Genomic DNA, 51,068 nt, shown 5'->3' on the forward strand with positions numbered 1-51,068 from the left:
CACCATGCGGCTGCTCGCACACATCATCTGATCCGGTGACTTTCCCAGAAGATCCCAGCAGGCGGTGGAGATTTCCGGCACCGGCTGCGTTTCATCCATTTCGGGGAACAGCACCAGAGCCCGACGGTCCTGCACATCCAACGGAATCCCCATCTGCTGGCAAAGGGCAGCGAACCCGGATCGCACCTGTGTTTCCGTTTCCCCGGCGGGCATCCGACAGGCCAGAGCCAGACGGACCCCAGCCTTTGCCAGCCCCGTCAGCCCCCACACCGCGGGCTGCCAGCTGCCCGGCCCGCGAACTGCCTCGTGCCCCGCCTGCGTATAATGGTCCAGCGACACCCGCAGGGTCAGTTGACCCGCATACTGTTTTGCCAGCGCGGTCACTCCGGCCAGATGATGGTGCAGGGGCTTCATCGCGTTGGTCAGCACCAACACCCGACAGCCTGTTTCCAGCGCCATTCTCAAAAGATGGATGATCTGCGGATGCATGAAGGGCTCTCCGCCGGTGAAACCGATCTCCTCCAGCGGTTTTCCGGCCCCAGCCGCCTGCGTCAGGCAGACCACCAGATCCTCTGGCGGGAACCAGACGAGGCGGTCATTCCGAGGACTGGACTCGATGTAACAGCCGGTGCAGGTGATATTGCACAAGGTGCCGGTGTTGACCCACAGGGTGCGCAGGGCCGACAGCCGGACCGACGCCCGTGGCGCACCGGTCAGTGTCCACTGTGGATCCTGAAATTTACCGGCAGTGCCCACGGCAGCCCCCTTTGCTTTGGTGATGACAGCAGAAAAGCTGCTGCGATCGTAAGCGGTTGCCTGCCAGAAGGCGATTCACCATCCCGTGAGGGAACAGAATGAAAAGGCACTTGCAAAGGCGGAAAAGCCCCCCTATAAAGAGCCTCCCTGACGGAGACGACTTTTCCTCCGCCAGCGCCCGGCGCGGGTGTAGCTCAATGGTAGAGCAGAAGCTTCCCAAGCTTACGACGAGGGTTCGATTCCCTTCACCCGCTCCAAAACCTCTTCAATAAAATCAAAAACTTACAACTAATCGAAAGATTGGTGGCGCTTGTCGCTTAGGGTTTTGTAAGGCTCCTGTAAGTCTGCGGACAGGACGCGCCGGAATGAGACTCCCGACGCATCCAATCAGGCTCATTCTCCGCCGTCTACCCAAGCTTCAAGATCTTCTTGGGTATAGAGGATAACACGGCCTCCGGGCTTCCTGAACTTCGGCCCCTTCCCCTGACACGCCCAGTTGGCAAGAGTCTTCGGCTGGACATGCAGAAAGGCGGCTGCCTGTTCACGGTTGAGATATCGCGGCTGAACTTCCATCTGGGTCTCCAGAAAATGAAAAAGCCCGCTCACTGGACTTGCCCGGAAAGAATGGAGAGCGTGCAAGCTAACCTTGCACGAAGGACACTCAGATGACGGGTTTGGGGATGAGGAAATTCACCGAGGATTTCAAACGCGAGGCGGTGCGTCTGGTTCAAACCAGCGGCCGGACCATCGAGCAGGTGGCGGACGACCTTGGGAGCGGGCGTTCGACGTTGGGCAAGTGGCTTGCCAAGCATCGTGATGCGGATTTGGCTGCGGGTCCGCACGAAGACACAGCCAAGGAACTGGCTCGGCTGCGCAAGGAAAATGAAATTCTGCGTGCCGAACGAGAATTACTAAAAAAAGCTGCGGCCTTCTTCGCCAGGGAAACAAGTCGATGATTTTCCGGCACATCGACGGTGCGAAGAAGGCCGACCTGTGCTTGGCCCGGACATGCGGCCTGTTTGGGGAGAGCACCAGCGGCTATTACGCCTGGAAAGGATGCAATCCCAGCCGTCGCCAGTTGGACGACATGGTGCTGCTGGCCCATATCCGCAGCCAGTTTCGCCTGTCGCATGAAACTTACGGCTCTCCCCGCATGACAGTGGAATTGCGCGAAGATGGGATCGCTGTCGGGCGGCATCGCGTCGCCCGGCTGATGCGTGAGAACGGTCTGAACGCCGTGCAAAGGCGTCGGTTCAAGAAAACCACCGACAGTGCCGACGACGACCCCGTCGCCCCCAACGTGCTGGATCGGGATTTCGCCGCTGATGGCCCCGACCAGAAATGGGGAGCCGACATTTCCTCTATCTGGACGGCGGAAGGCTGGCTGTATCTGGCGATCGTCGTCGACCTGTTCTCGCGGCGTATCGTCGGCTGGGCCACCAGTGACCGCATGAAGAAGGACCTCACCTTGACCGCCCTGAAACGGGCCTTGGCCACGCGTCAACCGCCGCGGGGCCTTATCCATCATTCCGACCGTGGCAGCCAATATTGCTCGGGCGACTATCGGAAGCTCTTTGCCGACTACAAGATCGTCGCCTCCATGATGCGGAAAAGGGAACTGTTACGACAATGCCATGGTCGAAACCGTGTTCAAGGCCATCAAATCCGAGATGATCAGGCGCACCATCTGGCAATCACGCTGCCAGGCCGATAACGCCATTGGCCGCTATATCGACGGATTCTATAATCCCGTCAGGCGACATTCTGCCCTGGGATACAAAAGCCCATGCCGCTTCGAGGTCGAAGCCGCATAATCGGAGAAACGCTCTCCACTCTTTCCGGGCAAGTCCAGTTCAGCGTGGGATGATAACAGAAGGGCGGGGTAGATGGCTCTAAGCGTCGAAGTGCAAGGCTATTGGGAACACCACGGCGCTTGCCTGTGGAAGATGGAAGCCCCTTGGTGGAAATACGAGGATTTCTACCGGAATCCGCGTTCTGTCTTCTGCGGGCCGAACTCGAGTTACAATGACCGCGAAATGTGGTTGACCTTGACGGAAGCTCAAGACTGTCATCGACGCTACCTGCCTTATGTCCTAACAAGCGTAAAGTATTGGGAAGACCGTTGCCAGCAGCTTGGCGAAAGTCTGGAATCACTGAAACGAAAGGGGTGGTTCCACCGCGAAGGCGTCGTGCGTATTCTGGTCTTTGAATTTCCGTGAGAACCAGCTTGAAGATGCTGACCGGTCGGGTCGATCTCTAAGATCCTGAAAACAGCCCTGAAACGCTTTTGGCGGCGGGCTATCCGCTGGAACAGCCTGCCGCACGTAAATCATCTGCTTTCCGCCGTTACACCATACCGCCATTGCTCCGCAGGGTCTGGCCGTTGATCCAGCCGCCATCCGGGCCGGACAGAAACGCCACTGCCGCCGCGATATCTTCCGGTGTGCCCAGCCGCTCCAACGGTGGCAGCTTGGCAAGGCGGTCAATCAGTTCCGGTGATTTCCCCTTCAGGAACAGATCGGTGGCCGTCGGGCCCGGGGCAACGGCATTCACGGTGATCCCCCGGCCCCGCAGCTCTTTTGACAGAATGGCCGTCAGGGTTTCCACCGCCGCCTTGGTCGCCGCATAGACCCCATAGGTTTCAAGCTTCAGCCCGACCACCGAGGTGGACAGGGTGATGATCCGCCCCCCGGTACGGACCCGGTTTCCCGCTTCGCGCAGAACATTGAAGGTGCCTTTCAGGTTAACCGCAACCTGCCGGTCAAACAGCGTATCATCCGATTCGGTCAGTGGGGCCTGCATCAGGATCCCGGCAGCATTAACCACCACATCCACCCCACCAAACCGCTGTTCGGCCTGCCCGAACAGCGCCCGGACCGCAGCCGGGTCGGCAACGTCCCCCTGCACCGCCTCCGCCGTGCCCCCAGCCCAGACGATCCCCCGGACCACCTCCTCCGCCAGGGCGGTGTTTCCGGCGTAATTCACCATGACCGCAAAACCATCCCGGGCCAGCCGGGTGGCCACGGCCGCCCCGATCCCACGGGATGCCCCGGTCACCAGCGCCACCCGCTTCTGTCTCATCTCCGTCATCATCGCTGATCCTGTTTCTGTGCCCCATGCTGTCCGGGGCCCGCTGTGAACAGGATCATGCCACTTGCCCATGCACGGATAATCAGCCGATAATCGCGATCACTTTCCGAAAAATACTAACAATAGAGAGAGCCTGATGGACCGGTTCGAGGCGATGCGGGTTTTTATCCGGGTACTGGAACGGCGCAGTTTCACCCGCGCGGCGGAAGACCTTGGGCTGCCCCGCTCCACCGTGACCGATTCCATCAAACAGACCGAGGCCCGGCTGGGGATCCGGCTGTTACAACGCACCACCCGGCATGTCGCCCCGACGCTGGATGGCGAAGCCTATTACCAGCGCTGCCTGTCTATTCTCGCCGATGTCGAAGACGCTGAAAGCGCCTTTTCCGGGGCAACGCCGAAAGGGGTGCTGCGGATTGATGTACAGGGCAAGCTGGCCCGCCATTTTGTACTGCCGCACCTGAAGGATTTTCTGCGCTGCCATCCCGGCCTCGACATCCGGATGAGCGAGGGTGACCGTCTTGTCGATCTGGTGCAGGAAGGCTTTGACTGCGTGTTACGGGTCGGCACCCCACAGGACAGTGACCTGATCATCCGCCAAGTGACTCTGCTGCCACAGGTCACGCTCGCCAGCCCGGACTATCTGGCGGAGTACGGAACCCCGCTGCACCCAGATGACCTGCTGAACGGCAGTCACCGGATGGTTGGCTTCCGCTCTTCCGCCACCGGATCAACCTTGCCGCTGGAATTCAGCGTTGCCGGAACTCTGCGCCCCCTGATGCTGCCGGTGTCGCTGTCGGTGAATGCGGCAGAGAGTTACTCTGCGGCTGCCGTTCACGGCTTTGGGCTGGTACAGATCCCCCGCTATCACGGCGATCTTCTGCTGGCCGCCGGGGCGGTCCGGGCTGTTCTGCCGGACTATCCCCCACCGCCGATGCCGGTGTCAGTGCTGTACCCTCGCAGCCGTCAGCTCTCCCCCCGGCTGCGGGTGTTCATCGACTGGCTGACCGGCGTTTTTAACAGCCCGCCTGCTGCTTCAGGGAGGAGCGGAAGCGGGCATCTTTTTTGATCCTCAGCTCGCGCCGCAGGGCATCGCCATGCGGTAGCGGCCCTTCCTGATGGATCAGCCGCCACGGCCCCCGCCCCCGCGTAAACCGCGCCCCTGCCCCGGCATTATGCTGGGTCAGGCGGCGGGCCACGTCGGTACTGATACCGGTGTAGCTGATCCCCCGGTCATTCAGCAGTACATAAACAAACCATCCGGTATCGGGCTGTGCCGTATCGGTCACGGTACGGAGACTTCCAGCCGTGTCAGGTCATACCCCTTCGCCTTCAGCCGCTCCAGAAGCGCCTGATACGCCACCGGATCCGGAACCGGAGTCCGTGACAGAACCCACAGGTATTCCCGCCGTGGCTCGCTGACGGCGGCAAGGGTATAGGCCTCGTCGAGATCAACAATCCAGTAGTCGCCCCACACCATCGGCAGCCACGACAGCCACGCCGGGGCAAACCGCACCTCCAGCACGGCCGGAGACGGAGAGCCCACCTGCCGGGCGACGCCGACCGCCTCCTGCATCACTCCATCGGCCCGGACACAGCGGTTGGTCACCGTCACCCGGCCATCGGTCTGCAGATCATAGGTGGCAAAGGTGCCCCGTGCGCATTCACGCTGAAAGCGGTTGGGATATTTTGCGGCCTCATACCACACACCCATGTAGCGCGGCACATCCAGCGCCGGAACCGGAGTAACCGGAGGAACAGAATCTGCCGCCCAACCGGTGGCCACCGGCATCATCAGCCCGATCCCGAGCGCCAGAGCGGTCAGCGCACGCCGTGCCCCGCGTCGTCCTGCCTGCATGACAAAAATCCTCCTGCAGATATCTGGCAGGAGTCTGGGGAGATGCCTGCCAGATTACCAGAGGCTTGATGCGTTATTTTTCAACCCCGTACCTCCCGGATCCCGTCTTTTCAGGCCGGTTCCAGCTCGCTGTCCCAATACAGGTAATCGCGCCAGCTGGCATGCAGATGATTGGGGGGGAAGATGCGGCCATATTCCTGCAACTGCCAGCTTGATGGCACCAAAGGCGCGCGGATCAGCGGCATCGCGGCTTCGTCCGGCGTACGGTTGGCTTTGCGCATATTACAGGGGGCGCAGGCGGCAACCACGTTGCTCCAGCCGGTCAGGCCGCCCCGGGACCGGGGAATAACGTGGTCAAACGTCAGATCATGGGATGAAAACCGGTTGCCGCAGTACTGGCAGCGGAACTGATCGCGCAGAAACACATTGTAGCGTGTGAAGGCCGGGCGACGGGCCACCGGCACATAATCCTTCAGGGCAATCACACTCGGCAGGCGGACCTCATGACGGGGGGAATGGATCACCCGGTCATATTCCGACACCACACTGACCCGGCCCAGAAACACCGCCTTCACCGCATCCTGCCACGGCCACAGCGACAGCGGAAAATAACTGAGTGGCCGGAAATCGGCATTCAGAACCAGCGCGGCCAGTGCAGAAGGCGGGGGCGGACTTCGCTCCGCCAGTGCCAGTTCTCCCCGCCGCAAAACGGCTTCAGGATCTATCGTTCTCAACACAGCGCCCCTTTCACCCTAAGACCAACAGGCCGGTGATCCGGAGCCAACCGGTATGACCATCAACCGGATGAAACTCCGCGGTAACGAGGTCAACACACAGAAGAGAGAGTCGAACGATACGGGGTTTCATGGTGCCTGCGGATACTTTTGTTGTCAAAGTTCCGTTACAGTGCGGCCCTGACCTGACCAAACCCTGAGCCCGCGATGCCAACCGTCACCCGCTTTGCCCCCAGCCCCACCGGCTATCTGCATCTTGGTCACGCCTATTCCGCCTGTCTCGCGGCCCGGGCTGCCGGGCCGGACGGCACCTTTCTGCTGCGGCTGGAAGACATCGACAGCACCCGTTGCACCGAAGACTTCTGTGCGGCGGTGTCGGAAGATCTGCACTGGCTGGGTCTGCGCTGGCCGCAGCCGGTACGGCGGCAGTCGCAGCATCTGGCCGACTATGCCCATGCCATCTCGGCCCTGACCGATCAGGGCCTGCTGTACCCGTGTTTCTGCACCCGTAAGGAAATTCTGGCTGAAATCGGGGATATCCACCGCGCCCCTCATGGGCCGGACGGGCCCCTGTACCCCGGCACCTGCCGTCACCGCAGCCCCGCCGAGCGGGCTGACCGGATTGCCGCCGGAGAAGCCTATGCCCTGCGGCTGGATATGACGGAAGCCCGGCGGCGGGTCAGCTCCCCGCTGCGCTGGCATGATGCGGAGGCCGGGTGGCAGACCGCAACGCCGGACCTGTTCGGTGATGTGGTTCTGGCCAGAAAGGACACCCCGACCAGTTATCATCTGGCCGTCACCCTTGATGACGCCCTGCAGGGCGTCACCCTGATCACCCGGGGAACCGACCTGTTTGCCGCCACCCATATCCACCGGCTGCTGCAGGCCCTGTTTGACCTGCCAGTGCCCGACTACGCCCATCACCCCCTGCTGTGTGGCCCTGACGGAAAACGCTACGCCAAACGCGACCTGTCCCTGACCCTGCGCGCCCTGCGGGCTGACGGCATCACCCCGGCACAGGTCAGGCTCCGGCTGGGCCTTTCTTAAGCAGCCTTGCCAGCGGATGCGATGACTGGACAGTTGCCCGCAGCCGGTCGTCCAGCACATGGGTATAGAGTTCTGTGGTGGCGATATCGGAGTGACCAAGCATCTGCTGCACGCTGCGCAGGTCAGCGTCATGGGCCAGCAGGTGGGTGGCGAACGTATGCCGCAACACGTGCGGGGACAGACGCGTGGGCGGGATACCGGCCTGTATCCCGATCTGAATCAGCATTTTGAAAAAGCCGTCACGGGTCAGATGGCCATCCTGCGCCCGCGGCGAGGGGAACAGCCAGCGGCTGTCCCGCGCCCCTTTGGGGAAGAAGCCCCGCCGGTGTGGCAGATAGGTCTTTACAGCCGTCCGCGCTACTTCGGTCAACGGAACCAGCCGCTCCTTTGCCCCCTTCCCCATCACGATCAGGGTCGGCTGATCGCGGGAGACAGAGGCCAGCGGCAGCGAAACCAGCTCACTGACGCGCAGACCGGTCGCGTACAACAGCTCCAGCAGAGCGCGACGGCGCAAACTGTCGGCATCATCGCCGGATGACACCACAGCCAGCAGACGCGCGGTTTCTTCTTCGGTCAGGAACTTCGGCAATGGCCTGCCCAACTGCGGAGTATCCAGCAGACTGGTCGGATCATCCCGACGGCGCCCTTCCGCCAGCAGAAAACGGTAAAACTGCCGCAGGGCAGAAATGCGGCGGGCCGCCGTGCGGGGGGCCAGACCGGCAGCCGCCAGCCCCTGCACATAGCGGCGCAGGGCATCGGAAGAGGCCTGCACCGGATCTTCCCCACGCAGCGAGGCAAAAAAATCGGTCAGATCCCGGCGATAGGCGTCGATGGTGCGCGGGCTGGCGCCGCGCTCCACCAACATCATTTCCAGAAAGGCCTCCAGCAGGGCCGCACCCGCCATCAGCGGTCAGAGCCCGGCGGAAATGGCTGCTTCCAGCGCCAGACGCCGCGCCAGAGGATCCTGCCCCAGACGGCGCAGCGACTCGACGGCCTGCGCCACCGCCACATCGGCCACCTGCGCCGTCGGTGCGATATCCTGCACCATCAGCGACAGCGCGATCCCTTCCGCCAGCCGCTTGTTCAGCACCGCCGAAGACAGCGCCAGAGCCCGCGACGCGGACGGGGCCTTCGCCTCATCCACCGCCGGATTGCCCCACAGCACCGCCCAGTCATCGGCGGACAGTGCCTCGCCGGTGGCCTGCAACAGGGCCAACCCACGGGCCTGCAGACGGTCCGCCATCTGGGTGGTCGGAGTCTTGCTGCCCTTCAGCATCAGCCGGGTCTCAACCGACCGGGTCAGCGCGGCGCGCCAGTTTTCATATTCCTGCGGTGACCAGTGCGACAGCCCTGACGGGACCGCCAGACGGCGCAGCAGCCAGACTGAATCCAGCAGCGTCGCGGCTGCCGCATCCCCCCGTCCGGCCATATCCTGCCCCAGACGGACCCAGCGCAGGGCGTCTTCCGTCAGCCCGGCCCCCAGCAGAATCCGCACCGCCACCGGCAGGAACCAGGTCTGGGCCGGGTCAGGCAGCACATCCCGCACGATCGGCGCATAGACCTGCGCCACCACCATCTCCTGTCCGGTCCGGATTCCCTGCTCCATGGCCCGGGCGATCCATTCGGTCCGCTGGGCCGGGGTGGTCTGGCGCAGCACCTGCTGGTACATCACCGCCGCCGCTTTACCGCTGCCGTCATTGACCAGATCGGTCACCGGGCGGGCATAGTCGGCATCGTTAAACCCAACCGACGTATACAGTGATGTCAGTTCAGCCGCCGTCAGGCTGCCCCCCGCCACCGCCATCTGGGCGGCGGCAAAGCGCTGAGAGACATCGGTCTTCACGCCCAGCGCAATTGCCCGCGCCATCCACGGGGCCACATCGGTCAGCGTATTGTTCGGATATGGCCGCCCGGATTCGCGGATCATCGCCACAGTCAGCGGCGTGGGAGTCTGGAAACCGGTCAGCGGCTGCACTTTCAGGCCGGACATCTGTTCCGCCGCCCACAGGAACACCGGGTCATCGACCTTACTTTCCCGCAGCAGAGTCACCTGAATATTCGCCTGTTCCGTCCGGCCCGCACGGTACAGACAGAAGGCGGTCGCTTTCTGCCAGTACATACCGGGATAGGCGGACAGACCGCTTTCGACCGCCTTACAGGCCTCATCGACGCGGTTGTCAACCAGCAGGCTGTCAACCACGGCACGCTCCACCGCCTCGGTCCGGCCGGGACCGGTGACGGTCTTGGCCAGCGCCCGCACCGCTTCGGTCTGGCCCATGCTCAACAGGGCGGACAGACGCAGGTCGAGAAGACCGGGCTGCCCGGCACCGGCCGGGGGCTGGGCCGATGACAGCAGCAGGCGGGCAGCGATATCCTGCCGGGCCGGTGACGGTGCCGTCACCGGCAACGCCGACAAAAGACGCATCGCCACCGTGCGCGAGGTGCCGGTCCACATATCCTGCGGCAGCCCGCCGGACTTGGCAGACAGGGTGCCTACCGCCTCCGGGCTAAGGGCCGCAACATCCGTCACCGCAATCCCGTCACGGCCAGCCGTCGCCGGGGATGCCGTCACCGAAAAGGGCTGGGCCTTGACGGCAGGCTCGATCGCCCCCGGGGCCGCCGGGACGGCAAACGCCGGGGCATCCTGCTGCGGGGTGTCGGAAGATCCGGTGGCGCCGGGAAACAGCTGGATCGGGCCGGAGGATTGAGCCAGAGCCGTCCAGCCCCCTCCGGCCAGCACCGCAGCCGCAACGGCAATCGCCGTCAGAGTCCGTGTGACAGGGCGGCCACGCATCGGGGCGTCAGCGCTTGAAGCGGTCATTGGGGATCACCTTTTCCACAGAGGCTGACGGCGGCGGCATATCCCACGTTGCGAGAAAGCCGATGCCCCCCACAACCAGAATCAACACCGCGATTAATGCCGCACGAGTCATAAATGCCATGAGGTCTGCCACTCACTGTTAAAAAGGTGCCTTCCGGCCCCGATGCTATCATGCTCCCGACTGCGCCGGGAACCCCACCCCAAGGGTTTATCCGGGTCGGGCGGGCAAAAAATCCACCGACAACCCATAGAATCCGCTACTGTTTCCCCGTCTTACGCCGCAGGCATGCCGGGCATGCTGCCTGACTGCGGTTTACAGACGCACCGCCGTCGCGGTACAAGCGCCAGACACGGCCACCGGGCCCGGCGGGTGAATCTCACCTGAGAATTATGGCATTCCGGGGGCAGTTTAGCGCCGGGTTTCCCGCGGTGCAACGCATGGTACGCTCTCTCCTCCTGACCCCGGATTCCCCGCTGATGACCGATCCGCAGCCGCCGCTTCTTCCCCCGACCTTCAGCGCCATCCCGCAGCCGCTGCATAAGACCGTGACCATGGTCGGTCTGATGGGGGCGGGCAAAAGCGTGATCGGTAAACGGCTGGCCGCACGGCTGGGGGTGCCGTTCGTCGATGCGGATACCGAAATTGAAAACGCGGCGGGCTTTACCATCGCCGATTTTTTCGCCCGCTTCGGCGAGGCCGCCTTCCGTGAAGGCGAAGCCAAAGTGATCTCCCGCCTGCTGGAAGGGCCGGTCTGCATTCTGGCCACCGGCGGCGGTGCCTTCATGAATGCCAATACCCGCGCCCTGATCCGCACCTCGGCAACGTCGATCTGGCTGAAGGCCAGTCTGGATCTTCTGGTCAGCCGCACCGCCGGCCGGTCGCACCGCCCCCTGCTCAATCAGGGAGATCCCCGGGCGATCCTTGGCGACCTGATGGAACGGCGTTACCCCGTCTATGCCGAAGCCGATGTCACCGTGCCACTGGTTGACGAAAGCCCGGACGCCACCTGTGACCGCGTTCAGGCCGCGCTGGAAACCTATCTTGGTCACCCCCTGCTGATGCCCGTCCGAGGACCCTCTGAATGACTCACCAGACCCTGCGCGTTACCCTTGACGGTGATACCGCCGTTGACCGGTCCTACGACATCCTGACCGGACCGGGCCTGATTGACCGGGTCGGGGAACTGGCCCTGCCGGTGGCGCGCGGCCGCAAGGCTTTTATCCTGACCGACGAGAATGTAGCACCGCTGTATCTGGGGCGCACGGAAGCCAGCCTGACCGCCGCCGGGTTCTCCGTCCGGCACCTGACTGTCCCTGCCGGGGAGCAGAGCAAAAGCTTTTCAACGCTGGAGCAGGTGCTGACCGCAATGCTGGATGCCCGCTGCGAGCGGTCGACCCTGCTGGTTGCCCTGGGGGGCGGCATTATCGGTGATCTGGCAGGCTTTGCCGCTTCGATCCTGCTGCGCGGTGTTGATTTCATCCAGATCCCGACCACCCTGCTGTCACAGGTCGACAGCAGCGTCGGCGGCAAAACCGGCATCAACACCCGGCACGGCAAAAACCTGATCGGCACATTCCACCAGCCGCGGCTGGTGATCGCCGACACCGATACCCTCAGCACCCTGCCCCGCCGGGAAGTGCTGGCCGGGTATGCTGAAGTCGCCAAATACGGGCTGATCGACGATGCCCCGTTCTGGGACTGGCTGGAACAGAACGGCACGGATGTGGTCGCCCTGTCGCCTGCCCCGCTGGCCCTCGCGATCCACACCAGCTGTACGGCCAAAGCCCGCGTCGTCGCTGCCGACGAGACCGAAACCGGGGTCCGCGCCCTGCTGAATCTCGGGCATACCTTCGGCCACGCGCTGGAAGCGGAAGGCGGCTATGGCGGCCCGCTGCTGCATGGTGAGGCGGTGGCCGTCGGCATGGTGATGGCGTTTGATCTGTCTGCCGCCATGGGCCTGTGCCGCCGGGAGGACGCCGCCCGGGTCCGTGCCCACCTGTCCGCCGTCGGGCTGCCGGTGGTCCCGCCGAAAATCAACGGCACCGCCATGGACGCCCGCGCCCTGCTGAACCATATGGCGGGGGATAAAAAGGTGAAGGACGGCAAGGTGACCTTCGTCCTTGCCCGTGGCATCGGTGAGTCGTTCCTGAGCCCGGATGTTGACCCGGCGGATGTGCTGCGCGTGCTGGAGCAGGCTGTCACCGCCTGATCCGGCCCCTGCCGCCGCTGTCTGCCCCGGTGACCGAACCGGGTTTGCCTGTGTGATCCGTATCCGGGGGAGAGACCGGTATGCTGCTGACCCTGTCTGTGCTGTGCCTGCTGTTGGTGGTGTCCGCCATTCTCGGGATGGCCGATGCCGCCCTGTCCTCCGCCTCGCGCACCCGCCTGCAGGATCTGGAGCGGGATGGCGACGACCGGGCGGCACTGGTCAATCACCTGCTGGAATATCAGCGGGAGCGGGTCACCAGCACCCTGCTGGTTGCCACCGCACTGGTCAATACCACCGCCACAGCCCTTGCCGCAGTGGCACTGGTGCAGTGGCACCGTGGGGCCGGGCTGCCGCTGTCAGTGGCCCTGATGACCGTTCTGCTGGTGGTGCTGACCACCCTGCTGCCGCGCGCGCTGGCCCGCCGCCATGCCGTGCCGCTGGCGCTGGCCCTGACACCGTGGGTCGGCCTGCTGTCGTGGTTTTTCCGGCCGGTGGTCGCCCTGCTGCACTGGACGGTACGGGGGGCGGTCCGCACCGGTGGCACCGGACGGTTTGACGGAACCCCACCGGATGAACCGGCCCAGATGCTGGCGGACCTGCGGGGCGTCATTGACCAGCATACCGAAGACCTTGCCGACCATGCCGACGTCCGCAACGAGCGCGCCATGCTGCGCAGCGTGCTGGATCTGGCCGATGTCGGGGTCGGGGAAATCATGGTGCACCGGCGGGGTCTGGTGTCGATCGACGCCGGGCTTCCGGTCGCCGATATTCTGCAACAGGTCCTCGACAGCGCCTACACCCGCCTGCCGCTGTGGCGGGACGAGCCGGACAACATTATCGGCGTTCTGCACGCCAAGGCCCTGCTGCGGGCCGTGCAGGCGGCAGGCGGTGACCTCGACACCCTGGATGTGGCTGAAATCGCCAGTCCGCCGTGGTTTATCCCCGACTCCACCCGCCTTCTGGACCAGCTGAATGCCTTCCGCAGCCGCCGGGAACACTTCGCGCTGGTAATCGACGAATACGGCACCCTGCAAGGGGTGGTGACGCTGGAAGATATTCTGGAAGAAATCGTCGGTGACATCACCGATGAGCATGATGTCACCGTCTCCGGTGTCCGGCCTCAGCCGGATGGGTCTTACATCATCGACGGCTCGGTCACCCTCCGTGACCTGAACCGCGAATTCGACTGGGATCTGCCGGATGACGATGCCACCACTCTGGCCGGGCTGCTGCTGTACGAAACCCGGTCCCTGCCGATGCAGGGGCAGGTCTTCCTGTTCCACGGGCTGCGGTTCGAGGTGCTGCGGCGGCAGCGGAACCAGATCGTTTCCGTCAAGGTTTCAATTCTGACACGGCATGAACGCCACGCTTGATTTCCGACTTTTTTTGTCGGCATCCTGTTGGAGTGTGGCGGCGCATTCCCGGTGCATCCCCCCTCTCCTTCATGTCCGTATCCCGTGTCTCAGCCGGGGATCCCAGTCCTGTCCGCCGGTCGGCGCCGGACCCGCGGGAACATCTGCGCGAAGCTGATTTCGCGGGGAGGGCCCCATGTCGAAAATCATTCCCGATGTCATTCACGACCAGACCCTGACTCTGGTTCCCGCCGGTATGCCGGTCAGCGATGCGGCCCGGCTGATGCGGGAACGCAACATCGCTGCCGTGATGATCACCGATGGCCCGGTGCTGCAGGGGATCATGACCGAACGGGACATTACCCGGCGGGTCGTCGCCCAAGGGCTCGACCCCTCAGCCACCCCGGTCGGTCAGGTGATGACCGCCAACCCTGATACACTCGGCCCCGATGACCGCCCGCTGGATGCCCTGAAACTGATGCAGGAGCGGCAGTTCCGGCACATTCCGGTGGTCTCCGCACATGGCGGAATTCTTGGCATGCTGTCCATCCGCGATCTCTATGGCTTTGTCACTGCCGAGCTGGAAAACAATCTGCGCAGCTGCGAACTGTACGTCGCCGGGGAAAGTTACGGCGTCGGGGCCTGAAAAAACGTTCCGGATGTTGACGTCGGGGCAATCTTGACGCCCCGGCGTCGGTTCCGTATGGGGGTAAGGAGCGTTGTTTTCAGCGGAGTCTCCCCATGCCCCTGCCGCCGCCGGTTTCCCGCAAACACCTGCATACCCGCGCCATCCAGTGTACCGGCTACGAGCGGGACGACGGACTGTGGGATATTGAGGCAACCATGACCGACGTCAAAACCTACTCCTTCCCTAACCATGACCGGGGCGAGATCAAGGAGGGGGAGCCGCTGCACGGCATGGCAATCCGCATCACCGTTGACACCGATATGCTGATCCATGATGCCATTGCGGTTACGGATCATGGGCCGTTCCATATCTGCCGCGACATTGCCCCGGCTTATCAAAAGCTGATCGGGCTGCGCATCGGCAAAGGCTTTGATAAAGAAGTCCGGGCCCTGTTCGACGGCCCGCACGGCTGTACGCACCTGCGCGAACTGCTGCGCCCCCTGGCCACCACCGCCTATCAGACCATTTTTCCGGCCCGCGAACGCAAGCGCCGCAAAGAAGCGGCGACAGTCCGCCCCGGCATCCTCGATTCCTGTTATGCCCTGCGGACCGAAGGGGAGGTGGTACAGCGGGAATGGCCGGCCTTTTACACCGGTCCGGCCCCGGCTGACGGCACGACAATCGCCCGGCCCACCATTGCCGGGGGCGAGTGACCCCATAACAGAAAACCCCCGCCGGAACGCTCCGGCGGGGGTTTTCGCAGTCAGACAGCAGAGTGCCGACTTAGTAGGAGTCGCTCTCCACCTTGCCGCCGGTCAGCATCAGCACGATCACCAGCATCGCAAAGGTCATGAACACGCCAAAGTAAATCACATAGCCAAACAGGCTGAACAGCAGCGCCGAACCGGCATACATGCCGACGTAGCACAGCACCGCAACCACACCCAGCAGGGAAATCCCCAGGGTCACGCCGGTCTTGTTCCACGCATCGCGCGTCAGCACGGACGTATCTTCCGCCTTGTGACCGACAGCGCTGGTGATGACACCGAACACGCCGAGGACGGCGACGATGGCCACGATCAGCAGGACGCCGTAAGCGTTGGAGCCGGCGAGGGACGCCGCAGAGGAGCCATACAGCGCGGCGGCAGCAATGGCGGTCAGAACCGCCCCGAGCACCCAGTTCTTCATCGTTCGAGCAACTCCGTGAGTCCGGTATAACAGGCAGGACCGGTTGACGGGGGATCCGGCTGCCCGGACAGGGCCCCAGACCAAGGCGGCTGTCCAGAAGACGCCCCCGGCGGAAACATATCCCGGAACAGCATGCCACGGGCCACCACAGATGTCACACCGCAGGGCCGCTGAGGTCTATAGAATGTGTCGAAACGGGCGTCAATCCGCCTTGCTGCGGTTTTTCCCGATGAAACCCGAAAATTTTCACGGCTTTCCTGAGCGGCCATGATTTCTGCCCCGCTACGCGCTGTCCGGGTGGCCTTGCCTCCGGCTGAAACAGAGCGGAAAGAGCAGCGCGGCTCTGGTCGTACGCCTAAGACCACAGGGCATAATCCCGTTATGCCGAAAGTTATAATTTTTTCTAAATTGCTTTTACTTATAGGCCGAATGTCAGGCTTTCTGCGGTTTTGACGTCAGGCTATGGTCTGTTCCAGAGAGAAGCCCGCCGCGCGATCCCACAGGCTACTGTCAGGGGGCAGGTTCTTCGGGGGAAGATGCGCCTGTGCGCTGGAGACGCCCGGACTTTTCTCTCATCGGCGGGTACTCCGGGGGGAGGTCACCCGCCGATGTTATTTTGGGCCTGCGGCATGCGCCGCACGCCGGAATGGGGCGGGGACTCCGGGGGCAGCTCACCCGCCGATGCTCTTTCGGGCTGCGGCATGCGCCGCACGCCGGAATGGGGCGGGGACTCCGGGGGCAGCTCACCCGCCGATGCTCTTTCGGGTCTGCGGCATGTGCCGCACGCCGGGACAGCCGCCCCTATTACTCCTGACAACCGATTCCGTTTCTCTGCCGTATAGGCTAAAACCGGGGTGGATCCGCCGCCCCGGGTGATCCCTCTGTTTTCGTCGGGTCAGCCGGAGCTTCCGCGCCCGGACGAATCTGCCCTCAGGAGTCTGCCGTGGTATCCGCCCCGATTGCCCCGTCCCGCCGCCACCCCTGCGCCAGCGCCCCCGTGGCCCTGATTACCGGGGCCGCCCGCCGGATCGGACGCAGTATTGCTGAATCTCTGGCCGCCGACGGCCATACCGTTGCCGTACATTATAATGGCTCGCGTACGGAAGCAGAGGATGCCGTAGCCGCCATTGCCGCTGCCGGGGGCCGGGCAATGGCGTTTCAGGCTGATCTGCACGACGAAGACAGTATGGCTGCGCTGATCCCCGCCGTGACTGCGGCCCTTGGTCCGGTCGGGGTTCTGATCAACAACGCCTCAACCTTTGAACACGACTCCCTCAGCACCGCCACCCGCGCCAGCTGGGATCTGCATATGCAGGCCAATCTGCGCGCCCCGTTCGTACTGGCGCAGCAGATGGCGGCGGCCCTGCCGGAAGACGCCCACGGCTGCATCATCAACCTGATTGACCAGCGGGTCTGGGCCCTGACCCCTGATTTTATGACCTATACCCTGTCAAAAGCCGGGCTCTGGACGTTGACCCAGACTCTGGCGCTGGCGCTGGCACCGCGCATCCGCGTCAATGCCATCGGTCCCGGCCCGGCCCTGCCGAGCAAACGCCAGAGCGTGGAGCAGTTTTCCGCACAGGCCGCAGCCATGCCGCTGGGGCATGGGACCAATCCGGCAGAAATCGCCGAAACCGTTCGGTTTCTCCTTGCAGCCGGGTCCATGACCGGACAAATGATAGCGCTTGATGGTGGCCAGCATCTGGGCTGGGCCCTGCCGGGTGTGGATATGGCCGTGATGGCTGAGTAGCCAGCCCCGTATCCACTGCCGTTCCGACCGTTCCGGACCCCCGCACAGGCTGTCCGTTCCGCCCCCCTCCCGGAGACTTTGCGTCCGATGTCTTCCTCCCCCAGCGCCAGCGCCCCTGTTATCGCTCCGTTCCGCCCGACTTCGCCGCGCATTGCCGATGCGGCGCAGGGGCTCCGGCATGTGTTCGTCCGCGATATGGTCGTCACCTGCCTGATCGGCGTCTACGACTATGAACACACCACCCCCCAGCGGGTACGGATCAACGTCGATCTGGGTGTTCTGGAGCGGCTGAGCGCTAACGGCGATTCGCTGGATCAGGTGGTCTGCTATGAACAGATCGCCAACCGGGTGCGGGCGATGGCGCAAGACGGCCACGTCAATCTGGTGGAAACCCTGTCGGAACGCATCGCCGCCATCTGCCTGCAGGATCCGCGGGTGCGGATGGCCCGGGTGCGGGTGGAAAAGCTGGATGTCATCTCTGACGTTGCTGCGGTCGGTGTGGAAATCGAGCGGATCAGCACCCTGCCGCAGCCCTGATATCCCCAGCCCTGACTGAGCGGCTGTTCTCCTTGACGGAAGACTCGTCAGATGGGGACTCAGGTTATCCCGAAAGGCCCGACTCCTAGTATTTTGCAGTGCCGAATCGGGGTTAAGGCAAAAGTTGTTCACAGGGTGATGATCGTCTGCGTCAGTCAGCCCGCAGTGTCAAGACAGCAAAAGAGAGACTCCTCCGGAGTCTCTCTTTTTTATTATACACAATAAAAATCAATGACTTATCATTTTTGCCTGTTTTTTAGGCAAACCGGTGAGACTCTAGGAGTCCTGCGGGTGACAGGGCTTGGCACCCAGTTTCCCCACAAAGTTATCCACAGATTCGGTGGATAGCGGGGGATGACCGGCGGAGCACAGGGAACCGGCTGTATAACTCCGGTCCGGCATCAGACCTGCCCCCCTTGACCTGCCGGGGGATTTGTCCCCAAATCCCGGCCATGATGACCGAACCCCTTCCCCCTGACGCCCCCCTCCCAACCTCCCCCGGCTCTGCCCCGGCAGACGGCGCCGGCCTGACCCATGGCGTTGAGGTGATCCGCGCCACCCTGCGCACCCTGCCGGACAGCCCCGGCGTCTACCGGATGCTAAACCGCCACGGCGACGCGCTGTATGTGGGTAAGGCCAAAAGCCTGAAGAAACGGGTGGTCGCTTATACCCGGGTGGAAGCCCTGCCGCTGCGCCTGCAGCGGATGGTGCGCGAAACCGTCAGCATGGAAGTGGTGAACACCCATACTGAAGCGGAAGCCCTGCTGCTTGAATCCAACCTGATCAAGAAGCTGAAACCCCGCTACAACATCCTGCTGCGTGACGACAAATCCTTCCCCTACGTTCTGATCACCGGGGACCACGCCTTTCCGCAGATCATCAAGTACCGGGGCAACCGCGACGCTAAAGGCGAGTATTTTGGCCCCTTTGCCTCGGCCCATGCCGTCACCGAGACCCTGACCATCCTGCAGAAGGCCTTTCTGCTGCGCACCTGTACCGACAGCGTGTTCGCCACCCGCACCCGCGCCTGCCTGCTGCATCAGATCAAACGGTGCTGCGCCCCCTGTGTGGAAAAGGTCAGCGCAGAGGAATACGCGGCTCTGGTGAAACAGGCCCGCGCCTTCCTGACTGGCCACAGTCAGGAAATTCAGCAGGATCTGATCGCCCGCATGGAGGCCCACGCCGAGGCGCTGGAATTCGAGGAGGCCGCCCAGCTGCGCGACCGCCTGCGTGCCATCGCCCGGATTCAGGCCCATCAGGATATCAGTCTCGGCGATCTGGGCGATGCTGACGTGATGGCGGTGCATCAGGCGGGCGGGCAGACCTGTATTCAGGTGTTCTTTTTCCGTATGGGGCAGAACTACGGCAACCGCGCTTATTTCCCGGTTCACGCCCACGATGTTCCCGCCGGAGAGGTGCTGGAGGCCTTTGTCGGTCAGTTCTATGCCGCCCGCCGCCCGCCGGGGCGCATCCTGCTATCAGAGGCGCTGCCGAACCATGATCTGGTCCGCGATGCCCTGAAACTACGGGCAGAGCATGCTGTTGACCTGCTGGTCCCCAAGCGTGGGGATAAAGTGAAGGCGGTCGATCACGCCCTGACCAACGCGCGGGAGGCACTGGGCCGACGGCTGGCTGAGACGTCCGCCCAGAAAGCCCTTCTCGATGGCATGGTGGAGGTTTTTGCCCTGCCCCGCAGCCCGCAGCGGGTCGAGGTCTACGACAACGCCCACATTCAGGGGGCGCATGCCGTCGGCGGTATGATCGTTGCCGGACCGGATGGCTTTAACAAGGCTGCCTACCGCACGTTCAATATCCGCGACACCGACCTGACCCCCGGTGATGACTTCGGGATGATGCGCGAAGTGCTGACCCGCCGCTTCAGCCGGGCCCTGAAAGAAGACCCCGATCACGACCGGGGTCAGTGGCCGGATGTGGTCCTGATCGACGGCGGCAAGGGCCAGCTGTCGGTGGCGGAGGCGGTGTTTGCCGCCCTTGGCATCCCCCTCAGCGGCGAGGGGTCGGTGGCCCTGATCTCCATCGCCAAGGGGCCGGACCGGAACGCCGGGCGGGAAGTCTACCACCAGCCGGGACGGGCCCCCTTCACCCTGCCCCACACTCACCCTGTGCATTACTTCCTGCAACGGCTGCGGGATGAGGCTCACCGCCACGCCAACGGAACCCATCGCAGCAAACGGTCGCGGGCACTGGGGGTCTCCAGGCTGGATGCCCTGCCCGGAATCGGCCCGCGCCGGAAAAAAGCCCTGCTGCATCATTTCGGTTCCGCCAAAGGGGTGGAGGACGCCGGGCTGACCGATCTGCAGGCGGTGGACGGGATCAGCGCCGCTCTGGCAAAAAAAATCTATGACCACTTTCATCCGGGCGGTTAGACTGCCTGCAGGTGTCCGCCCCCGGCACTGGCTGCCGGTTCCCGTGCCTGCAGGGCAGAAAACCGGCTGTAATTTGAGGTGATGTGGTGTTCAGTCTGCCCAACTTGCTGACCATGTTCCGGATCGTGGTGATTCCGCTGCTGGTCGCGGCGTTTTACCTCGACAGCCCGGAAGTGCGGTGGGCGTCGCTGGCCCTGTTTTCCGCCGCCGGAATCTCAGACTTTTTTGATGGCTGGCTGGCCCGGCGCTGGAACAAGGTCTCCGCCCTCGGGCGGTTTCTTGACCCGATCGCAGACAAACTGCTGGTCGCCTCCATTCTGCTGATGCTGGTCGCTTTTGACCGGATGGGGCCGTGGTCCGTGCTGCCGGCACTGGTGATCCTCTGCCGCGAAATCCTTGTCTCCGGCCTGCGGGAATATCTGGCGGAACTGAAAGTCGGGATGCCGGTCACCAAACTGGCGAAGTGGAAAACCGCCGTGCAGATGGTCGCCCTGCCGCTGCTGATGGTCGGCGATGCCGCCCCGGCATGGATCCCGGCCCGGGATCTGGGGGAAGTCACCCTGTGGGCCGCCGCGATCCTGACCGGCATCACCGGCTACGATTACCTGAAGGCGGGCCTGCGCCACATGGCTGCATCCGATGCGGCCTCTGGCCAGTGACCCCCGTGCAGCACCCGGCCCGGAGGCCGTCCCTATGAAGGTTCTTGGTTTCACCGGCCCTTCCGGCAGCGGCAAGACAACCCTGCTGGTCAAGCTGCTGCCCCTGTTCCGGGCGGCAGGGCTGACTGTCTCGACCGTCAAACATACCCATCACACCGTCGACCTCGACCAGCCGGGGAAGGACACCTATGAGCACCGGATCGCCGGGGCGGAGGAGGTGGTTCTGGCCTCGACCGCCCGCTTCGTGATCCAGCATGAATACCGAGATGCCGACGAACTGCCGCTGGATGCGCTGCTGGCGCGGATGGCTCCGGTCGATCTGGTGCTGGTGGAGGGGTTCCGCCCCTATCCCCAGCCGAAAATCCTGATTCACCGGGCAGCATCCGGCAAACCGATGCCGGATCCGGCGACTCTGGCCGGGCTGATTGCCATCGCCAGCGACACCGCGCTGCCGGATGCCCCGGTGCCGGTGCTGCCGCTGAATGACCCGCAGACCGTCTGCGCCTTTGCTCTGCGGGCCCTGTCTCTGCCTGCCCTGCCCTGCGACCAAGGAGCCTGACATGGATCTGTTCTACTTCGCCTGGCTGCGGGAAAAGGTCGGAACCGGCAGCGAGCAGCGGACCCTGCCCGCCGACATCACCACCGTCGCCGCACTGGTTGAGTGGCTGAAGACGCAGAGCCCCGGCCATGCCGCCGCCTTTGCCGATCCCGCTCTTGTCCGGGTTGCCGTCAATCAGGATCACGCCGGTCTGGATGCCATCGTGACCGACCGTGACGAAGTGGCCTTCTTTCCGCCCGTCACCGGCGGCTGAAAGGGGCAGCGATGATCCACGTCCAGACTGAGGACTTTGACGCCGGGGCTCTGCTCAACGGCCTGCTGAACGATCCTGCCGCCGGGGCGGTGGCAACCTTTACCGGTACGGTCCGCGATGACAGCGGGACCCTGACCGCCCTGACGCTGGAACATTACCCCGGAATGACCGAAAAGCAGCTTCAGGCGCTGGAAGACGACGCCCGTCGCCGCTGGCCGCTGTCGGACGTGGTGATCATTCACCGGTATGGCCGCCTGATCCCCGGGGACCGTATTGTTTTCGTCGGCACCCGCGCGGCCCACCGTGCCGATGCCTTTGCTGCCTGTGAATTTCTGATGGACTGGCTAAAGACCCGTGCCCCCTTCTGGAAGCAGGAGCAATACGGAGACCGCCAGACGTGGGTGGAGGCGAAAGCCAGTGATGACACCGCCGCCGACCGCTGGAGCTGATCCGCACGGGCATCCGTCGCCGGTGCCCCCCCGCAAACAGACCGACCGCCACGCTATGGCGGCGGTGCTGCCCTTTGCCCTGGCGGGAACAGGGCCGCATGTGCTGCTGGCAACGCCCGGGGATTCCGGGCTCCGGCATCGCCTGCATGCAGAGCACCCGGACATGCTGCAGACGATGTTTGACCCGCAGACCGTACGCTGGGGCGCTTTTGCGGACGATCCGCCCCCACGCCGGGTCGATCTGGTGATTGACCCGGACCGGTTGCCCTGGCCTGATGCCAGCCTGACCGCCATGGTCGGCGTTGATGTGCTGGCCCGCCTCCGCCGCCCGGCCCGCCTGCTGGCCGAAACCGGGCGGGTCCTGCGCCCCGGTGGCCGTCTGGCACTGGTCGAACCGTGGCTTGGGCCCTGGGGCCAGCTCCTGCACCGCCTTATCCACCGCCAGCGGGTCAGCCCCGGCCTTGACCCGTGGTTCTGTGCCAGCCCGGATCGGGGATACCGCGCGGGCACCGCTGTCACCTGCCTGCTGAAACGCCGGGATGAACTGACCCGTCATGCCCCCGGCCTGCTTCTGACCCTGTGTGAGCCTTTCGGTGGGCCATCAGACCTGTGGCGGCAGGCAACCCCGCGCTGGCTGGAGCGGGAAGACCGCTGGCCGCGCTGGCTGCGGCGGATCATGGGCAGCCGGGTGCTGCTGGTGCTGGAACGTCAGTAACCCCTCAGCCTCGGACGGCTAACGAAGGACAGGCCGCCCCCGGTTAAAAGACGCTCCGGATAAAAAACACCTCAGACAAAAAAACACCCCGGATCAGGCTGATCCGGGGTGTTTTGTTCTTTATGTCCTGCTCGCGGACCCGCTTTGGCCTCAGGTGGCCGGGCGGTTGTCGATCAGGTCATCCACAACGGTCGGATCCGCAAGGGTCGAGGTGTCGCCCAACGCCCCGAAATCGTTCTCGGCGATCTTGCGCAGAATACGGCGCATGATCTTACCGGAACGGGTCTTCGGCAGCCCCGGGGCCCACTGGATCACATCCGGGCTGGCAATCGGGCCGATTTCAGTCCGGACCCAGCCAACCAGTTCCTTCCGCAGGGCTTCCGTCGGCTCTTCACCGGCGACCAGGGTGACATAAGCATAGATGCCCTGCCCCTTGATGTCGTGCGGATAGCCGACCACCGCCGCTTCGGCGACCTTCGGGTGAGCAACCAGAGCCGACTCGACTTCAGCAGTGCCCATCCGGTGACCGGACACGTTGATCACGTCATCGACGCGGCCAGTGATCCAGTAATAACCGTCTTCATCGCGGCGGCAACCGTCACCGGTGAAGTAATAGCCCTTGTAGGTGGTGAAATAGGTCTGCACGAAGCGTTCGTGGTCACCATACACCGTCCGCATCTGGCCCGGCCACGACTCGGCGATGCACAGGTTGCCTTCGGTGGCGCCGGACAGTTCGTTGCCTTCGGCATCGACCAGCAGCGGCACCACGCCGAAGAACGGACGGGTCGCCGACCCCGGCTTCAGGGCGGTGGCGCCCGGCAGCGGGGTAATCAGGATCCCGCCGGTCTCGGTCTGCCACCAGGTGTCAACGATCGGGCAACGGCTGTCCCCGACCACACGGTGATACCACAGCCACGCTTCCGGGTTGATCGGCTCACCGACCGAGCCGAGCAGACGCAGCGACTTGCGGCTGGTGCGCTTCACCGGCTCTTCCCCTTCGCGCATCAGCGAGCGGATGGCGGTCGGGGCGGTATAGAAGATGGAGACGCTGTGCTTGTCGATCACGTCCCAGAAACGCGACACCGACGGATAGTTCGGCACGCCTTCAAACATCAGGGTGGTGGCACCGTTGGCCAGCGGACCATAGACGATGTAGGAGTGACCGGTCACCCAACCCACATCCGCCGTACACCAGTAAATGTCCCCGTCCTTGTAATCAAAGACGTACTGGTGGGTCATCGAGGCATAGACCAGATAACCGCCGGAGGTGTGCAGCACGCCCTTCGGCTTGCCGGTGGAGCCGGAGGTGTACAGAATGAACAGCGGATGTTCCGCATCCAGCTCTTCCGGCGGGCAGTCAGCAGACGCCGCGGCGACCACATCATGGTACCACACATCACGGCCTTCGGTCATCGCGACCGACCCGCCGGTCCGCTTGACCACCACCACCGAGGTCACCGACGGGCAGGTTTCCAGCGCCTTGTCGGCATTGGCCTTCAGCGGCACCTTGCGACCGCCACGCAGCCCTTCGTCAGAGGTGATCAGCATCACGCATTCAGAATCCTGAATGCGGTTGGACAGGCTGTCCGGCGAGAAGCCGCCGAAGACGATCGAATGCACCGCGCCGATCCGGGCGCAGGCCAGCATGGCCACCGCCGCTTCCGGGATCATCGGCAGATAGATGCAGACGCGGTCGCCCTTCTTGACGCCCTGCGCCTTCATGGCGTTGGCGAAGCGGCAGACACGGGCGTGCAGATCGCGGTAGGTGATGTTCTCACTTTCCGACGGATCATCCCCTTCCCAGATAATCGCGGTCTGGTCGCCACGCGTGGCGAGGTGACGGTCAAGGCAGTTGGCCGAGACATTCAGGGTACCGTCATGGAACCAGCGGATATGCACATCATGCGGATCGTAGGAGACATCCTTCACCTGGGTGTAGGGCTTGATCCAGTCGACACGCTGACCGTGCTCAGCCCAGAACCCGACGGAGTCCTTGACCGAACGGTCATACATTTCAAGGTATTTGGCATTATCGATCAGCGCGGTCTTGGCGATCGCTTCGGGAACCGGGAACACATTGGCGTCCATGAGAGGGTGTCTCCTTCAGTCATCCGCATGACCTGTGCCGCCACAGGCGCGGCAGCACGGGTCCGTTTCTGCAACCCGCAGGGAGACTGTGGCGAAGGACCCGGAAAGAACGGCCTGCCCCCGGCTTACAGCCAAAGCGGCGGCGGATCCTGACAGACCGGCCCCATACACCGGAGCGTGTTCCCGCGTTCCCCATGCACCGGCCCCCTGTGGGGTGGTTTGTCTGCCGGGGTCTATCCGGAAACGGCCGCGACGGCCTCCCTGATTGTTCTTGATCCCACCTCTTTCGGGTAGTGTCGCCGAACATATTAGGGAAAGTCCGGCGGGTTGTCACGGGCTATGCCACCCTCCGTCACGAAAGTTTCCGTCCCGGAAGGCCTGTCTGACGCAACGTCCGTATCAAAACCGGCTGTTTGCCCCCGAAAAAACAACCGGGGGGAGGCACCCTGCGGCACCTCCCCCCTGATCGGGTAACCTTGTGGTACGGGGTGGATCAGGCCATCCAGTCCGGGGTCTGTTCCAGCGCCAGCATTTCATCCAGGGTCGGGCGGCGGCGGATCACCGCAAACTGATCCCCCTTCACCAGTACCTCGGGAATCAGCGGCCGGGTGTTGTACTGGTTGGACATTGACGCGCCATAGGCCCCCGCCGTGCGGAAGGCGATCAGATCTCCGGCGGCCAGCACCGGCAGGCGGCGCTGCTTGGCGAAGATGTCGCTGGTTTCGCAGACCGGGCCGACCACATCATAAGCGATCTGTTCGGCCCCGGCTTCCGGCTGGGCCACCGGAACAATACCGTGGAACGCATCGTACATCGCCGGGCGCATCAGGTCGTTCATCGCCGCATCGACGACGGCAAAGGTCCGGGTGCTGCCTTCTTTTACATAAATCACTTCCGACACCAGCACCCCGGCATTGCCGACAATCAGACGGCCCGGTTCGCAGGTGATCGAACAACCCAGATCCCCCAGCGTCCGCTTGACGATCGCGGCATATTCCGGCGGCGGCGGCGGAATGTCATTGCCATCCTCGTACGGCACCCCCAGACCACCACCCAGATCGAGGCGGGAAATCTGAATCCCGTCGGCCCGCAGAATCGCCACCAGATCCCGCACCCGCAGGAAGGCGGCCTCAAACGGCTTCAGGCTGGCAATCTGGCTGCCGATATGAATGGCAATGCCCTTGACATCAATCCCCGGCAGGCTGGCTGCCCGCTTGTAGATGGCATGAGCCGCCGTCCACTCGACCCCGAACTTGGTTTCCTTATTGCCGGTGGTGATTTTCTCATGCCCGCCCGCGCCGACGTCGGGGTTCACCCGCAGAGCAATCGGGGCACGGAGACCACGGGCGACCGCCACCGCATTCAGCAGTTCCAGCTCCGGCGCTGATTCGACGTTGATCTGATGGACCCCGGCCTCCAGCGCCTGCTCCAGATCATCGGCGGTTTTGCCGACACCGGAGTAGATGATACGACTGGCCGGAATGCCTGCCCGCATCGCCACCTGCATCTCCCCGACCGAAACCACATCTGCCCCGCAGCCGAGATTGGCCAGCGTCCGCAGCACGGCCTGATTGCTGTTGGCTTTCACGGCGAAACAGACCGCCCCGTTCACCTCTGCCAGCGAATCGCGGAACACGGTGTAATGGCGTTCCAGCGTTGCCGTAGAATACACATAAAACGGGGTGCCGACCGCCTCAGCGATCTGGGTCAGGGAAACATCTTCGGCGTGCAGCACACCATTACGGTAATCAAAATGATGCATGACGGCAGTCAATCCGGTTGGGGGGTCTGAAACAGATCGCGGAGATCAGGAACGGGGATAGGGTTTGTTATAGGTTGCCCCGTCGGGAGGGATCGGCTTGCCCTTGCGCCCGCAGGCCGAGAGGGACCCGGCGGCGACCGCAATCACCGCCAGCGTCAGAACCAGCCGCACAAGCGCGGAAGAGCGGTTCATGCCTCAACCCTCCAGAAAGCGGGCTTTGGCCCGGGCCACCTGCTCCGCCACATTGGCCGGGGCAGTGCCACCGTAGGACGTGCGGCTGGCGACGGAATACTCGACCGACAGCACCTTCATCGCTTCCGGGGTGATCCGCGCCTCGATGGTCTGCAGGTCGGCCAGCGACAGATCCTCCAGACCGACATCGCGCTGTTCGGCCATCTTCACGATCGACCCCGCAACGTGGTGGGCATCCCGGAACGGCATGTTCAGCGCCCGCACACACCAGTCGGCAATATCGGTGGCGGTGGTGAACCCGGCACCGGCAGCAGCGCGCAGACGGTCAACATTGGCGGTCAGTTCGGCAATCATGCCAGTCATCGCCAGCAGCGACAGATCCAGCGTGTCGGCCACCTCAAACACCGGCTCCTTATCGTCCTGCATGTCCTTGGAGTACGCCAGCGGCAGCCCCTTCATCACGATCAGCAGGGCGTTGAGATCACCGATCACCCGACCGGCCTTGGCGCGGATCAGCTCCGCCGCATCGGGGTTGCGCTTCTGCGGCATGATCGAGGAGCCGGTCGAATATCCGTCCGGCAGGCGCACAAAGCGGAACTGGGCTGAGGTCCAGATCACCAGCTCTTCAGCCAGACGCGACAGATGCACGCTGGTGATGGCGGCAGTGCTCATGTATTCCAGCGCGAAATCGCGGTCCGACACACCATCGAGCGAATTGGCCATCGGGCGGTCAAAGCCCAGCTCTGCCGCTGTCATAAAGCGGTCAATCGGGAAGCCGGTTCCGGCCAGCGCCGCTGACCCCAGCGGGCATTCATTCATCCGCTTCCGGGCATCCGCAAAGCGGCTGAGATCACGGCCGAACATCTCGACATAGGCCAGCATATGATGGCCGAAGGTCACCGGCTGGGCAGCCTGCAGATGGGTGAAGCCCGGCATCACGGTTGCGGCATGCTGTTCCGCCTGCCCGATCAGTGCGGCGATCAGGGCCTTCAGCTGGGCCTGAGCCCGGTCCGTGGCATCCCGCACCCACAGACGGAAGTCGGTGGCAACCTGATCATTGCGCGACCGGGCGGTATGCAGGCGGCCAGCCGGTTCACCGATCAGGTCTTTCAGGCGGCTTTCCACATTCATGTGGATATCTTCCAGCGCGGTCTTGAACTCGAAGACGCCGCTTTCAATTTCCTGTTCCACCTGCGCCAGACCGGTCAGAATGGCATCCCGGTCCGCATCGGAAATCACGCCCGCCGCCGCCAGCATCTTGCAATGGGCGCGCGAGCCAGCGATATCCTGCCTGTACAGGCGCTTGTCAAACCCGATGGAGGCGTTGATCGCCTCCATGACGGCTGACGGGCCGGACTCGAAACGGCCTCCCCAGATGCTGCTGGTGGAGGAGGCGGAGGAAGAGGACGTGGTCATGATGCTGCGGCTACCCGGCTGGAACACGGCAAAGACTAAGGTGCGGGCCCTGCGGACCGCAGGCACCCTGCGGGCGATTTTGACCATTACGGCCACACTTGCAACCCCGCAGGCGGTCCGGGCGGAACAAATTGTCAGCACGGATGGTACACCGGCCTGCTCCGCCGAGGCCGATAAGATGGGGATCCGCATGCTGGGTGTGCTGATGGAAACCACGCCCCCGTGCCGCCATGATGCCCCGCAGGTCACCGACCGGGCGGGACAGCCGGTCAGCCTCGACCTGTGGCGCGGCAAGGTCATTCTGGTCAATCTGTGGGCCACATGGTGCCAACCCTGCCTGAAGGAAATGCCGTCACTGATGGACTTGCAGCGGACCCTTGGCAGCGAGCGCTTTCAGGTGGTGGCCATCAGTCAGGATCTGGGCGGAGCCCGGCAGGTTGACCCGTATCTGGCCCGGAACGCCCTGACCGGGCTGGATGTCCTTCTGGACCCGAAGGGCAGCGCCGGTAAAGCCTTCCATGCCCCCGGCCTGCCGGTCAGCATCCTGCTTGATCCTCAGGGGCGGCAGATTGCCCGCCTGACCGGAGAAGCGGACTGGACCAGCCCGAAAATCGTTGACCGCCTGAAAGAGCTGATTAACGCCGCCAGCCGTTAACCGATGACGGGCGGGGCCTCCCTCAGTGAGATGAGGTCCCGTCGTCCCGCACCGCGCCGGGCACGGACAGAAGCACATCGATACGGGCTACCAGTGCCGGAGAAATCCGGGTTCGGTTGAAAGCGAAATGGATCGGCCCGTTGTCAATCAACACCCCCGGATGCTGCTCCAGCGTCAGAGGGGGAACCGCGGAACGGGCCAGACTGTCAGCCGTCATCACATCCATCAGATAGCCATCGACCCGCCCGATGGCGACGAGGGCCGGGGTATCGGCGCCCTGCACCTCGGTCACATGAGCCCGGAACTGCGGACGGGACATCAGGCGGAGAAACTCATCCCCATAGTAAGCCCCGGCAGTGACCCCCAGCCGGAACCGCAGGAACTCTATCTCTGCCAGCGAGGACAGCGGATAGACCCGGCTGTCACCGGGGCGGACAAACAATCCGATCCTTTCCCGTCGGTATGGGGCGCTGAACCGGGCGATGCCCTCCCGGTCCGGCGTCGCGGAAATACCGGCCACCATATCGACAACGCCCCGCTCAAGGAGTGACATCACCCGGGGCCAGCCGATCACCACAAACTCATGTGCACAGCCTGCGGCGGCAATCACCCGGCGGGCAGCCTCAACATCAATCCCTTCCGCCAGTCCGTCAGAGCCGGTGTACTGATAGGGGGGCCAGTCAGGAAGATAGCCGATGCGCACACGCTCCGGACAATCCGCCGCAGCCTGTGCGACAGAGGGCAGTCCCCCTGTGAAGATGAAGGCAAGAACGGAGAGCAGCGACACCACAAGCGCAAAACTCGTATGATCAGAAACAGACGGATGCAGGCAGACCCGGCCTGAAGGCCGAACATTCCGGTTGCAGGGTCTCATCCCTCACCCCTTTCTGCCCACGGCCCGACAGCGCCGCCGCCCTGCAGCAGGCCTGCAGGCATAGATCCCGTCACTGCACGGCCTCCGCGGTCACAGACCGGGCAGAGATCCTCTGATTGACACGGTCAATCAAGCCCTGCGGCACCGTCAGCCTGCTGAACATGAACAGCACAGGTCCATTGTCGATGGTGACCGCCGGATGCCGCACCAGCCGCATGGAGCGGGACACCGATGCATTATACGCCGAGGCCGTGCCGGTATCGAGCAGATACCCATCAACCCTGCCGATCGACACCAGCCCCGGCTGTTCAACCCCACGGACCAGTACCACCTGCCTGCGAAAATCAGGGAGGGTCATCAGGTCGGCGACCTCCGGCCCATACAGGGCATCCGAATTCAGCGCCAGACGGAACCGCATCGGCCCGACATCCCGCAGGGACGTCAGCGGAAACGCCTCCCCCTCGCCCATCCGGACATAAAGCGCAAACTCTTCACGGCGGTAGGGGGCGCTGAACAGGGCATAGGTCGCCCGTTCGGCACTGAACGAGGCCCCCGGCAGGGCATCAATCACCCCCCGTTCCAGCAACAGCAGAGCCCGGGGCCAGCCCACGGCGACAAACTCCGGCTGACACCCGGCAGCCTGCACCACGTCCCGCGCGGTCTCGATATCAAAGCCGCTCACGGCCCCGTCCGCTGAGGCACCCTGATACGGGGCCCGGCCCGGCAGATAGCCGACCCGCAGCGGACGGAGGCAGCCGTCACCGTCATAAAGACCGGCCGGTTGACCCGCGGGAAAGGGATCAGCAGAGGCGGCAGACGGCGACAGGACTGTCGACAGCAGAGCAGCCACAAGCCAGAACAATACGCATACAGTCCGATTGATCGACATCTGGCGCTGATCGTCCCCCTTCAGCGTCTCTGCCCCCGATGCGCCCCCACACAGGACAGGTTAGAAGAGCAGGATACCACAGGTCCCGATCACCTATGCATATACACTTTGCCAAATATGCACTTTTTAACTGTTTTCCCCTCTACAAACCCTTTGTTCACAGGTGCGGGCATTCGACTGTTATCAGTCAAACCCCTTCAGCCGGTCCAATGCCCGGCGGTCTTTTTTGGTTGGCCGCCCTTCGCCGCCGGGCCGGAACTCACTGAGGAAGCCGGTCAGACGCTCGGCCTCAGCGGTTTCTGCATACAGGGTCTGGGCCTCCGGGGCCGGGCCACGCCGCACCCCCAACGCCAGAACCCGCAGAAACCGCCGGTATGGCCCCAGCACCACAACCAGCTCATCCCCGACCTTGACGGTCGTGGAAGCCTTGCTGACCGGCTGACCGTTCAGGCGGACATGACCGCTCTCGCACAGGTCCTGCGCCAACCCACGGGTTTTGACGAAGCGGGCAAACCACAGCCATTTATCCAGACGCAACCTGACGGCGGAATCCGTCATCTCACGGCTCCTTCTGCCGGGGATTTCTTGGGTTTACGGCGACGGCGGCGGGCCGTTACCAGTTTTTCCACGCCGTCAACTCCGTCGGCGGATGGCAACGCCGGCACACCGGACGGACGGGGTTTCCGCCGCCGCTTCTTCCGGGGCGGAAGGCCACCCTCCTCCGTCTGTTCCGATACCGGAGGCGGCGGGGGTGACGGGGGTAACGCCTTCTCCCGCAACTGCTCCTTCAGCAGGGCAAAGGGGCTGTCCGCCATCGGCCGGGCGCGCCCGGGCCGTGAGGGTTTTCGGGGCGGACGCCCCGCCTGCCCCCGTTCAGCCCGTCCCGGTAGAATCAGAACTGCTGAGGCATCAGCCCGGGCAATAAACCCCAGAGCGCTGAGAACATCGGCCACCGCCGCAGCCGGCGCACTGAGAATCGCCAGAGCAGCCCGATCCAGCGGTGCCTCCTGCGGGGCCACCCCGGTGTCCGGATCGACCCTGTGCTGTCGTAAGGCTGCCCGGGCAGCAGCCGCCAGACGTTCCTGCGCATCCAGACGCACCGCCCACCCCCCGGCCAGCGGAAAGCCGATTGCGGCATGGAACGCGGCATCATGCCCGGCCAGCGGGGCGAACAGCATCGCACCATCCCGGATCACCGCCGGGACCTGACCGGCCGCCACGCCCAGCAGGACCGCCCGCAGTCGCACAGCCGCAGGCTTCAGCAAGGTCGGCACAAAGACCCGCAGGGTGCCGAACCGCAGACCCAGACGGGTCAGGGCCCGGCGGTCTGCCTCGGTCAGGGTTGCCAGCAGCGGGCGCACAGCCCGTTCCGGGCAGGACCCCAGCCCCTCACGGACCTGATACAGCACACCCCGGGCCGCTGCCGTCAGCTCCGCCCCGGTCTCATCCAGCAAGGGCGACAACTCTTCCTTCAGGTGGGCAAGAAGCCACTGGCGCAGCCGCGACCGCACCTGATCGCGCTGGCCACCATCCAGAAAACCATCGCCTGTTACCTCAACATCGGGCCGCAACACCTCCGGCCCCGGCACCAGCCGCGCCACCTCAGCCCCCCGCCATAGCAGGCGCCCCTGCGGCGACAGGGCAATCATCTCATCATCCGCCTGTGCCAGATCCTGCACCCGGCGGCTGATCTCCCCCCGCAGGGCTTTGCTGGCGGCATTCATCACCGCCCGGTCAGCCATCCGGCTTTCCCCCTTTTCGGGGATGAACGTCAGACCTTCCAGGGTGCCGACGGCGTGGCCTTCCACGCTGACCTGATCGCTGCGCGATACCGAGGCCAGCAACGGCCCGCCCTGCTGCAGACGCTTGGCCAGCACACTGGTCCGCACATCCACAAAGCGCTGGGTCAGACGGTCATGCAGGGCATCGGAGAGGGAATCCTCAATCCGGCGGGCGGTATCCTGCCAATGCCGGGCATCCTCCAGCCAGTCTGCCCGCTGACCGACATAGGCCCACACCCGGATCGCGGCGATCCGGTCAATCAGGGTGTGCATATCACCGTCAGTCCGGTCCAGCGCCGCCAGATGCCCGGCAACCCAATCGGTCGGCAGGCGGCGGGGGCCGGTGGCCAGATGACGGAAAATCTGTCCCAGCAGGCGTGCATGGTTCTGTGCCGTCAGTTTGCGGAAGTCAGGGATCTGACAGACATCCCACAGCAGCTTCACCCGGTCGATTCCCCGGGTCAGATCGCGGATATCTGCATCCTGCGCCAGCGTTTCCAGCGCAATCTGGTCATCTGCCGGACGGGTGCGGATCAGCCCCGGCGTGTCGGAAAGACGGGCCAGCGACCCCAGCAGGGCCTCGACACTGGTGAAGCGCAGATCAGCATTCCGCCAGAACAGACCGCGCAGGGGCGGAAACGTATGCTCTTCCACCTGCTCAATCAGATCGGGATCAATCTCACCGGCATCACCGGTGGTCCCGAAGGTGCCGTCGTTCATATGCCGTCCGGCCCGCCCGGCAATCTGTGCCACTTCGCTGGAGGTCAGGTCACGCGGCACCCGACCGTCAAATTTGCGCAGAGCGGCAAAGGCCACATGGTCAATATCCATGTTCAGCCCCATGCCGATGGCATCCGTCGCAACCAGATACTCAACATCGCCCGACTGATACAGCGCGACCTGAGCATTGCGGGTGCGCGGGCTAAGGGCCCCCAGCACGACAGCAGCCCCACCGGACTGACGGCGGATCAACTCGGCAATCGAATAAACATCAGCGGAGGAGAACGCCACCACCGCCGACCGTCGCGGCAGACGGGTCAGCTTGCGCGGCCCGCTATAACTGAGGCTAGAAAACCGGGGCCGGGTCACAAACTCAACCCCCGGCACCAGCTGCCGGATCAGCGGGCGGATCGTCTCTGAGCCCAGAAACATCGTCTCGGCCCGCCCCCGCGCCCGCAACAGGCGGTCCGTAAAGATATGGCCCCGGTCAGGGTCGGCGGCGAGCTGGATCTCGTCAATCGCCAGAAACTCAACGGCCCGGTGCAGGGGCATCGCCTCCACCGTACAGACAAAATACCGGGGATTGGGAGGCAGGATCTTTTCCTCCCCCGTGATCAGGGCAACCGCCCCTGCCCCCTTGAGCTTGACGATCCGGTCATAGTTTTCCCGCGCCAGCAGCCGCAGCGGAAAACCGATCATGCCGCTGGCATGACCCAGCATGCGTTCAATCGCCAGATGGGTTTTGCCGGTGTTGGTCGGACCAAGAACGGCGGTGATCCGGGCATCGGACCCAAGGGAAGAAACAGAGCTCATCATACCCTATCAGGTCGGGTATCCGGCAGACTTTGGCAAGGGGAAACTCTGTGACGGCGGTCAGATCTGCCGCAGGGCCTCGGCCAGCCGGGCCAGCGGGGCACAGACACTGCGGCTGGCCCGTTTCAGATGACCGCCCGCCTCCTGCCTGAAACCGGCCTGCTGCAGCAGAATGCCCAGCCGCAGATCATCCAGATCCGGACGGTGCGTGTGGCACTGGCGGACAGCCGCCGCCGTGCTGAAAGCCCCGGAGCGGGGCAGCGGGGCAGGCAGGGTCTGTTCCGGCACCTGCTCCAGATACAGGGCGGCCCGGCTGTACTGACCATGCAGATACAGCGCGGTCGCCCGCAGCATCAGGGCGGTGGCGGCCTGATCAGGGGCCATATCACAGGCCCGCTGTGCCAGATCCGACGCCCGCAGGGCCTCTTCCGCCCAGCTGCGGCGCACGATTTCTTCTGCCGGAAGACTGCGGTAGCGGTGCACCGCCTCGCTGGCCTGCGTCAGGGCCGCATCGCAACGGGTCTGGGTCAGTTCCGCCAGCCGGGCAGACCCGCCACGGCTGGTCAGGGCCGCCACGGTCTGCCCGCCTGATACCCCGGATGAAGCCGGTGGAACCACCAGTGAGGCCGTGGCGGACGGGGCCGGGGTGGCCGCCACCGGCGTCACAGCCGGACCAGTGGCCGAAACCGGAGTCGTCAGCGGGCGGGTCACCGGCCCGTCAGTGCGCAGGGCCGGGCCCGATGCAGACGGGCCGTCAGCCGCCAGACCGGCCAGCGCATCGGGTGACTGCGGAGCCCCCGAACAGGCCCCCAGCATCAGCGCCAGCACCCCGGTCAGGCCTGCCGTGCGCACTGCCCGGGCGGTTCCCGCCGCGCATCGCAGCCATACCGTCATCTGAGATCCCCTCTTATAACCCTGATCCGGCATCCTGATCCGGGAATGCCGCAGCCAGCAGCGCCCGGGTATACGGGTGACGCGGGGCCGCGAACACCGCCTCGGTTTCGCCGTCCTCCATCACCTCGCCCCCGCGCATCACTAGCAAACGGTGGGCCAGTACCCGCACCACACGCAAATCGTGGCTGATGAACAGGTACGTCAGACGGTAACGCCGCTGCAAGTCCCGCAGAAGGGAAATAATCTGCGCCTGTACGGTCAGGTCCAGCGCACTGGTCGGCTCATCCAGCACAATCAGGCGCGGACGCAGGATCAACGCCCGGGCAATCGAGATCCGCTGGCGCTGGCCGCCGGAAAACTCATGCGGATACCGGTCCTGACTGTCGGTTGGCAGCCCCACCTCTTCCAGCACGGCCGCCACCTGCGCCCGGATCTCGGCTTCGGGCAGGGGGTCATGCAGGCGCAGGCCTTCAGCAATGATCTCGCCGACGCTCATCCGCGGGCTGAGGGACCCAAACGGATCCTGAAACACCACCTGCATATCCCGGCGCAGGGCCCGCAGGGCCGGACGGGGCAAGGTCATCAGATCAGACCCGGCGAATACCGCGCGCCCGCCCAGATCCCCCTGCACCAGCCGCAGCAGGGCCAGAGCCAGTGTGGTTTTTCCTGACCCGGATTCGCCGACCACCCCCAGAGTCTCGCCCTGCCGCAGCCGGAACGAGACGCCGTTGACGGCACGGATATGGTCGGTCACCCGGCGGAACAGCCCCCCCCGCACGGGAAACCACACCTTCAGGGTTTCCACCGCCAGAACATCTTCCGCATCCTCCGCCACCGGCACCGGCTGGCCGGACGGGTGCGAAGCCAGAAGATGGCGGGTATAGGCATGCTGCGGATCGGCAAACAGGGCAGCGGTGTCGCCGCTTTCAACAATCTGCCCCCCCTTCATCACACAGACCCGCCCGGCAAACTGGCGGACCAGTGTCAGATCGTGGGTAATGAACAGCACCGCCATCCCGATCCGCCGCTGCAGATCCCGCAACAGATCAAGGATCTGCGCCTGAATTGTCACATCCAGCGCCGTCGTCGGCTCGTCTGCGATCAGCAGATCGGGGGAATTGGCCAGCGCCATGGCAATCATGACCCGCTGGCGCTGCCCACCGGAGAGTTCATGCGGCAGGGCATTCAGCCGTTTTTCTGGGTTTGGCAGGCCGACCAGCGTCAACAGCTCCACCACCCGGGCCCGCAGGGCCGGACCACGCAGCGGCTGATGCAGACTGACCGCTTCCTCCACCTGCTGCCCGATGCTGTGCAGCGGGTTCAGGCTGGTCATCGGCTCCTGAAACACCATACCGACACGATTGCCACGCACCGTCTGCAGCACCGGCAACGCCGCCCCGACCATCTCCGTTCCCAGAACGGAAACGCTCCCTGACAGGGTAACACCAGACGGCGGGAGGAGTTGCAGCACCGACAGGGCGGTCACCGATTTCCCGGATCCGGACTCCCCGACCAGCGCCAGCGTCTCGCCGCGCCGAATCGTAAAACTGACATCCCGCACCGCCTGCACGCCGGACCGGAAAGTCACCGACAGGCCGGACACCGACAGCACGGTCTCCCCACCATCCCCACCGAAAGCGGACGGAAAAACAGAAGAAGTCATTCCGGGCTCCTCAGCGCAGGGTCTTGCGGGGATCGAAGGCATCGCGCACCGCTTCGCCGATAAACACCAGCAGGGTCAGCAGCGCTGCCAGCACCACAAAGCCGGTGATCCCCAGCCAGGGGGCCTGTAAGTTTTCCTTGCCCTGACTGAGCAATTCGCCAAGGGATGCAGACCCCGGCGGCATCCCCAGACCTAGAAAATCAAGGGCTGTCAACGACACCAGAGAGCCCGACAGGATGAAGGGGGCAAAAGTAAAGGTCGCCACCATGGCATTGGGCAGCACATGGCGCAGCAGGATCCGCCCTTCCGGCAGGCCCAGCGCCCGCGCTGCCCGCACATAATCCAGTGAACGGGCACGCAGCACCTCGGCCCGGACAAGGCCGACCAGAGCCGTCCAGGAAAACAGCAACAGCACGATCAGCAGGGTCCAGAAGCCCGGCACAATGATGCTGGAAACGATGATCAGGATGAACAGCTGTGGCAATCCGCCCCAGATCTCCAGAAACCGCTGCCCCAGCAGATCCAGCCATCCCCCGAAAAACCCCTGAACCGCCCCGGCCAGAATACCGATCACCGACGATGCCACGGTCAGCACCAGCCCGAACAGCACCGACAGCCGGAAGCCATAGAGCAGCCGGGCCAGCACATCCCGGCCCTGATCGTCGGTCCCCAGCGGGTTCTCCAGCGATGGCGGACTGGGTGCAGGCTGCTGCAGGGTAAAATTGACTGTCTGGGCAGAAAACCGCACCGGCGGCCATAAAATCCAGCCTTTTTCCTCGATCAGCCCCTGCACCTCCGGGTCACGGTAATCAGCCGGGGTCGGAAAAATCCCGCCAAAGGTGGTTTCCGGATACTCCTTCAGCACCGGGGCATACAGGCCCCCGTCATAGCCCACCAGAATCGGGCGGTCGTTGGCGATCACCTCAGCCAGCAGGCTGACCACGAACAGGGTGCTGAAAATCCACAGGCTCCACCAGCCCCGACGGTTAGCCCGGAACGCATCAAGACGGCGCTGCCACAGCGGAGAAAGACGTCCTGCCATTTTAACGGGCCTCGAAATCAATACGCGGATCAACCAGATGATAGGTCACATCGCTGACCAGATTGAGCAGAAGCCCGATCAGGCCAAAGATATACAGGGTGCCGAACATCACCGGATAATCGCGGTTGGTGACCGCCTCAAACCCCAGAAGCCCCAGCCCGTCGAGCGAGAAAATCACCTCAATCAGCACGCTGCCGGTAAACAGCATACCAACCAGCGCCGCCGGGAATCCGGCAATAATCAGCAGCATGGCATTGCGGAACACATGGCGGTACAGCACCCCACGCTCGCTGACACCCTTGGCGCGGGCGGTCACGACATACTGCTTGGTGATTTCTTCCAGAAATGAGTTTTTGGTCAGCAGGGTCAGACTGGCGAACCCACCGATCACCATCGCCGTCACCGGCAGCGCCAGATGCCACAGATAATCCAGCACCTGCCCGACGGCAGAAAGCTGGTCAAAATCATCCGACGTCAGACCGCGCAGGGGGAACAGGGTCAGATACCGCCCCCCGGCAAGCAGCACCACCAGCAGGATGGCGAACAGGAACCCCGGAATCGCATAGCCGATAATCACCACCCAACTGGAAATCACGTCAAAGCGGCTGCCATCACGCACGGCCTTCCAGATCCCCAGCGGGACAGAGACCAGATAAATAATCAGGGTGGAGGCGATGCCGAGCGACATCGACACCGGCAATTTTTCCAGCACCAGATCCGTGACTTTCTGCGAACGGTAAAAGCTTTCCCCCAGATCAAACCGCAGATAATCGCCCAGCATTTTCAGATAGCGCTCATGCAGAGGCTTATCGAACCCGAACTGAGCCTCAATCTGCCGGATAAACTCGGGATCCAGCCCCTGCCGCCCGCGATAGGCAGAGCCGCTTTTGTCAGTCGGGGACGGGGCAGACGCCACCTCGCCCTGCCCGGCAGCTCCGCTCAGACGGCTAAGGGCATCGGTGCCGCCGCCTTCCAGCTTGGCCAGCATCAGATCGACCGGCCCGCCGGGGGCAAGCTGGGCGATGAAGAAATTGACCGTCAGGATCCCCACAAGCGTCAGGGGGATCAGCAGCAGCCGCCGCAGGATATAGGCACCCATCGTGTCGCCGCCCTCACCATTCGCCGCTTACTGCGGTTTGGCCCACCACGTCATCAGGTCCACGCCCTTGTCAGGCACCACATCGGGCATGCCGAAACGGTCCCACCACGCCAGACGGGTCGCCGGAAAATGCCAGTGCGGCACCACCAGATAAGACCACTGCAGCACCCGGTCGAGGGCCCGGGTGGCGGTGATCAGCTCTTCCCGGGTCTGGGCCTTGACCACCGCATCAATCAGGGCATCCACCGCCGGGTTTTTAAGACCGGCGATATTGCGTGACCCCGGCTGATCCGCTGCCGCCGATCCCCAGAATTCGCGCTGCTCATTGCCCGGCGACATCGACTGCCCCCAGACCATCACCACCATGTCGAAATCATAGGACTTCACCCGGTTCTGATACTGCGCGGCATCAACAGTGCGGACGGTGGCGGTGATGCCCAGCCGCTTCAGGTTCTGCACATAGGGCAGCACCACCCGCTCGAAGGTGGGGGAACCCAGCAGGATTTCAAACGACATCGCCTTGCCGGTCTTGGCATTGGTCAGAACGCCGTTTTTGACATCCCAGCCGGCCTGCTGCAGCAGATCAAGCGCATACCGCAGATTGGCCCGCTGCGACCCGGTTCCTTCCGTGGTCGGCGGCATATAGATCTTGGTGAACACTTCCTCGGGGATTTTACCCCGCCACGGGGCCAGCAGCTTCAGTTCCTCCGGCGACGGCAGGCCGGTCGCCGCCAGCTCCGAATTGTCGAAGTAGCTGCGGGTCCGGGTGTACTGGCCGTAGAACAGGTTCTGGTTGGCCCATTCAAAATCAAAAGCGTACCCAAGAGCCTCACGCACACGGGGATCTTCAAACACCGGGCGGCGCTGGTTGAACACAAAGCCCTGCATGCCGGACGGCATATGGTTTTCAAACAGCTTCAGCCTGACCTTGCCCTCAGCGCGGGCCGGAAACTCGTAGGCCGTAGCCCACTGCTTGGCGACACCCTCAGTCCGCAGGTCATAGGCCCCGGCCTTGAACGCCTCCAGCGCCACGGTTTCATCGCGGAACACGTCATAGCGGATTTCGTCGAAGTTATACTGCCCCTTGACGACGGCCAGATCCTTCGCCCACCAGTCCTTCACGCGTTCGTAGACCACATAGCGCCCGGCCTCGAAAGCCTTGACGCGGTACGGGCCACTGCCGACCGGCGCATCCAGCGTACTGGCGCTGAAATCGCGGGTCTTCCAATACGCTTTGGACAACACCGGCATCTGGCCGAGAATCAGCGGCAGTTCACGGTTATCGGCCCCGTCAAAGGTGAAGCGCACCTTCAGCGGGCCCTCGGCCTCAACCTTGGTGACATTGGCGTAATACAGCCGGTAGAACGGATCCCCTTTTTCCCGCAGGGTATTGAAGGAAAAGACCACATCCTCCGCCGTTACCGGCGTGCCGTCATGAAAGCGGGCCTGCTTCCGCAGAGTAAAGGCCACCCACGCCCGGTTTTCCGGCGCCTCAATGGTCTCAGCCAGCAGGCCGTATTCGCTGAAAGCCTCATCGGCGGCAGAGACCAGAAGAGTATCAAACAGCATGCCGACACCGGGGGCCGGAGTCCCCTTGACGACGAAGGCATTAAAGCTGTCAAACCCCCCGAGAGAATACATCTTCAGGGTGCCGCCCTTGGGGGCCGCAGGATTCACATAATCAAAGTGGTGAAAACCCGCCGGATATTTCAGGGCCCCGTGCATGGCAATCCCATGCGAGACCGTTACGGCAGACCCCGGCACCGCCACATCGACAGGCGGCGCGGCTGAAACGTTGCCTCCTGCCGGGGCCTGAGCCCATCCCGGTGCAACCAGAGTCGCGAGAACCGGAAAAGCCAACAGACATCCGCGGACCACGGCGGCAAAGCGACAGGTCATCAGCCTTAACACTCCTGACAGAAAAAAGATTGTTCCTCTGAAACCGCGTCCAGCAGGATTCCGACGGTTACAGCACTCTATAGCAGCATTGTGGGGAGGACCCCCCACAGAATCAAGGGAACAGGCAGCCTGACCCGGCAGGAAGGGCAGATTTCCGGAAGAATACCGGGGGTTTTCTGCCCGCTGCCGTTATTGCCAGACCCAGCGACCGTTTTCCTGCCGTCCGGCGGACGTCCCGGCTGAGGACGCCGGGGCGGGAGCAAGCTCCATCTTCCGGGGCGGGGCCGGTCTTGGCGGCGGAGCTTCCACGACCGGCTGTCTGGGCGGAGCCGCAGCGGACGCAGCCGGTCTGACAGGAGCCGGTTTTTCTGAAACAGGTTTTTCTGGAACAGGCTTCTCTGAAACAGGCTTCTCTGGCGGGCGGGCTTCGGCTCCCTTCTGGGGCGCCACCGGCTTTTCTGAAACCACTTTCTCGGCGCCCCGTTTCTCGCCAGCAGGCTTTTCCGGAGCCGCTTTGTCAGAAACCGTTTTCTCTGAAACCGTTTTTTCTGGGGGATGCTTTTCCGGCACCGCAGATTCAACCGGTTTTTCCCGGTGCGGTTTTACCGTCCGCCCACGGATGATTTCCGCCTCGGCAAGAACCGGAGCCGCCGAACCCTCTGCTGTATCCAGAACTGCGGAATCCCCTTGTTCCGGGCTTTCCGTCGGCGGGATCACTGCGTCTTCCGGTGCAGCCTCAGCCGCCGCAGCGACAACAGCCACCGGTTCAGCCGGTTCCTTCTGATCCACAGCAGGCGCTGACGCAGCCGGGGATGGCGCCGGGGTACTAGCCGCCGGAACGGCGGCAACCGGCGCCTCTGATCCCGGCAGCGGAACGGCCCCAAACGGGTCACGGCTGATCAGCGCCGCCGTTACCCCGGCCCCGATCAGAACCCCGACCAGACCAGCCACCCATGACAGGCGCGGGCCGGTCAACAGCCCCGGCAGGCGGGACGGCATTTTGACGCCCTCCACCGCACGGTCTGCATGGGCCTTTAACACCCGCTCAGCCCCGTCAGCATAGGCGACCAGCAAAGCCGCCTCGCACGCCACGTTCAGGGCCCGGGGATTTCCACAGGCTGCGGAAACCAGCCGCTGGACCGCCGCTTCGTCAAATAAAGTCTGCGGGCGGGCGGCATTCTGTGCCTTCCGGACACGGTAGCCGATGTAATCGGTGGCTTCCTGCCGGGTGAACGGCACCAGTTCCGCCATATAGCGGCGATTGCCAGAACGCAGATGCGGGAAAGCATGGGTTCCCAGCAGGCTGTTCAGATGACTGGTACCGATCAGGATCACCTGCATCAGCGGGACCCCGCCCGGTAACACCGGAGCCAGTAGCCGGTTCAGGCTTTGCAGGGCCTCGGTCCCCAGCAGGTGAGCATTATCCACCACCAGGACCGGGCTGACATTGCTCTCACGCGCCGTTTCCAGAAACGGCAGAATCTCAGACAACGGGTCTGCCCCACTTCCCGGCATTCCCAAGGCACGGCGGAGAACAACAACAAAGGGGTCAGCCCCCAGCACTGCCGCATCAAGATGCACCGGCTCCATTTCCGCAGTCATCACCGACGGAATCATTTGTGCCAGCAGCGTCTTGCCAATCCCATCCTCTCCGCAGACCCGCAGCAGAGCAGCACCGGAGGTCAGGGCCGCCCGGATTCCTTCCAGAACCTGATAACTGGCTGAGGTGAGAAAATATGCACGTGCAGAGGCAACAGCGGGAAAGGGCTCCTCCCGCAGTCCAAAATGGGCCAGATAGGGCTTCTCCGCCCCGCCTGCCCCCTGTATGCGCACCCCATCTGCTGACATCAGGGGCGTTTCAAACACTCCGGTCATCCCCAGACTTTCAATCCTGCCAGAGTCCCGCCACGTCCCCGGTCAACCCGGCGCCGACGGGACCTGACCTTTTACAGGAAATGACGGACATCACACATTCCGCCCTTCTATGGCGGACTGTAGGGGAATTTTTGCAGGCCAGCAACCAGTGGCACCGTTCCCCGTTTTCAGGTAGAGGGAAAGAGACGGTGCCCCACGCCGTCATCGTCAGAGTCTCACCCGCAGCAAGGACGCCTTTCCGTGACCCCTGCCAGCCCTTCCCCGACGCAGCCTCCGTTATCGTCCTGCCTGTTCCGGTCTTTTTCCGGTCGGCCTCTGGCCTATGCCCTGTTCGCCGTGGTCTGTGCCGCCCTGATGGTCTGGGGCAAATATGCCTGGCTGCATAACGACGCGGCCGCTGAAGCCTGCGCGCTGGGGGCTAAAAGCCTGGACTGCACACTGCGGGCCGTGCTGGGGGAATGGATGTACCGCAAGGTCTTTGCGTGGGCCGCGATTGTGGTGGCGACCCTTGCCGTCCTGCGGCCCCACGGCCTGACCGTGGTGCCAGCCGTCATGCTGTCGACTTTCGCTCTGGCTTTTTATAACGCCGACCCCGGGGCCTTTGCCGCGGCCCTGACCGTGGTGGCCATTGCCCGCAGCCGCTGACCCACAGCCAGCACAGCAAGTGCCGGATAAGACAAAAGCGGTGGCCCGGTCAGAGCCACCGCTTTTGTCTTGGTAAGCTGTCTCGGGATCAGCGGTCTGCTGCCGCTGCCTGCCGCATCCAGCGAAGGGCGGACGCCACATCGCCCGTCTCACTGTCCTCTATCTCTGCCATCAGCAGGCAGGCGCGCCGATTGGGCGTCGCCCCGTCCACCAGCGGTTTCAGCCGGGAACGCGCCTGCCCCCACAGTTTTGCCGCCAGCGCACAGCGGGCCACCAGCAGGCGGCTTTCCGGGTGTTCCGGGTTCGCCTCGGCCAGTTTTTCAGCATGAGCCACCTGCTTCAGCGCCTCTTCTCCGGCAAACAGGTCCATATAGGCCTGCGCCAGATCGGCGTGGGGGGCGGTCCGCCACAATGACACCGCGGCTTCCACTGCTTTTTTTGCCGCCCCGTCTGCCTGCAGAGCCCGGATCAGCAGCAGGCCAGCCGGACGGTGCCGGGGATCATGCTCGTTAAGGGCTTTGCGCAGGGCCTTGACGGCCACCGACGGCTGCCCGGCATCCAACGCAGCCTGCGCCTGTCCGGTCAGCAGAGCGGCAGTGCGGTGATGGGCGTCCTCCTCGCTCAGGCCACCGGCCCGGCGCGCCGCCTGTACGGCACGGACCGCCGCATCCCACTGACCGCTACGGCTCAAACCGTCCACCACCCGCTGGCGGGCCCAGTCCAGCCCCGGCTCCTGATCCAGCGCCCGGCGGGCCCACTGCACCGCCGCCTCGGCATTGCCTTCGGCATCAGCCAGCAGGCTCAGGCCGCGCAGAGCCGCCAGTTCCATGCCGGTCTCGCCCATCAGATATTCAAACTGTTCCCGGGCCACCGCCGCATTTCCGGCCAGACGGGCCGCCTCTGCCGTCAACAGACGGGCCGCCGGGTCCTGCTTCAGACGGGTGGCCGCCGTATCAGCCAGTTTCAGCGCTGTCCGGGCATCCCCGGCCTGCAGGGCCGCGAACCCCCGGCCCAGCGCCGCATGCCCGCTGCTGGCCCGGCGGCGGTCCAGACGGGCTGTCAACGCCCGCCCGATGCCAAACACCCCACGGAGGAAACGCAGCCCCCCCAGCACCACAACCACAGAGAGCAGAAAAAACAGCAACAGCACCGGCACGCCGGTATCCAGCCGCCAGCCCAGCCATTGCAGGGTCACGCTGCCGGGGTTATCCGCCAGCCAGACTGAGACGGTGATAATGGCCGCCAGCGCGGCAACAAACAGGATGAACCGCCGCATCGCCTCAGCCCCCGTTCCCGGAAGCGGCCGCCCCCGGCATACCCGGGGCGGTTTCCGCCGCCAGACGGGCCAGACCTTCATTCACCAGATCGCTGATCACCGTATCAGCGGCCAGACGGGCCTTCGCCTGCTGCATCCAGCCATCGGCCTCCTGCGCCGGGCGTCCGGTCAGGCGGGACATCTCATCCACCGCCACCGACAGCGACCCTTCGGCCATCGCCGTCTGTGCCCGGCTGACGATGGAAGCCACGGAATCCCCTTCCGTCGGGCCATCCAGACGCCGGACCGACACCAGACCGGCCACCTGCTCCAGCGCCTGACTCCACCATGCGGTGGTGTCTTCCGGCAGGGCAGCGGCACGCACAATATCGGCGGCCTCTTCTGACAGCCGCTGTTCCAGCGTTGCCTGCGTCGTCAGGCCATCTTCGGCAAAGACTGCGAAGTCGGCGGCCAGTGCCTTGACATTCAGATCCGCCGGCGCGACGGCCTGAACGGTTTTCAGCGCCACCGCATAGGGACGGCCGGAATCCAGCGCCTCACGCAACTGCACCACCGACAGCAGCAGGGCCAAAGCCCGGTCCTGACGGCTGACCGCCTTGCGGGCCAGCGCCTCCACATCCGCGACCCGATCCCCCAGCGTCAGCAGGGCCGACGCCGGAGCGCGGCTGGCGGACAGCTCCTCAATCCGGGCCGACAGGGCCTGCATATCGGCGCCCAGAGTGGCCGGGGCCTTTTCCGACAGCTCCGCCACCAGCGCTTCCAGCGCAGCCAGACGCTCAGCCCAGACCGGTGACGGGGCCGCCGCAGAAGCGGCAGCCACCGACCGTAAGGCCGCCTGTGTCTGATCCTGCTGCTGCTGCAGGCGGGTGACCATCCCGGTCAGGTCCTGAACCTGACGCTGCAGATCTGCAACCTGCGGATCGACCGGACGCGGCGGCATCAGGTACAGGGCAACAGTCCCCAGCGGGCCGGGAAGAGCGGGCGCCCACCGCGGCACCGAAGCCCAGACCCCGAGCAGGACAAAGGCACCGGCAGCCCCCCCGATCAGCAGGGTCCGCCCGGACCGGGGCCGACGCACCGCATCCTCCGGCACGGCAGGCGCCAAAAGATCAGAGGGGGGCGGCGTGGTGGCAGCGGGATCCTTGCTCCCGGCGGCGGTGGTGCTGTCGCTCATACTCTCCCCTCTGTCACGCGTGTCACATTCCCCAACAGGGCCAGCAAGGCATCCTGCCGGGGCTGGTCGGCACTGAGAACGGCCGAAAACGGCAGTCCATCCAAGGATTTTGCCACAGTATGGCTAAGACAGGCCGCCGTGACGACCCTCAAATGGTCTTTCAGCCCGCTGGCGTCAACCAAAGCGGTAAAGGTCACCGCCGTACGGGGGGAATACAGCAGCACCACATCGAGCAGCCTCCCGGTCAGGGCCTGCACAAAGGCCGGGCTGAACGCCGCAGCGGTTTCTGCACGGTACAGCACCGCCCGCTGCACCGGATACTCCGGGGCCAGCAGCGCGGCCAGATCACCGGCGCGGTCTGTCCCCGCCACATGCAGCAACGGCAGCCCGTCAGCGGGATGGGTCCGCCGGACCAACGCCGCCAGCACACCGACATCGCCATCGGCGGACAGCACACCATGAAAGCCGAAATCCCGCAGGGCGCGGGCGGTCTGATCTCCCACCGCATAGGCAGGCAGAGCCCGCAGGGCGGCAGCCTGTAGCGCTGGCAGGCGCTGGGCCGCCCGGTTCAGCATCCGCACCCCGTTGGCACTGGTCAGCAGCAGCCCCCCCAACGCCTGCGGCGGCGGCAGGGGGACATCCAGCGGCTGCACGGTCAGCAGCGGCTCGATCAGCACCGTATGCCCCATGCCCCGCAGCAGGGCCGCCGTGCGGGCGGCATCCTCCTCCGGGCGGGTGACGGCGATCCGCAGCGGTGCGACCCCTCCGCCGGTCATGGCGGCAGCCCCTTAAGCCGCCGGAGTGGTCAGGAACGCGTCTCCGGCCCGCGACAGCAGCCGTTCCGCCACCTGCACCCCCAGAGCGGCCCCGTCAGAACGGGCAGCGTCACCGGAGTCGGACAGCACTTCCGACCCGTCAGGCCGGGCCATCAGCCCCCGGAACGACAGACGGGAACCGTCGGCGGACAGCTCTGCCAGACCGGCGATCGGGGTGCGGCAGGACCCGTCAAGACGGGCAAGGAAGGCCCGCTCGCAGGTGACACGGTCAAAAGTATCAGCATGGTTCAGCGGGGCCAGCAGAGTCTGCGACTCCGTGTCGTCAGCGCGGCAGGTGATGCCGATTGCCCCCTGCGCCACGGCTGGCAGCATATCTTCGACCGACAGGGTACCGGTGATACGGTCCGCCATCCCCAACCGGTTCAGACCGGCACGGGCCAGAAGAGTGGCATCAACAACGCCTTCTTCAAGCTTGCGCAGACGGGTCTGGACGTTGCCGCGCAGCACCTCGACCCGCAGATGCGGATACCGGGCGCGGATCTGGGCCTGACGGCGCAGCGACGCCGACCCGACCACCGCACCCGACGGCAGGTCAGCCAGAGACGCCGCCTTCAGGCAGATGAAAGCATCACGCGGGTCTTCCCGCTCCAGCATGCAGGGCAGGATGATGCCGTCGGGCAGCCAGGTCGGCACGTCCTTCATCGAATGAACGGCGATGTGGATCTCGCCCGCCAGCATGGCGTCGTCGATCTCGCGGGTGAACAGCCCCTTGCCGCCGATTTCCGACAGCGGGCGGTCCTGCACGGTATCGCCGGTTGTTTTGATGATGACGATCTCAATCGCCCCCTCCACCGCCAGATGCGGGTGGGCGGCGATCAGCCGGTCACGGGTCTCGTGGGCCTGCGCGAGCGCCAACGGGCTGCCGCGGGTGCCGATACGCACTTTCGCTGTGGTGTTCATGGTTCCGGTGTTGTAAGGGCTGTAGACTGAAAAACCGGACACACCATACGGAAAGGACCGCCCCGGGTCATGCTGATTCTCGGCATTGAAACCAGTTGCGACGAAACTGCCGCCGCCGTGGTGCGCGCTGACGCGCCAAAAGGCGAGCGCGTGGTGTCGGAAGCGATCCTCAGCCAGCTTGATGAACACCGCCCCTACGGCGGTGTGGTGCCGGAAATTGCCGCCCGGTCGCATCTTGATCACATCGACACACTGGTGGCGCAGGCGATGGAACAGGCCGGAGCCGGTTTCGCCGATCTTGACGCCATCGCCGTCACCGCCGGGCCCGGCCTGATCGGCGGGGTGATCGTCGGGGTCATGACCGCCAAGGCCATTGCCGCCGTTCACCGTAAGCCCCTGGTGGCGGTCAATCATCTGGAAGGTCATGCCCTGACCCCGCGGCTGTCGGATGATGTGCCGTTCCCTTACCTGCTGCTGCTGGTCTCCGGCGGGCACTGCCAGATTTTGGCGGTTGAGGATGTCGGGCGTTACCGTCGCCTTGGCACCACCATCGACGATGCGGCGGGGGAAGCCTTTGACAAGGTGGCAAAGATGCTCGGCCTCGGATATCCCGGCGGCCCGGCCCTGCAGAAAGCAGCGGAACGGGGCGATCCGCGCCGCTTTGACCTGCCACGCCCGATGAAGGGGCGGCCCGGCTGCGACTTCAGTTTCTCCGGCCTGAAAACCAGCGTTCGGCAGACCGTCGAAAAACTGCCACCCGGCCCGCTGACCCCGCAGGATAAAGCCGATCTGGCTGCCAGCTTTCAGGCGGCACTGGTCGATTCGGTGCGTGACCGGGTGAAAAAAGCCATCCAGCAGTTCAAAGAGCTGTATCCCCACGGCACCGCGCTGGTGACTGCCGGAGGGGTCGCCGCCAATGCCCCGCTGCGGGCTGGCCTGAAAGCGCTGGCCGAACAGGCGAAACTGGACTTTGTCGCCCCGCCGCTGAAGTGGTGTACCGACAATGCCGCCATGATCGCCTGGGCCGGAGCCGAGCACCTGCGGCGGGGTGCAGCCGCATCGCTGGACTTTAAACCCCGGCCACGCTGGCCGCTGGACCCGGACGCCCCGAAATCCACCGGGGCCGGAGCGGTGAAGGCCTGAGTCAAAAACCCCCGGAGGCATCCCTCCGGAGGTTTTTCACGGACAGGCTCCCTGGATCAGCGCGGCTCAAGGCGCAGGGCGCCGTCGAGACGGATGCATTCACCGTTCAGCATCGGATTGGCAGCAATCTGCACCACCATCCGCCCATATTCCGACGCCTTGCCAAGGCGACCCGGGAACAGGGTCTTGGCAATCAGGCTGTCATAAACGTCCGGTGGCAGGCCGGTCATCATCGGGGTCTCGAACAGGCCGGGGGCGATGCACATCACGCGGATGCCTTTCGGTGCAAATTCCCGTGCCGCCGGCAGGCTGAGGGATGCAACCCCCCCCTTGGACGCGGAATATGCAGCCTGACCGATCTGACCGTCAAAGGCGGCGATCGAGGCGGTATTGACCACCAGCCCGCGCTCATTGTCCTCGTTCAGCACATCCTGCGTCATCATCTCGGCGGCACACTGGCTCATTACGTTGAAGGTGCCGACCAGATTGATCTGAATGGTCCGGGCAAAGCCTGCCAGATCCATCGGGCCATTTTTGCCGACAATCCGGCCCCCATGCACAACCCCGGCGCAGTTGACGTTGATCCGCACCGCGCCGTTGGCGTCACGGGCCACGGCGAGCGCCGCCTGTACCGACTCGGCGCTGGTGACATCGCAGATTGCCGGAACCGCGCCGATTTCAGCCGCAGTGGCCCTCAGCTTTTCTTCCTGCACATCAAGAATGGTCACCTTGGCCCCGGCGGCGATCAACGCTTCAGCGGTAGCCCGGCCCAGACCGGATGCCCCGCCGGTCACAACAGCGGCAAGCCCTTTAACGTCCATGTTTGTCTCGCTCCCATATCGGCTACCCCGGAGAAGGGCCGCAGCAACGGGCCTCTGGCGGGGGATTTTCTGGCGGTGCCTGCAAGGCCCCGCCTGCAGACTGTATGCAGAATGACCAGCAATGTACACGGTGACGCCACGGAAAGCCCGGTGGCTTTTTGCGGTTTCCCTTGCCTCTGCGGCCTGCGTCATTTTCGGAACAGAAACGCACGCCCGCCGCAAGAAAGGTGCAAAAACAGGCCGAGAAATAAAATTGCGTCGCGAAATTTTATTTCTCATAGTCAGGGCATTCAACGCACACCGCGCCCGATCGGAAATCCCCCGGCAGAGGTGGACAGCGGGCAGACGGTCAACCCTGAGGACGATCCAAAAATGGACATCACCACGCTCCGAGACTTTGACGATCATGAACTGGTGCTGCTGGCCCGCGATGCCGACGCCGGGCTGACCGCCGTCATCGCGGTGCATTCCACCGTTGCCGGTCCGGCCTGCGGCGGCACCCGCATGTGGGCCTATCCCACCCATGAAGACGCCGTGATTGACGCCCTGCGCCTGTCGCGCGGCATGACCTATAAAAACATCATGGCCGGTCTGCCGCTGGGTGGCGGCAAGTCGGTGATCATCGGCAATGCCCGTACCGACAAGTCAGATGCCCTGCTGCGCGCCTTTGGCCGCAAGGTTGAGGCCCTCGGCGGGCGCTATATCGCCGCCGAAGATGTCGGCACCTCTCCGGCGGACATGGCCATCGTCGGTCAGGAAACCCGTCACGTCGCCGGGCTGACCGGCGGTGCCGGGGACCCGTCGCCGTTCACCGCCTTCGGTGTCTACCACGGCATTAAAGCCACCGCACAGGAACTGACCGGTAATAACAGCCTGAAGGGGCTGAAAATCGCCGTGCAGGGGCTGGGGCATGTCGGGCAGTACCTGTGCCAGCACCTTGCCGCTGAAGGGGCGCAGCTGATTGTCGCCGATCTGGATGCGGACAAAGTCGCCGAGCAAATCCGCCTGCACGGTGCCACCGCCGTCGATGCCGGGATGATCCACGCCGCCGACTGCGATATCTATGCCCCTTGCGCACTGGGCGCGACCATCAATGCCCGCAGCATCGGCGACATCCGCGCCAAAGCGATCGCAGGGGCTGCCAACAACCAGCTGAGCGTACCGGAAATGGCCGCGGAGCTGGCACAGCGTGGCATCCTGTATGCGCCGGACTACGTGATTAATGCCGGGGGTATCATCTCGGTGTCGGCGGAAGTGACCGGGACCTTCGATCAGGATGCCATCATGGCCCGCTCGGCTGCCATTGGCGAAACCGTCAGCAGCATTTTTGCCCGGGCAAAAGCCACCGGCGCCACCACGGCCGATGTCGCCGATACACTGGCCCGCGAAAAACTGGCCGCCCTGAAGACCGCCGGTCAGGCTGCCAAGGCAGCGTAAGACCCTTCAGCTAAAACAGGAAGGGCAGGAGACGTCGCTCTCCTGCCCTTTGTGTTTTCCCAGATCCTTCAGCGCCGGTTATGCGCTCAGGCGCGGGTGATATCACCAAGGAAGCGCTCGACCTCCTGCCGCAGGGCCTCGGCACGGCTGGACATGGTTTCCGCCGCGTTCAGCACATCGG

Annotated in this window: 49 protein-coding genes, 1 tRNA gene and 1 pseudogene (1 of these 51 running past the window's edge); 22 read left to right on the forward strand and 29 right to left on the reverse strand. The window is 64.1% G+C overall.

The window, feature by feature from the left end; translation table 11 throughout:
- Positions 1-756, reverse strand: the 5' portion of a protein-coding gene (locus G365_RS0112090; RefSeq protein WP_019645794.1) for a radical SAM protein. Its footprint begins 171 nt before the window's first position; 756 of the gene's 927 nt are visible here — the first part of the coding sequence; the start codon lies at positions 754-756; its stop codon lies off the left edge, out of view.
- Between the two features lie 183 nt (positions 757-939).
- Here G365_RS0112090 and G365_RS0112095 point away from each other — a divergent pair.
- Positions 940-1,013, forward strand: a tRNA-Gly gene (locus G365_RS0112095).
- Positions 1,014-1,149: 136 nt separating this feature from the next.
- On the opposite strand, the gene G365_RS0112100 is transcribed toward G365_RS0112095, so the two are convergent.
- Positions 1,150-1,329, reverse strand: coding sequence for a helix-turn-helix transcriptional regulator (locus tag G365_RS0112100; protein ID WP_043742340.1), 180 nt, complete (start codon positions 1,327-1,329; stop codon positions 1,150-1,152).
- 92 nt (positions 1,330-1,421) lie between these two features.
- Between G365_RS0112100 and G365_RS21320 the strand changes: the two are divergent.
- Both G365_RS21320 and G365_RS23815 read left to right on the forward strand, forming a co-directional pair.
- Positions 1,422-2,570: pseudogene (locus G365_RS21320) on the forward strand (IS3 family transposase).
- 72 nt (positions 2,571-2,642) lie between these two features.
- A complete protein-coding gene (locus tag G365_RS23815) occupies positions 2,643-2,975 on the forward strand; it encodes a hypothetical protein (protein ID WP_155976244.1) in 333 nt (110 codons plus the stop codon).
- Between the two features lie 127 nt (positions 2,976-3,102).
- Here the strand turns inward: G365_RS23815 and G365_RS0112115 are convergent, their stop codons facing one another.
- Positions 3,103-3,849 carry an SDR family oxidoreductase gene (locus tag G365_RS0112115; RefSeq protein WP_019645797.1) on the reverse strand — a complete coding sequence of 249 codons (747 nt, stop codon included), beginning with the start codon at positions 3,847-3,849 and terminating at the stop codon, positions 3,103-3,105.
- A gap of 133 nt (positions 3,850-3,982) precedes the next feature.
- Here G365_RS0112115 and G365_RS21325 point away from each other — a divergent pair, with 133 nt between their 5' ends.
- A complete protein-coding gene (locus G365_RS21325) occupies positions 3,983-4,915 on the forward strand; it encodes a LysR family transcriptional regulator (protein ID WP_019645798.1) in 933 nt (310 codons plus the stop codon).
- Here G365_RS21325 and G365_RS0112125 read toward each other — a convergent pair.
- The 3 genes from G365_RS0112125 to G365_RS0112135 all read right to left on the reverse strand — a co-directional run bounded on the left by G365_RS0112125 (position 4,863) and on the right by G365_RS0112135 (position 6,411).
- The gene (locus G365_RS0112125; protein WP_019645799.1) at positions 4,863-5,135 is read right to left on the reverse strand and encodes a GIY-YIG nuclease family protein; all 273 of its coding nucleotides are present in this window, start codon (positions 5,133-5,135) and stop codon (positions 4,863-4,865) included. The genes G365_RS21325 and G365_RS0112125 overlap by 53 nt on opposite strands.
- Positions 5,132-5,704, reverse strand: a complete 573-nt coding sequence (locus G365_RS0112130; protein ID WP_019645800.1) for a lipocalin family protein — start codon at positions 5,702-5,704, stop codon at positions 5,132-5,134. Before G365_RS0112130 ends, G365_RS0112125 begins: the two co-directional genes overlap by 4 nt.
- A gap of 110 nt (positions 5,705-5,814) precedes the next feature.
- A complete protein-coding gene (locus G365_RS0112135; protein ID WP_019645801.1) occupies positions 5,815-6,411 on the reverse strand; it encodes an HNH endonuclease in 597 nt (198 codons plus the stop codon).
- Between the two features lie 234 nt (positions 6,412-6,645).
- On the opposite strand from G365_RS0112135, the gene gluQRS reads away from it, so the two are divergent.
- Positions 6,646-7,485 (forward strand): tRNA glutamyl-Q(34) synthetase GluQRS, encoded by an 840-nt coding sequence (gene gluQRS / locus G365_RS0112140; RefSeq protein WP_019645802.1) that lies wholly within the window; start codon positions 6,646-6,648, stop codon positions 7,483-7,485.
- On the opposite strand, the gene G365_RS0112145 is transcribed toward gluQRS, so the two are convergent.
- The 3 genes from G365_RS0112145 to G365_RS24100 are packed head-to-tail and all read right to left on the reverse strand — an operon-like array spanning position 7,460 to position 10,427.
- Entirely contained in the window at positions 7,460-8,389 is a 930-nt protein-coding gene (locus G365_RS0112145) for a site-specific tyrosine recombinase XerD (protein WP_019645803.1), read from the reverse strand. The two genes, gluQRS and G365_RS0112145, sit on opposite strands and share 26 nt — an antisense overlap.
- Positions 8,390-8,395: 6 nt before the next feature.
- Positions 8,396-10,306, reverse strand: a complete 1,911-nt coding sequence (locus tag G365_RS0112150; protein ID WP_019645804.1) for a hypothetical protein — start codon at positions 10,304-10,306, stop codon at positions 8,396-8,398.
- Positions 10,287-10,427, reverse strand: coding sequence for a hypothetical protein (locus G365_RS24100; protein ID WP_019645805.1), 141 nt, complete (start codon positions 10,425-10,427; stop codon positions 10,287-10,289). The genes G365_RS0112150 and G365_RS24100 overlap by 20 nt, the downstream gene beginning before the upstream one ends.
- Positions 10,428-10,783: 356 nt before the next feature.
- On the opposite strand from G365_RS24100, the gene G365_RS21330 reads away from it, so the two are divergent.
- The 5 genes from G365_RS21330 to G365_RS0112180 all read left to right on the forward strand — a co-directional run bounded on the left by G365_RS21330 (position 10,784) and on the right by G365_RS0112180 (position 15,209).
- Positions 10,784-11,392 carry a shikimate kinase gene (locus G365_RS21330; protein WP_155976248.1) on the forward strand — a complete coding sequence of 203 codons (609 nt, stop codon included), beginning with the start codon at positions 10,784-10,786 and terminating at the stop codon, positions 11,390-11,392.
- Positions 11,389-12,516 (forward strand): 3-dehydroquinate synthase, encoded by a 1,128-nt coding sequence (gene aroB, locus G365_RS0112165; protein WP_019645807.1) that lies wholly within the window; start codon positions 11,389-11,391, stop codon positions 12,514-12,516. The genes G365_RS21330 and aroB overlap by 4 nt, the downstream gene beginning before the upstream one ends.
- A gap of 80 nt (positions 12,517-12,596) precedes the next feature.
- Complete coding sequence (locus G365_RS0112170; protein WP_019645808.1) at positions 12,597-13,889, forward strand: HlyC/CorC family transporter; 1,293 nt, start codon at positions 12,597-12,599, stop codon at positions 13,887-13,889.
- Positions 13,890-14,064: 175 nt separating this feature from the next.
- Positions 14,065-14,514, forward strand: coding sequence for a CBS domain-containing protein (locus G365_RS0112175; RefSeq protein ID WP_019645809.1), 450 nt, complete (start codon positions 14,065-14,067; stop codon positions 14,512-14,514).
- 95 nt (positions 14,515-14,609) lie between these two features.
- Complete coding sequence (locus G365_RS0112180; RefSeq protein WP_019645810.1) at positions 14,610-15,209, forward strand: DUF2889 domain-containing protein; 600 nt, start codon at positions 14,610-14,612, stop codon at positions 15,207-15,209.
- A 70-nt stretch (positions 15,210-15,279) separates the two neighbouring features.
- Here G365_RS0112180 and G365_RS21335 read toward each other — a convergent pair whose 3' ends face one another.
- Positions 15,280-15,684, reverse strand: a complete 405-nt coding sequence (locus G365_RS21335; RefSeq protein ID WP_019645811.1) for a hypothetical protein — start codon at positions 15,682-15,684, stop codon at positions 15,280-15,282.
- 943 nt (positions 15,685-16,627) lie between these two features.
- Between G365_RS21335 and G365_RS0112190 the strand changes: the two genes are divergently transcribed.
- The 8 genes from G365_RS0112190 to G365_RS0112225 all read left to right on the forward strand — a co-directional run bounded on the left by G365_RS0112190 (position 16,628) and on the right by G365_RS0112225 (position 22,993).
- Positions 16,628-17,434 carry an SDR family oxidoreductase gene (locus G365_RS0112190; RefSeq protein ID WP_019645812.1) on the forward strand — a complete coding sequence of 269 codons (807 nt, stop codon included), beginning with the start codon at positions 16,628-16,630 and terminating at the stop codon, positions 17,432-17,434.
- 87 nt (positions 17,435-17,521) lie between these two features.
- A complete protein-coding gene (gene folB / locus G365_RS0112195) occupies positions 17,522-17,971 on the forward strand; it encodes a dihydroneopterin aldolase (RefSeq protein WP_019645813.1) in 450 nt (149 codons plus the stop codon).
- Positions 17,972-18,426: 455 nt separating this feature from the next.
- The gene (gene uvrC, locus G365_RS0112200) at positions 18,427-20,358 is read left to right on the forward strand and encodes an excinuclease ABC subunit UvrC (RefSeq protein ID WP_026345323.1); all 1,932 of its coding nucleotides are present in this window, start codon (positions 18,427-18,429) and stop codon (positions 20,356-20,358) included.
- A gap of 83 nt (positions 20,359-20,441) precedes the next feature.
- A complete protein-coding gene (pgsA, locus tag G365_RS0112205; protein WP_019645815.1) occupies positions 20,442-21,017 on the forward strand; it encodes a CDP-diacylglycerol--glycerol-3-phosphate 3-phosphatidyltransferase in 576 nt (191 codons plus the stop codon).
- 34 nt (positions 21,018-21,051) lie between these two features.
- Positions 21,052-21,576 carry a molybdopterin-guanine dinucleotide biosynthesis protein B gene (gene mobB, locus G365_RS0112210; RefSeq protein ID WP_019645816.1) on the forward strand — a complete coding sequence of 175 codons (525 nt, stop codon included), beginning with the start codon at positions 21,052-21,054 and terminating at the stop codon, positions 21,574-21,576.
- A 1-nt stretch (position 21,577) separates the two neighbouring features.
- A complete protein-coding gene (gene moaD / locus G365_RS0112215; RefSeq protein WP_019645817.1) occupies positions 21,578-21,829 on the forward strand; it encodes a molybdopterin converting factor subunit 1 in 252 nt (83 codons plus the stop codon).
- 11 nt (positions 21,830-21,840) lie between these two features.
- On the forward strand, positions 21,841-22,278 hold the full coding sequence (locus tag G365_RS0112220) for a molybdenum cofactor biosynthesis protein MoaE (RefSeq protein WP_019645818.1): 438 nt from the start codon (positions 21,841-21,843) through the stop codon (positions 22,276-22,278).
- Positions 22,250-22,993, forward strand: a complete 744-nt coding sequence (locus G365_RS0112225; protein ID WP_026345324.1) for a methyltransferase domain-containing protein — start codon at positions 22,250-22,252, stop codon at positions 22,991-22,993. Before G365_RS0112220 ends, G365_RS0112225 begins: the two co-directional genes overlap by 29 nt.
- A gap of 150 nt (positions 22,994-23,143) precedes the next feature.
- Here the strand turns inward: G365_RS0112225 and acs are convergent, their stop codons facing one another.
- From acs to argH, 4 genes are all read right to left on the reverse strand, one after another.
- A complete protein-coding gene (gene acs, locus G365_RS0112230; protein WP_019645819.1) occupies positions 23,144-25,081 on the reverse strand; it encodes an acetate--CoA ligase in 1,938 nt (645 codons plus the stop codon).
- 493 nt (positions 25,082-25,574) lie between these two features.
- Positions 25,575-26,843 (reverse strand): diaminopimelate decarboxylase, encoded by a 1,269-nt coding sequence (gene lysA / locus G365_RS0112235; protein ID WP_019645820.1) that lies wholly within the window; start codon positions 26,841-26,843, stop codon positions 25,575-25,577.
- Positions 26,844-26,888: 45 nt separating this feature from the next.
- On the reverse strand, positions 26,889-27,035 hold the full coding sequence (locus G365_RS24105; protein WP_019645821.1) for a lipoprotein: 147 nt from the start codon (positions 27,033-27,035) through the stop codon (positions 26,889-26,891).
- Positions 27,036-27,038: 3 nt separating this feature from the next.
- A complete protein-coding gene (gene argH / locus G365_RS0112245; protein WP_026345325.1) occupies positions 27,039-28,451 on the reverse strand; it encodes an argininosuccinate lyase in 1,413 nt (470 codons plus the stop codon).
- On the opposite strand from argH, the gene G365_RS22995 reads away from it, so the two are divergent.
- A complete protein-coding gene (locus tag G365_RS22995; RefSeq protein WP_211217686.1) occupies positions 28,450-29,106 on the forward strand; it encodes a TlpA disulfide reductase family protein in 657 nt (218 codons plus the stop codon). The two genes, argH and G365_RS22995, sit on opposite strands and share 2 nt — an antisense overlap.
- Before the next feature lie 22 nt (positions 29,107-29,128).
- Here the strand turns inward: G365_RS22995 and G365_RS23000 are convergent, their stop codons facing one another.
- The 10 genes from G365_RS23000 to G365_RS0112300 all read right to left on the reverse strand — a co-directional run bounded on the left by G365_RS23000 (position 29,129) and on the right by G365_RS0112300 (position 42,655).
- Positions 29,129-29,893 (reverse strand): substrate-binding periplasmic protein, encoded by a 765-nt coding sequence (locus tag G365_RS23000; protein WP_169545133.1) that lies wholly within the window; start codon positions 29,891-29,893, stop codon positions 29,129-29,131.
- Positions 29,894-30,050: 157 nt separating this feature from the next.
- Positions 30,051-30,869, reverse strand: coding sequence for a substrate-binding periplasmic protein (locus G365_RS0112260; protein ID WP_081628534.1), 819 nt, complete (start codon positions 30,867-30,869; stop codon positions 30,051-30,053).
- 183 nt (positions 30,870-31,052) lie between these two features.
- Positions 31,053-31,427 carry an RNA-binding S4 domain-containing protein gene (locus tag G365_RS0112265; protein ID WP_019645826.1) on the reverse strand — a complete coding sequence of 125 codons (375 nt, stop codon included), beginning with the start codon at positions 31,425-31,427 and terminating at the stop codon, positions 31,053-31,055.
- Entirely contained in the window at positions 31,424-34,183 is a 2,760-nt protein-coding gene (locus G365_RS0112270) for a helicase-related protein (protein WP_019645827.1), read from the reverse strand. The genes G365_RS0112265 and G365_RS0112270 overlap by 4 nt, the downstream gene beginning before the upstream one ends.
- Positions 34,184-34,243: 60 nt before the next feature.
- A complete protein-coding gene (locus tag G365_RS0112275) occupies positions 34,244-35,077 on the reverse strand; it encodes a hypothetical protein (protein ID WP_019645828.1) in 834 nt (277 codons plus the stop codon).
- A 13-nt stretch (positions 35,078-35,090) separates the two neighbouring features.
- Complete coding sequence (locus G365_RS0112280; protein ID WP_019645829.1) at positions 35,091-36,740, reverse strand: ABC transporter ATP-binding protein; 1,650 nt, start codon at positions 36,738-36,740, stop codon at positions 35,091-35,093.
- 10 nt (positions 36,741-36,750) lie between these two features.
- Entirely contained in the window at positions 36,751-37,782 is a 1,032-nt protein-coding gene (locus G365_RS0112285; protein ID WP_019645830.1) for an ABC transporter permease, read from the reverse strand.
- Between the two features lies 1 nt (position 37,783).
- Complete coding sequence (locus G365_RS0112290) at positions 37,784-38,881, reverse strand: microcin C ABC transporter permease YejB (protein ID WP_019645831.1); 1,098 nt, start codon at positions 38,879-38,881, stop codon at positions 37,784-37,786.
- Positions 38,882-38,908: 27 nt separating this feature from the next.
- Positions 38,909-40,780 carry an extracellular solute-binding protein gene (locus G365_RS0112295; RefSeq protein ID WP_019645832.1) on the reverse strand — a complete coding sequence of 624 codons (1,872 nt, stop codon included), beginning with the start codon at positions 40,778-40,780 and terminating at the stop codon, positions 38,909-38,911.
- Between the two features lie 189 nt (positions 40,781-40,969).
- Positions 40,970-42,655, reverse strand: coding sequence for an ExeA family protein (locus G365_RS0112300; protein WP_019645833.1), 1,686 nt, complete (start codon positions 42,653-42,655; stop codon positions 40,970-40,972).
- 240 nt (positions 42,656-42,895) lie between these two features.
- Here G365_RS0112300 and G365_RS21350 point away from each other — a divergent pair, with 240 nt between their 5' ends.
- The gene (locus tag G365_RS21350; protein WP_019645834.1) at positions 42,896-43,300 is read left to right on the forward strand and encodes a hypothetical protein; all 405 of its coding nucleotides are present in this window, start codon (positions 42,896-42,898) and stop codon (positions 43,298-43,300) included.
- Between the two features lie 88 nt (positions 43,301-43,388).
- Here the strand turns inward: G365_RS21350 and G365_RS0112310 are convergent, their stop codons facing one another.
- The 4 genes from G365_RS0112310 to hemC are packed head-to-tail and all read right to left on the reverse strand — an operon-like array spanning position 43,389 to position 47,486.
- Positions 43,389-44,576: a heme biosynthesis HemY N-terminal domain-containing protein gene (locus G365_RS0112310; protein WP_019645835.1), complete on the reverse strand. Its 1,188-nt coding sequence runs from the start codon at positions 44,574-44,576 to the stop codon at positions 43,389-43,391.
- 4 nt (positions 44,577-44,580) lie between these two features.
- Positions 44,581-45,750 (reverse strand): COG4223 family protein, encoded by a 1,170-nt coding sequence (locus G365_RS24480; protein WP_019645836.1) that lies wholly within the window; start codon positions 45,748-45,750, stop codon positions 44,581-44,583.
- Positions 45,747-46,526: a uroporphyrinogen-III synthase gene (locus G365_RS0112320; RefSeq protein ID WP_019645837.1), complete on the reverse strand. Its 780-nt coding sequence runs from the start codon at positions 46,524-46,526 to the stop codon at positions 45,747-45,749. The genes G365_RS24480 and G365_RS0112320 overlap by 4 nt, the downstream gene beginning before the upstream one ends.
- 12 nt (positions 46,527-46,538) lie before the next feature.
- Positions 46,539-47,486, reverse strand: a complete 948-nt coding sequence (gene hemC, locus G365_RS0112325) for a hydroxymethylbilane synthase (protein WP_019645838.1) — start codon at positions 47,484-47,486, stop codon at positions 46,539-46,541.
- A gap of 69 nt (positions 47,487-47,555) precedes the next feature.
- Between hemC and tsaD the strand changes: the two genes are divergently transcribed.
- On the forward strand, positions 47,556-48,629 hold the full coding sequence (gene tsaD / locus G365_RS0112330; RefSeq protein ID WP_019645839.1) for a tRNA (adenosine(37)-N6)-threonylcarbamoyltransferase complex transferase subunit TsaD: 1,074 nt from the start codon (positions 47,556-47,558) through the stop codon (positions 48,627-48,629).
- Positions 48,630-48,685: 56 nt separating this feature from the next.
- Here the strand turns inward: tsaD and G365_RS0112335 are convergent, their stop codons facing one another.
- Positions 48,686-49,450: an SDR family NAD(P)-dependent oxidoreductase gene (locus tag G365_RS0112335; RefSeq protein ID WP_019645840.1), complete on the reverse strand. Its 765-nt coding sequence runs from the start codon at positions 49,448-49,450 to the stop codon at positions 48,686-48,688.
- Between the two features lie 372 nt (positions 49,451-49,822).
- On the opposite strand from G365_RS0112335, the gene G365_RS0112340 reads away from it, so the two are divergent.
- Positions 49,823-50,887, forward strand: coding sequence for a Glu/Leu/Phe/Val family dehydrogenase (locus G365_RS0112340; RefSeq protein WP_019645841.1), 1,065 nt, complete (start codon positions 49,823-49,825; stop codon positions 50,885-50,887).
- The last annotated feature ends 181 nt before the right edge of the window (positions 50,888-51,068 follow it).

Origin of the sequence: Novispirillum itersonii subsp. itersonii ATCC 12639 (assembly GCF_000381985.1) — a bacterium.
GTDB lineage: Bacteria > Pseudomonadota > Alphaproteobacteria > Rhodospirillales > Rhodospirillaceae > Novispirillum > Novispirillum itersonii.

Excerpts from the sequence above, each read along its gene's own strand:
- gluQRS (WP_019645802.1), top strand. The coding sequence starts at position 6,646 with ATGCCAACCGTCACCCGCTTTGCCCCCAGCCCCACCGGCTATCTGCAT.
- argH (WP_026345325.1), bottom strand. The coding sequence starts at position 28,451 with ATGACCACGTCCTCTTCCTCCGCCTCCTCCACCAGCAGCATCTGGGGA.
- G365_RS0112280 (WP_019645829.1), bottom strand. The coding sequence starts at position 36,740 with ATGACTTCTTCTGTTTTTCCGTCCGCTTTCGGTGGGGATGGTGGGGAG.
- G365_RS0112340 (WP_019645841.1), top strand. The coding sequence starts at position 49,823 with ATGGACATCACCACGCTCCGAGACTTTGACGATCATGAACTGGTGCTG.
- tsaD (WP_019645839.1), top strand. The coding sequence starts at position 47,556 with ATGCTGATTCTCGGCATTGAAACCAGTTGCGACGAAACTGCCGCCGCC.
- G365_RS24100 (WP_019645805.1), bottom strand. The coding sequence starts at position 10,427 with ATGGCATTTATGACTCGTGCGGCATTAATCGCGGTGTTGATTCTGGTT.
- G365_RS0112290 (WP_019645831.1), bottom strand. The coding sequence starts at position 38,881 with ATGGGTGCCTATATCCTGCGGCGGCTGCTGCTGATCCCCCTGACGCTT.
- G365_RS0112275 (WP_019645828.1), bottom strand. The coding sequence starts at position 35,077 with ATGACGGTATGGCTGCGATGCGCGGCGGGAACCGCCCGGGCAGTGCGC.
- G365_RS0112285 (WP_019645830.1), bottom strand. The coding sequence starts at position 37,782 with ATGGCAGGACGTCTTTCTCCGCTGTGGCAGCGCCGTCTTGATGCGTTC.
- G365_RS0112115 (WP_019645797.1), bottom strand. The coding sequence starts at position 3,849 with ATGATGACGGAGATGAGACAGAAGCGGGTGGCGCTGGTGACCGGGGCA.
- G365_RS0112310 (WP_019645835.1), bottom strand. The coding sequence starts at position 44,576 with ATGCGGCGGTTCATCCTGTTTGTTGCCGCGCTGGCGGCCATTATCACC.
- G365_RS0112260 (WP_081628534.1), bottom strand. The coding sequence starts at position 30,869 with ATGTCGATCAATCGGACTGTATGCGTATTGTTCTGGCTTGTGGCTGCT.
- G365_RS0112270 (WP_019645827.1), bottom strand. The coding sequence starts at position 34,183 with ATGAGCTCTGTTTCTTCCCTTGGGTCCGATGCCCGGATCACCGCCGTT.
- acs (WP_019645819.1), bottom strand. The coding sequence starts at position 25,081 with ATGGACGCCAATGTGTTCCCGGTTCCCGAAGCGATCGCCAAGACCGCG.
- moaD (WP_019645817.1), top strand. The coding sequence starts at position 21,578 with ATGGATCTGTTCTACTTCGCCTGGCTGCGGGAAAAGGTCGGAACCGGC.
- aroB (WP_019645807.1), top strand. The coding sequence starts at position 11,389 with ATGACTCACCAGACCCTGCGCGTTACCCTTGACGGTGATACCGCCGTT.
- uvrC (WP_026345323.1), top strand. The coding sequence starts at position 18,427 with ATGACCGAACCCCTTCCCCCTGACGCCCCCCTCCCAACCTCCCCCGGC.
- G365_RS0112150 (WP_019645804.1), bottom strand. The coding sequence starts at position 10,306 with ATGACCGCTTCAAGCGCTGACGCCCCGATGCGTGGCCGCCCTGTCACA.
- G365_RS0112225 (WP_026345324.1), top strand. The coding sequence starts at position 22,250 with ATGACACCGCCGCCGACCGCTGGAGCTGATCCGCACGGGCATCCGTCG.
- lysA (WP_019645820.1), bottom strand. The coding sequence starts at position 26,843 with ATGCATCATTTTGATTACCGTAATGGTGTGCTGCACGCCGAAGATGTT.
- G365_RS0112220 (WP_019645818.1), top strand. The coding sequence starts at position 21,841 with ATGATCCACGTCCAGACTGAGGACTTTGACGCCGGGGCTCTGCTCAAC.
- G365_RS0112145 (WP_019645803.1), bottom strand. The coding sequence starts at position 8,389 with ATGGCGGGTGCGGCCCTGCTGGAGGCCTTTCTGGAAATGATGTTGGTG.
- G365_RS23815 (WP_155976244.1), top strand. The coding sequence starts at position 2,643 with ATGGCTCTAAGCGTCGAAGTGCAAGGCTATTGGGAACACCACGGCGCT.
- G365_RS0112180 (WP_019645810.1), top strand. The coding sequence starts at position 14,610 with ATGCCCCTGCCGCCGCCGGTTTCCCGCAAACACCTGCATACCCGCGCC.
- G365_RS0112295 (WP_019645832.1), bottom strand. The coding sequence starts at position 40,780 with ATGACCTGTCGCTTTGCCGCCGTGGTCCGCGGATGTCTGTTGGCTTTT.
- mobB (WP_019645816.1), top strand. The coding sequence starts at position 21,052 with ATGAAGGTTCTTGGTTTCACCGGCCCTTCCGGCAGCGGCAAGACAACC.
- G365_RS0112175 (WP_019645809.1), top strand. The coding sequence starts at position 14,065 with ATGTCGAAAATCATTCCCGATGTCATTCACGACCAGACCCTGACTCTG.
- G365_RS0112320 (WP_019645837.1), bottom strand. The coding sequence starts at position 46,526 with ATGACCGGCGGAGGGGTCGCACCGCTGCGGATCGCCGTCACCCGCCCG.
- G365_RS0112100 (WP_043742340.1), bottom strand. The coding sequence starts at position 1,329 with ATGGAAGTTCAGCCGCGATATCTCAACCGTGAACAGGCAGCCGCCTTT.
- G365_RS22995 (WP_211217686.1), top strand. The coding sequence starts at position 28,450 with ATGATGCTGCGGCTACCCGGCTGGAACACGGCAAAGACTAAGGTGCGG.
- hemC (WP_019645838.1), bottom strand. The coding sequence starts at position 47,486 with ATGAACACCACAGCGAAAGTGCGTATCGGCACCCGCGGCAGCCCGTTG.
- G365_RS0112335 (WP_019645840.1), bottom strand. The coding sequence starts at position 49,450 with ATGGACGTTAAAGGGCTTGCCGCTGTTGTGACCGGCGGGGCATCCGGT.
- G365_RS21325 (WP_019645798.1), top strand. The coding sequence starts at position 3,983 with ATGGACCGGTTCGAGGCGATGCGGGTTTTTATCCGGGTACTGGAACGG.
- G365_RS0112170 (WP_019645808.1), top strand. The coding sequence starts at position 12,597 with ATGCTGCTGACCCTGTCTGTGCTGTGCCTGCTGTTGGTGGTGTCCGCC.
- G365_RS24480 (WP_019645836.1), bottom strand. The coding sequence starts at position 45,750 with ATGAGCGACAGCACCACCGCCGCCGGGAGCAAGGATCCCGCTGCCACC.
- G365_RS24105 (WP_019645821.1), bottom strand. The coding sequence starts at position 27,035 with ATGAACCGCTCTTCCGCGCTTGTGCGGCTGGTTCTGACGCTGGCGGTG.
- G365_RS0112130 (WP_019645800.1), bottom strand. The coding sequence starts at position 5,704 with ATGCAGGCAGGACGACGCGGGGCACGGCGTGCGCTGACCGCTCTGGCG.
- G365_RS21335 (WP_019645811.1), bottom strand. The coding sequence starts at position 15,684 with ATGAAGAACTGGGTGCTCGGGGCGGTTCTGACCGCCATTGCTGCCGCC.
- folB (WP_019645813.1), top strand. The coding sequence starts at position 17,522 with ATGTCTTCCTCCCCCAGCGCCAGCGCCCCTGTTATCGCTCCGTTCCGC.
- G365_RS0112265 (WP_019645826.1), bottom strand. The coding sequence starts at position 31,427 with ATGACGGATTCCGCCGTCAGGTTGCGTCTGGATAAATGGCTGTGGTTT.
- G365_RS0112300 (WP_019645833.1), bottom strand. The coding sequence starts at position 42,655 with ATGACCGGAGTGTTTGAAACGCCCCTGATGTCAGCAGATGGGGTGCGC.
- G365_RS21330 (WP_155976248.1), top strand. The coding sequence starts at position 10,784 with ATGACCGATCCGCAGCCGCCGCTTCTTCCCCCGACCTTCAGCGCCATC.